This window comes from Streptomyces sp. HD, assembly GCF_028369295.1.
Classification (GTDB): Bacteria; Actinomycetota; Actinomycetes; order Streptomycetales; family Streptomycetaceae; genus Streptomyces.
Map to the genome: position 1 here is coordinate 230,687 of NZ_JAQMYP010000003.1, position 57,671 is coordinate 288,357.

Annotated in this window: 49 protein-coding genes (2 of these 49 running past the window's edge); 25 read left to right on the top strand and 24 right to left on the bottom strand. The window is 71.0% G+C overall.

Annotated features, from left to right (window positions below):
* Together POF73_RS04445 and POF73_RS04450 are read left to right on the top strand one after the other, a co-directional pair.
* Positions 1–1,817: the 3' portion of an SGNH/GDSL hydrolase family protein gene (locus POF73_RS04445; protein WP_272113105.1), read on the top strand. The gene continues 2,284 nt to the left of window position 1, outside the view; 1,817 of the gene's 4,101 nt are visible here — the last part of the coding sequence; its start codon lies beyond the left edge, outside the window; its stop codon occupies positions 1,815–1,817.
* 68 nt (positions 1,818–1,885) lie between these two features.
* Positions 1,886–2,407: a hypothetical protein gene (locus POF73_RS04450; RefSeq protein WP_272113106.1), complete on the top strand. Its 522-nt coding sequence runs from the start codon at positions 1,886–1,888 to the stop codon at positions 2,405–2,407.
* Positions 2,408–2,480: 73 nt separating this feature from the next.
* On the opposite strand, the gene POF73_RS04455 is transcribed toward POF73_RS04450, so the two are convergent.
* Complete coding sequence (locus POF73_RS04455) at positions 2,481–3,179, bottom strand: TerB family tellurite resistance protein (RefSeq protein WP_272113107.1); 699 nt, start codon at positions 3,177–3,179, stop codon at positions 2,481–2,483.
* Positions 3,180–3,451: 272 nt separating this feature from the next.
* Positions 3,452–5,173, bottom strand: coding sequence for a 2-isopropylmalate synthase (gene leuA / locus POF73_RS04460; protein WP_272113108.1), 1,722 nt, complete (start codon positions 5,171–5,173; stop codon positions 3,452–3,454).
* 319 nt (positions 5,174–5,492) lie between these two features.
* On the opposite strand from leuA, the gene POF73_RS04465 reads away from it, so the two are divergent.
* Genes POF73_RS04465 through POF73_RS04480 form a run of 4 tightly spaced genes read left to right on the top strand, consistent with a single transcriptional unit; the run spans position 5,493 to position 9,479 of the window.
* The gene (locus POF73_RS04465; RefSeq protein ID WP_272113109.1) at positions 5,493–6,563 is read left to right on the top strand and encodes a M4 family metallopeptidase; all 1,071 of its coding nucleotides are present in this window, start codon (positions 5,493–5,495) and stop codon (positions 6,561–6,563) included.
* 21 nt (positions 6,564–6,584) lie between these two features.
* Positions 6,585–6,851, top strand: a complete 267-nt coding sequence (locus POF73_RS04470) for a protealysin inhibitor emfourin (RefSeq protein ID WP_272113110.1) — start codon at positions 6,585–6,587, stop codon at positions 6,849–6,851.
* A 46-nt stretch (positions 6,852–6,897) separates the two neighbouring features.
* Complete coding sequence (locus POF73_RS04475) at positions 6,898–8,241, top strand: GH1 family beta-glucosidase (RefSeq protein ID WP_272113111.1); 1,344 nt, start codon at positions 6,898–6,900, stop codon at positions 8,239–8,241.
* The gene (locus POF73_RS04480; RefSeq protein ID WP_272113112.1) at positions 8,238–9,479 is read left to right on the top strand and encodes an MFS transporter; all 1,242 of its coding nucleotides are present in this window, start codon (positions 8,238–8,240) and stop codon (positions 9,477–9,479) included. The genes POF73_RS04475 and POF73_RS04480 overlap by 4 nt, the downstream gene beginning before the upstream one ends.
* An 80-nt stretch (positions 9,480–9,559) precedes the next feature.
* On the opposite strand, the gene POF73_RS04485 is transcribed toward POF73_RS04480, so the two are convergent.
* Positions 9,560–10,414 (bottom strand): NAD-dependent epimerase/dehydratase family protein, encoded by an 855-nt coding sequence (locus tag POF73_RS04485; RefSeq protein ID WP_272113113.1) that lies wholly within the window; start codon positions 10,412–10,414, stop codon positions 9,560–9,562.
* A 119-nt stretch (positions 10,415–10,533) separates the two neighbouring features.
* Between POF73_RS04485 and POF73_RS04490 the strand changes: the two genes are divergently transcribed.
* Both POF73_RS04490 and POF73_RS04495 read left to right on the top strand, forming a co-directional pair.
* A complete protein-coding gene (locus tag POF73_RS04490) occupies positions 10,534–11,382 on the top strand; it encodes a helix-turn-helix transcriptional regulator (RefSeq protein ID WP_272113114.1) in 849 nt (282 codons plus the stop codon).
* Positions 11,383–11,587: 205 nt separating this feature from the next.
* Positions 11,588–12,064: a hypothetical protein gene (locus tag POF73_RS04495; protein WP_272113115.1), complete on the top strand. Its 477-nt coding sequence runs from the start codon at positions 11,588–11,590 to the stop codon at positions 12,062–12,064.
* A gap of 59 nt (positions 12,065–12,123) precedes the next feature.
* On the opposite strand, the gene POF73_RS04500 is transcribed toward POF73_RS04495, so the two are convergent.
* On the bottom strand, positions 12,124–12,462 hold the full coding sequence (locus tag POF73_RS04500) for a P-II family nitrogen regulator (RefSeq protein ID WP_272113116.1): 339 nt from the start codon (positions 12,460–12,462) through the stop codon (positions 12,124–12,126).
* Complete coding sequence (locus tag POF73_RS04505) at positions 12,459–13,778, bottom strand: ammonium transporter (protein ID WP_272113117.1); 1,320 nt, start codon at positions 13,776–13,778, stop codon at positions 12,459–12,461. Before POF73_RS04505 ends, POF73_RS04500 begins: the two co-directional genes overlap by 4 nt.
* 165 nt (positions 13,779–13,943) lie before the next feature.
* Here POF73_RS04505 and era point away from each other — a divergent pair, with 165 nt between their 5' ends.
* The gene (era, locus tag POF73_RS04510; protein ID WP_272113118.1) at positions 13,944–14,906 is read left to right on the top strand and encodes a GTPase Era; all 963 of its coding nucleotides are present in this window, start codon (positions 13,944–13,946) and stop codon (positions 14,904–14,906) included.
* A 444-nt stretch (positions 14,907–15,350) separates the two neighbouring features.
* Here the strand turns inward: era and POF73_RS04515 are convergent, their stop codons facing one another.
* Positions 15,351–16,670, bottom strand: a complete 1,320-nt coding sequence (locus tag POF73_RS04515) for an MFS transporter (RefSeq protein ID WP_272113119.1) — start codon at positions 16,668–16,670, stop codon at positions 15,351–15,353.
* A gap of 57 nt (positions 16,671–16,727) precedes the next feature.
* Between POF73_RS04515 and POF73_RS04520 the strand changes: the two genes are divergently transcribed.
* The 5 genes from POF73_RS04520 to POF73_RS04540 all read left to right on the top strand — a co-directional run bounded on the left by POF73_RS04520 (position 16,728) and on the right by POF73_RS04540 (position 21,138).
* Positions 16,728–17,708, top strand: coding sequence for an ArsR family transcriptional regulator (locus POF73_RS04520; protein WP_272113120.1), 981 nt, complete (start codon positions 16,728–16,730; stop codon positions 17,706–17,708).
* A gap of 189 nt (positions 17,709–17,897) precedes the next feature.
* Positions 17,898–18,965 (top strand): PhoH family protein, encoded by a 1,068-nt coding sequence (locus tag POF73_RS04525; RefSeq protein ID WP_272113121.1) that lies wholly within the window; start codon positions 17,898–17,900, stop codon positions 18,963–18,965.
* A gap of 15 nt (positions 18,966–18,980) precedes the next feature.
* On the top strand, positions 18,981–19,478 hold the full coding sequence (gene ybeY / locus POF73_RS04530; RefSeq protein WP_272113122.1) for an rRNA maturation RNase YbeY: 498 nt from the start codon (positions 18,981–18,983) through the stop codon (positions 19,476–19,478).
* Positions 19,475–20,782, top strand: a complete 1,308-nt coding sequence (locus POF73_RS04535; RefSeq protein ID WP_272113123.1) for a hemolysin family protein — start codon at positions 19,475–19,477, stop codon at positions 20,780–20,782. Before ybeY ends, POF73_RS04535 begins: the two co-directional genes overlap by 4 nt.
* Entirely contained in the window at positions 20,779–21,138 is a 360-nt protein-coding gene (locus POF73_RS04540; protein WP_272113124.1) for an MmcQ/YjbR family DNA-binding protein, read from the top strand. Before POF73_RS04535 ends, POF73_RS04540 begins: the two co-directional genes overlap by 4 nt.
* On the opposite strand, the gene POF73_RS04545 is transcribed toward POF73_RS04540, so the two are convergent.
* A complete protein-coding gene (locus POF73_RS04545; RefSeq protein ID WP_272113125.1) occupies positions 21,100–22,560 on the bottom strand; it encodes an MFS transporter in 1,461 nt (486 codons plus the stop codon). The genes POF73_RS04540 and POF73_RS04545 overlap by 39 nt on opposite strands.
* A gap of 182 nt (positions 22,561–22,742) precedes the next feature.
* On the opposite strand from POF73_RS04545, the gene POF73_RS04550 reads away from it, so the two are divergent.
* From POF73_RS04550 to POF73_RS04560, 3 genes are all read left to right on the top strand, one after another.
* On the top strand, positions 22,743–23,564 hold the full coding sequence (locus tag POF73_RS04550) for a helix-turn-helix transcriptional regulator (protein ID WP_272113198.1): 822 nt from the start codon (positions 22,743–22,745) through the stop codon (positions 23,562–23,564).
* A 69-nt stretch (positions 23,565–23,633) separates the two neighbouring features.
* Positions 23,634–23,987 carry a cytidine deaminase gene (locus POF73_RS04555; protein ID WP_272113127.1) on the top strand — a complete coding sequence of 118 codons (354 nt, stop codon included), beginning with the start codon at positions 23,634–23,636 and terminating at the stop codon, positions 23,985–23,987.
* A gap of 140 nt (positions 23,988–24,127) precedes the next feature.
* Positions 24,128–24,928 carry a VOC family protein gene (locus tag POF73_RS04560; protein ID WP_272113128.1) on the top strand — a complete coding sequence of 267 codons (801 nt, stop codon included), beginning with the start codon at positions 24,128–24,130 and terminating at the stop codon, positions 24,926–24,928.
* A 59-nt stretch (positions 24,929–24,987) separates the two neighbouring features.
* Here POF73_RS04560 and POF73_RS04565 read toward each other — a convergent pair whose 3' ends face one another.
* The 3 genes from POF73_RS04565 to POF73_RS04575 form a co-directional block, all read right to left on the bottom strand.
* Positions 24,988–26,088, bottom strand: a complete 1,101-nt coding sequence (locus tag POF73_RS04565) for a carbohydrate kinase family protein (RefSeq protein ID WP_272113199.1) — start codon at positions 26,086–26,088, stop codon at positions 24,988–24,990.
* Positions 26,089–26,224: 136 nt separating this feature from the next.
* Positions 26,225–27,514, bottom strand: coding sequence for a glucarate dehydratase family protein (locus POF73_RS04570; protein WP_272113129.1), 1,290 nt, complete (start codon positions 27,512–27,514; stop codon positions 26,225–26,227).
* Positions 27,511–28,458 (bottom strand): 5-dehydro-4-deoxyglucarate dehydratase, encoded by a 948-nt coding sequence (locus POF73_RS04575; RefSeq protein WP_272113130.1) that lies wholly within the window; start codon positions 28,456–28,458, stop codon positions 27,511–27,513. Before POF73_RS04575 ends, POF73_RS04570 begins: the two co-directional genes overlap by 4 nt.
* Before the next feature lie 122 nt (positions 28,459–28,580).
* Between POF73_RS04575 and POF73_RS04580 the strand changes: the two genes are divergently transcribed.
* Both POF73_RS04580 and POF73_RS04585 read left to right on the top strand, forming a co-directional pair.
* Positions 28,581–29,366, top strand: coding sequence for an IclR family transcriptional regulator (locus POF73_RS04580; RefSeq protein ID WP_272113131.1), 786 nt, complete (start codon positions 28,581–28,583; stop codon positions 29,364–29,366).
* 202 nt (positions 29,367–29,568) lie between these two features.
* Positions 29,569–30,792, top strand: coding sequence for an MFS transporter (locus tag POF73_RS04585; RefSeq protein WP_272113132.1), 1,224 nt, complete (start codon positions 29,569–29,571; stop codon positions 30,790–30,792).
* Here POF73_RS04585 and POF73_RS04590 read toward each other — a convergent pair.
* The 5 genes from POF73_RS04590 to POF73_RS04610 form a co-directional block, all read right to left on the bottom strand.
* On the bottom strand, positions 30,789–31,793 hold the full coding sequence (locus tag POF73_RS04590) for an adenosine deaminase (protein WP_272113133.1): 1,005 nt from the start codon (positions 31,791–31,793) through the stop codon (positions 30,789–30,791). The genes POF73_RS04585 and POF73_RS04590 overlap by 4 nt on opposite strands.
* Positions 31,794–31,813: 20 nt before the next feature.
* On the bottom strand, positions 31,814–32,719 hold the full coding sequence (locus POF73_RS04595; protein WP_272113134.1) for a ribonuclease Z: 906 nt from the start codon (positions 32,717–32,719) through the stop codon (positions 31,814–31,816).
* A gap of 6 nt (positions 32,720–32,725) precedes the next feature.
* Positions 32,726–33,079, bottom strand: a complete 354-nt coding sequence (locus tag POF73_RS04600) for a histidine triad nucleotide-binding protein (protein ID WP_272113135.1) — start codon at positions 33,077–33,079, stop codon at positions 32,726–32,728.
* A gap of 98 nt (positions 33,080–33,177) precedes the next feature.
* The gene (locus tag POF73_RS04605; protein ID WP_272113136.1) at positions 33,178–36,399 is read right to left on the bottom strand and encodes a S41 family peptidase; all 3,222 of its coding nucleotides are present in this window, start codon (positions 36,397–36,399) and stop codon (positions 33,178–33,180) included.
* A 74-nt stretch (positions 36,400–36,473) separates the two neighbouring features.
* Positions 36,474–36,974 carry a hypothetical protein gene (locus tag POF73_RS04610; RefSeq protein WP_272113137.1) on the bottom strand — a complete coding sequence of 167 codons (501 nt, stop codon included), beginning with the start codon at positions 36,972–36,974 and terminating at the stop codon, positions 36,474–36,476.
* A gap of 232 nt (positions 36,975–37,206) precedes the next feature.
* Here POF73_RS04610 and POF73_RS04615 point away from each other — a divergent pair, with 232 nt between their 5' ends.
* Both POF73_RS04615 and POF73_RS04620 read left to right on the top strand, forming a co-directional pair.
* Entirely contained in the window at positions 37,207–38,838 is a 1,632-nt protein-coding gene (locus POF73_RS04615; protein WP_272113138.1) for a hypothetical protein, read from the top strand.
* 9 nt (positions 38,839–38,847) lie between these two features.
* On the top strand, positions 38,848–39,264 hold the full coding sequence (locus tag POF73_RS04620) for a hypothetical protein (RefSeq protein ID WP_272113139.1): 417 nt from the start codon (positions 38,848–38,850) through the stop codon (positions 39,262–39,264).
* Here POF73_RS04620 and POF73_RS04625 read toward each other — a convergent pair.
* From POF73_RS04625 to hrcA, 5 genes are all read right to left on the bottom strand, one after another.
* Complete coding sequence (locus tag POF73_RS04625) at positions 39,206–39,598, bottom strand: VOC family protein (protein ID WP_272113141.1); 393 nt, start codon at positions 39,596–39,598, stop codon at positions 39,206–39,208. The genes POF73_RS04620 and POF73_RS04625 overlap by 59 nt on opposite strands.
* A 16-nt stretch (positions 39,599–39,614) precedes the next feature.
* A complete protein-coding gene (locus POF73_RS04630) occupies positions 39,615–40,364 on the bottom strand; it encodes a 16S rRNA (uracil(1498)-N(3))-methyltransferase (RefSeq protein WP_272113142.1) in 750 nt (249 codons plus the stop codon).
* Positions 40,361–41,437, bottom strand: coding sequence for a nitronate monooxygenase (locus POF73_RS04635; RefSeq protein ID WP_272113143.1), 1,077 nt, complete (start codon positions 41,435–41,437; stop codon positions 40,361–40,363). The genes POF73_RS04630 and POF73_RS04635 overlap by 4 nt, the downstream gene beginning before the upstream one ends.
* Positions 41,438–41,515: 78 nt before the next feature.
* Positions 41,516–42,652 carry a molecular chaperone DnaJ gene (dnaJ, locus tag POF73_RS04640; RefSeq protein ID WP_190068846.1) on the bottom strand — a complete coding sequence of 379 codons (1,137 nt, stop codon included), beginning with the start codon at positions 42,650–42,652 and terminating at the stop codon, positions 41,516–41,518.
* On the bottom strand, positions 42,653–43,669 hold the full coding sequence (gene hrcA, locus POF73_RS04645) for a heat-inducible transcriptional repressor HrcA (protein ID WP_272113200.1): 1,017 nt from the start codon (positions 43,667–43,669) through the stop codon (positions 42,653–42,655). It lies immediately after the preceding gene.
* Positions 43,670–43,834: 165 nt separating this feature from the next.
* Between hrcA and POF73_RS04650 the strand changes: the two genes are divergently transcribed.
* Both POF73_RS04650 and POF73_RS04655 read left to right on the top strand, forming a co-directional pair.
* The gene (locus POF73_RS04650; protein WP_272113144.1) at positions 43,835–44,578 is read left to right on the top strand and encodes an MBL fold metallo-hydrolase; all 744 of its coding nucleotides are present in this window, start codon (positions 43,835–43,837) and stop codon (positions 44,576–44,578) included.
* 42 nt (positions 44,579–44,620) lie between these two features.
* Positions 44,621–45,430, top strand: a complete 810-nt coding sequence (locus POF73_RS04655; RefSeq protein WP_272113145.1) for a DUF3097 domain-containing protein — start codon at positions 44,621–44,623, stop codon at positions 45,428–45,430.
* A gap of 113 nt (positions 45,431–45,543) precedes the next feature.
* On the opposite strand, the gene hemW is transcribed toward POF73_RS04655, so the two are convergent.
* Both hemW and POF73_RS04665 read right to left on the bottom strand, forming a co-directional pair.
* Positions 45,544–46,776, bottom strand: a complete 1,233-nt coding sequence (gene hemW, locus POF73_RS04660; RefSeq protein WP_272113146.1) for a radical SAM family heme chaperone HemW — start codon at positions 46,774–46,776, stop codon at positions 45,544–45,546.
* A gap of 93 nt (positions 46,777–46,869) precedes the next feature.
* On the bottom strand, positions 46,870–49,074 hold the full coding sequence (locus POF73_RS04665) for a SpoIIE family protein phosphatase (protein WP_272113147.1): 2,205 nt from the start codon (positions 49,072–49,074) through the stop codon (positions 46,870–46,872).
* A gap of 192 nt (positions 49,075–49,266) precedes the next feature.
* On the opposite strand from POF73_RS04665, the gene POF73_RS04670 reads away from it, so the two are divergent.
* Together POF73_RS04670 and POF73_RS04675 are read left to right on the top strand one after the other, a co-directional pair.
* Positions 49,267–53,346 carry a HAMP domain-containing protein gene (locus POF73_RS04670; RefSeq protein WP_443049415.1) on the top strand — a complete coding sequence of 1,360 codons (4,080 nt, stop codon included), beginning with the start codon at positions 49,267–49,269 and terminating at the stop codon, positions 53,344–53,346.
* A 12-nt stretch (positions 53,347–53,358) separates the two neighbouring features.
* Complete coding sequence (locus POF73_RS04675) at positions 53,359–53,931, top strand: response regulator (RefSeq protein WP_272113149.1); 573 nt, start codon at positions 53,359–53,361, stop codon at positions 53,929–53,931.
* A 107-nt stretch (positions 53,932–54,038) separates the two neighbouring features.
* On the opposite strand, the gene POF73_RS04680 is transcribed toward POF73_RS04675, so the two are convergent.
* Both POF73_RS04680 and lepA read right to left on the bottom strand, forming a co-directional pair.
* Complete coding sequence (locus POF73_RS04680) at positions 54,039–55,913, bottom strand: AMP-dependent synthetase/ligase (protein ID WP_272113150.1); 1,875 nt, start codon at positions 55,911–55,913, stop codon at positions 54,039–54,041.
* Positions 55,914–56,184: 271 nt separating this feature from the next.
* Positions 56,185–57,671, bottom strand: the 3' portion of a protein-coding gene (lepA, locus tag POF73_RS04685) for a translation elongation factor 4 (protein WP_272113151.1). The gene runs 382 nt beyond the window's last position; 1,487 of the gene's 1,869 nt are visible here — the last part of the coding sequence; its start codon lies off the right edge, out of view; the stop codon is at positions 56,185–56,187.

Below are 57,671 nucleotides of genomic sequence, written 5' to 3' on the forward strand. Positions count from 1 at the left end.
AGCCGCCCATCTTCACCTTCTGCGGCCCGCAGAACGACTGTGTGCCGTCGAGGATCAGCGAGGATGCCTCCAACGACGACAACAAGGGCCCGTGCGTGCTGCCCGGTGACCCGCACACCGACAACCCGCTCTACCTGAAGTGCTGGTGGCACGAGCGGGTCGCCTGGAAGAACTGCACGACCGAGGCCCGGTGCGGCAACCCGATCCACCGGTTCGACGACACCTACCCCGAGCAGCCGGACGAGAACTCCTACCCGCCGCGCTGCAACACCGGTCTGCCGTCCGGGTCCCTGATCGTGGACGACCTGCCCAACGGCACCGTTCCCGCGGGAACTTCGGGACGCAGTTGCACAGTCGCCTCGAAGGGCTCGTTCCAGTTCACCTTCGCGGGCGAGGGCGGCAAGTACCCGTCCAAGATGGACCTGCACCAGATCGGCGCGGGCAACGGCAATCACTTCTGGTTGGGCCACACCCGCTGGCTCGCCACCGCCGACGGCAAGCGGCTGCACGTCTCCGGCAAGTGGACGCTCAGCGGCACCCAGCGCGGCTGGATGCGCGTCTTCGTGCACATGCCGGACCACGGCGCCCACACCCGGCAGGCCGCCTACCGGGTCGGCGGCACCGACTCCAAGTCGCCGGTGCGTGTGCACCCGCAGCGGATCCGCTCCAACAAGTGGGTCGACCTGGGCGTCTTCAACTTCACCGGCACCCCGTCGGTGACCCTCGACACCGACACCGACGACGGCACCGGCGACGAGGACATCGCGTGGGACTCGGTGGCCTTCCAGCCGCTGTCGGCCAAGCCGAAGGACTTCGTCGTCGCCATGGGCGACTCGTACTCCTCCGGTGAGGGCGCGTCCGAGGGCAACCGGGACTACTACCCGGAGACCAACTACCTCGACAAGCAGGACGACAAGACCCGCAACGCCTGCCACCGCTCCACCCAGGCGTGGTCGCGCCAGGCGAAGATCCCGGGCCGCTCGCAGTCCATCGGCGCCTCGGCCGACAGCTACGGCAGCGCCATGGACTACCACCTGATCGCCTGCTCCGGCGCCCGCACCTACAACGTGTGGCACGCCGGCGAGGTGCAGTCCAGCGGCGGTGAGAAGCCGCAGATCGACAAGGGCTACCTGGACCAGAACACCACGCTGGTCACCATCTCCATCGGCGGCAACGACGCCCGCTTCGCGGACGTGATCCAGAAGTGCCTGGTCGCGTTCAACGGCGGCAACTGCAAGGACAAGACCTTCGAGGAGGGCGACGTCGACCAGTCCGTCGGCGGCCGGGACCGCAAGTTCATCGGCCAGCCGCTGGAGAAGGCCGCGGTCGGCGTCATCAACGAGATCGTCCGGCCGGACATCACCAAGGTCCTCACCGAGATCTCCGCGAAGGCCCCCAACGCCAAGATCGCGCTGATGGGTTACCCGCCGCTGATCGAGAACCGGGGCGAGTGCCTGAGCATCACGATCCCGGGCGTCGGCCAGATCGGTCTGTCCGCCTCGTCCTCGGACTGGCTGGGCAGCGTGGCCGACACGCTGGCGACCGCGATGCAGGGCGCCGTGGACGACGCCAAGGCCAAGGGCATCAAGGCCTGGTTCTCCAACCCGAAGCAGAACTTCGCGGGCAAGGCCGTCTGCGGTGACCCCGAGTCGGTGCACGGCATCGTCAAGACGCTCGTCGACTCGGACAAGCCGTCCAACGACTGGCCGATCCTCAAGGGCTACGGCCTGTCCGCCCAGTCGTTCCACCCGAAGATCGGCGGCGCCCGCCTGTACGCCGACTCCCTGGAGCGCACCTTCACCGGCATGGGCCTCTAGCCCCGCTGCCGTCCTTGTGGGGCCCCGCATCGGGCGGGGCCCCACCCGAGCCCGGAAGGGAAACAGTCATGAGGAAGCTTCTGTCCACCGGCATCGCGGCCGGTACCGCCGCGCTCGCGGTCATCGGCCTGGCCGCGGCACCGGCCTCGGCCGCCAGCGCGCGTTCGGGGTTCGAGGTGTACTTCCCCGGCGACAAGCCGGAGAGCATGTACAACGTCGAGAACACCGGCACCGTGTCCGGCAGCATGACCGGCAAGTCGGTCGTGAGCTGGCAGATCCTGGTCGACCAGGTCATCGACAACTCCAAGCGGTTCACCAGCTTCAAGATCACCACGCGGATCGAGGAGCGCCTGACCAAGGACACCGAGGACCACGTCGTCACGAAGAAGACGTGCGACCTGACCAAGATCGTCAACGACGAGTACTCGTGGTTCGCGATCGAGCCCGTGAACACCTGTGTCGCGCCGTCCACCACCTACGACGGTGAGCTGTACTGGTCGACGGACTCGACGATCGTCTACGACATCGAGGGCGACGGAAAGGGCGCGTTCACCAAGGACCTCCAGGGCTCGCCCCTGCTCCACGGCTGACGTCCCCACGTCCCATGACACCGGGTCCCGAGTACGCGCGTACTCGGGACCCGGTCCTGTCTTCGTCCGATCCCTAGGACGGTGTACGCGCCGCCGCGGCCAGCAGTCGGGTCACGTCGTCGCCGCAGATGGTGAGGGCGGCGCCGACCGTCGACAGGGCGTCGCGCTCGGCGGGCGTGTACGGGCCGTCGGCCAGGGCGATCCGGGCGCCCTGCAGCAGGATGGACTCGCGGCCGGCCGGGGCGAGGTGCGGGGCGAGCGGGTCCAGGGCCTCGTGGAGCTCTATGGCCAGCCCGGCACCGCAGGGCTCGGAGAAGACCCGCCCGGTGTCGGCCGCCAGCGCCTCGACGAGGGCGTTCAGCTGGTCCTCCGTACAGTCGTCGAACCCGGCCGCGCGCACCGTGGCCGCCGCGGTCTCCAGCGCCGTACGGGAACAGGTGCCGCCCGCCGCCAGTACCGCCAGGGCGACGGTGTGGACGGCGTCGCGGAGCATCGCGGAGAAGCGGGTGGTGGTCGGGTGGTCGAGGACGTCGGTGCCGAAGTGACGCCGGCAGGCCGCGCACTCCACGACGGGGGCGGTCTCACCGCGCGGCAGCACCGGCACCCCGAGCAGAGTGAAACGACGGTGTCCCGTCAACCGCTGGTAGTTACGGTCACCCCCGCAGCCGGGGCAGAAGAACTCGCCGTCCCCGACGGCCGACCACGCGATACGGGTGCCCAGGATGCGCGCAAGCCTGGCGGCACGGTCGTCTTGTCCCCGTCCTGGCAGCACGTCGCACCTCCGTAATACCGCGGCAACATCGCCGCGCTTGCGTGATGTTAGCCACATCCCGGACGTGGAGTCAGCACCCCGGACGAGACCTTTCCGTGACCTGCACGGATCAATGGCCGAAAACGGCTGGACCCCGCCCACCGAAATACGGCGGACGGGGCCTCGAATCGCCGGGCGTCGGCAACGCCCCCAAGGGGCGCGGGGAACTGCGCGATCAACCACGACGCTGCCGCACTCGCCCACTCACCAGTGGGCCTACGGCGAGAGAACCGTCAACGAGCGGCACGATTGACGGCCGACACGACCGCCTTCAGTGAGGCACGCGTGGTGTTGGCGTCGATCCCGATACCCCACAGCACCTTGCCGTCGATCGCGCACTCGATGTACGACGCGGCCTGCGCGGACGCGCCCTCGCTCATCGTGTGCTCCTGGTAGTCCAGCAGCCGGGCGTCGATGTCGATCTTCGCCAGCGCGTCGAAGAAGGCCGAGATCGGACCGTTGCCGGTACCCGCCAGAACGGTGTCGGCGCCGTCGACCGTGGCCTCCACCTTCAGCGTGTCCACGCCGTCCGTGTCCGTCGTCGACTGACCGTTCTTGACCTGGATCCGACCCCACGGGTTCTCGGGGTTCGGCAGGTACTCGTCCTGGAAGACCGCCCAGATGTCACCGCCGGTGACCTCGCCGCCCTCGGCGTCCGTCTTCGCCTGGATGATCTTCGAGAACTCGATCTGCATCCGGCGCGGCAGCTCCAGCTTGTGGTCGTTCTTCAGGACGTACGCGATTCCGCCCTTGCCGGACTGCGAGTTGACGCGGATGACGGCCTCGTAGGAGCGGCCGACGTCCTTGGGGTCGATCGGCAGGTACGGCACCGCCCACTCGATGTCGTCGACGGTGACCCCGCGGGCGGCCGCGTCGGCCTCCATCGCGTCGAAGCCCTTCTTGATGGCGTCCTGGTGGGAGCCGGAGAAGGACGTGTAGACCAGGTCGCCCACGTACGGGTGGCGCGGGTGGACCTCCATCTGGTTGCAGTACTCCCACGTACGACGGATCTCGTCGATGTCGGAGAAGTCGATCTGCGGGTCGACGCCCTGCGAGAACAGGTTCATGCCCAGGGTGACCAGGTCGACGTTGCCGGTGCGCTCACCCTGCCCGAACAGACAGCCCTCGACGCGGTCGGCGCCGGCCATCAGCGCCAGCTCGGCCGCGGCGACGGCCGTGCCGCGGTCGTTGTGCGGGTGGACGGAGATGCAGACGTGCTCACGGCGCGACAGGTTGCGGCTCATCCACTCGAACCGGTCCGCGTGCGTGGACGGCGTCGAACGCTCCACGGTGGCGGGCAGGTTGAGGATGATCTCGCGGCCCGGACCCGGCTGGTAGACGTCCATCACCGCCTCGCAGACCTCCAGCGCGAAGTCCAGCTCGGTGTCGGTGAAGATCTCCGGGCTGTACTGGTAGCCGAACTCGGTCTCCGGACCCAGCAGCTTCTCCGCGTACTCCATCACCAGACGCGTGCCGTCGACGGCGATCTGCTTGATGTCGTCCTTGGAGCCGCGGAACACCACCCGGCGGAAGACGGGGGCCGTGGCGTTGTACAGGTGGACGGTGGCCCGCTTGGCGCCCTTCAGGGACTCCACGGTCCGCTCGATCAGGTCCTCGCGGGCCTGGGTCAGTACGGAGATGGTGACGTCGTCGGGGATCGCGCCCGGCTCTTCGACGATCGACCGTACGAAGTCGAAGTCCGTCTGCCCCGACGCCGGGAAGCCGACCTCGATCTCCTTGTAGCCCATCTTGACCAGCTGGTCGAACATCCGGCGCTTGCGCTCGGGCGACATCGGGTCGATCAGGGCCTGGTTTCCGTCGCGCAGGTCGGTGGAGAGCCAGCGGGGGGCAACGGTGACGCGGTTGTCCGGCCAGGTGCGGTCCGGGATGTCGACCTGCTCGTAACGGCCGTACTTGTGGATCGGCATGGTGCTGGGCTGCTGGCGGTTCGCCATGTCTGCGGGGCTCCTCATGGTGTCCGGAAGGACGGCCGACGACGCAACGCGAAGCTCCGCGGGGAGGGAGTCGACCTGGACTACAGGCCCTCGCCGCGGCAGCTAAGAAGAAGCAGCCCGAAACGCATGATGCGAAGCATGCTAGCCGAGCCACTCCCCGTGCGGGGCGTCGTATCAGTATGCGGGACCCGAGGGATGAATCGGACAAAAAGTGCGCTATACCACTTCGTCACGGAGCGTGCGGCTCCCTGTCCGTATATTTCACCAATCATGGTTGCGGGTAGTGACACGGTCATGACCCAGTGCAAGGGTGCCGGGCATGACGACACACGGGGGCTTCGAGCCCGTCTTCTGCACCGTCGTACCGCCACACGTCCTCGACAAGCTGGCCCGGAACGACGACCCCGCACTCTCCGGCCCGGCTCGCCGGACCCTGATGCGCGACAGTGAGCTGCGCGGCAGGCGCCGTGTCACGACCGAGTTCGCTCTCGCGTCCGCCCCGGCGGCGAAGGCACCGTCGGACCAGCCGCTGCGCACCATCTACGACGCCGAGCACCGGACCGCCCTGCCCGGCAGGAAGGTCCGCGGCGAGGGCGACGAGCCCGGCCAGGACGCCACGGTCAACCGCGCCCACTCCGGCCTCGGCGCCACCTTCGACCTCTACCTCAAGGTCTACGCCCGGCACTCCATCGACGGCGACGGCCTGCCGCTGGACGCCACCGTCCACTACGACGAGAACTACAACAACGCCTTCTGGAACGGCGAGCAGATGGTGTTCGGCGACGGTGACGGCGAGATCTTCGTCGACTTCACCATCCCGATCGACGTCATCGGCCACGAGCTCACCCACGGCGTCACCCAGTACACGGCCAACCTCACGTACTACGGCCAGCCGGGCGCGCTGAACGAGTCGATGTCGGACGTCTTCGGCTCGCTCATCAAGCAGTACACGCTCGGCCAGACCGCCGCCGAGGCCGACTGGCTGATCGGCGCGGGCCTGCTCGCACCCAGCGTCTCCGGCAAGGCCCTGCGCTCCATGAAGGAGCCGGGCAGCGCGTACGACGACGACGTCCTCGGCAAGGACCCGCAGCCCGCGACCATGGACGGCTACGTGCGCACCGGCCGCGACAACGGCGGTGTCCACATCAACTCCGGCATCCCCAACCACGCCTTCTACCTGGTCGCGACCGCCCTGGGCGGCCACGCCTGGGAGAAGGCGGGACAGATCTGGTACGACGTCCTGACCGGCGGCGAGCTGTCGGACCGGGCCATGTTCACCGACTTCGCCAAGCTGACCGCCAAGGCCGCGCGCGAGCGCTTCAGCGACGGCGGCGAGGAGCTGCGGGCCGTGGAGAAGGCGTGGGAGCAGGTCGGGGTGCGGATCCAGTAAGTCCGTACTAGACAGGGATCCATGCGTATTCAGGTACGGCGCACGGGTGGATTCGCGGGCATCGAGCGGTACGCCGAGGTGGACACCTCGGGGCGGCCCGACGCCCAGGAGTGGCAGGCCCTGGCCGAGCGCGCGGTCGCGTCCGGCCGGGGCACGCCCCCGATCGGGGTTCCGGACGGCTTCAGCTACCAGATCACCGTCGACGACAGGACGGTGTACTGCTCGGATCCCCGGCTCACCGACGAGCAGCGCAAGCTGATCACCAGGGTGCTGAAGGAAGGGGCGTAACGGGCAGTTCACGCCGGGGCGTTGACTTCTGTTACCGCCGGTACGGATGATCCGGCGCATGGCGATCGATGAGCGCGGTGCGACGAATCCGATACCCCGGTTCCCGGCGGACTTCCTGTGGGGCGTCTCGACCTCGGCCCACCAGATCGAGGGTGCGGCGGACGAGCGCGAGCGGTCCGTGTGGGACGCCTTCACGGCCGAGCCGGGAAGGGTGAAGGACGGCTCCACGGCGGCGGTGGCCTGCGACCACTACCACCGCTACGCCGAGGACGTGGCCCTGCTCGCTGGCCTGGGCGTGGACGCGTACCGCTTCTCGATCTCCTGGCCGCGGGTGAACGCACCGAAGGGCCTCGACTTCTACGACCGTCTGGTGGACGAGCTGTGCGCGGCGGGCGTACGGCCCGTGCCGACCCTCTTCCACTGGGATCTGCCGGTCACGCTGGACTGGCTGGACCGGGACACGGCCGCCCGGTTCGCCGAGTACGTGTCCGTGGTCGCCGAGCGTCTGGGCGACCGCGTCAGCAAGTGGATCACCCTCAACGAACCCGCCGAGCACACCCTCCTGGGCCACGCCCTCGGCACCCACGCCCCCGGCCGGCAGCTCCTCTTCGACGCCCTCCCGGTCGCCCACCACCAGCTGCTGGCCCACGGCCTCGCGGTACGGGCCCTGCGCGCGGCCGGCGCGACCGACATCGGCGTCGCCAACTCGCACGGCCCGACCTGGCCGGCGTCCCGGGAACAGCCGGACCTGGAGGCGGCGGACTTCTACGACCTGCTCCTCAACCGCCTGTTCGCCGACCCCCTGCTGCTCGGCCAGTACCCGGAGGGCATAGGCGAGTTGATGCCGGGGGACGTCGAGGCCGACCTGAAGGTCATCTCGGAGCCCCTCGACTTCTACGGCGTCAACTACTACGCGCCGACCCGGGTGGGCGCCCCGCAGGGCACCGAGATCGAGTTCGGCGGGGTGCGCATGCCGGCCGAACTGCCCTTCTCGGTGCGGCAGATCGAGGGTGTACCGACGACGGACTTCGGCTGGCCGGTGGTCCCCGAGGGCCTCACGGAACTGCTCACCGGCTTCCGCGACCGCTACGGCGACCGGCTCCCGCCCGTCGTCATCACCGAGAACGGCTGCTCGTACGAGGGCGTCGACGACCAGCGGCGGATCGCCTATCTGGACGGTCACATCCGCGCACTGCACAAGGCCATGGAGGCGGGGGTGGACGTCCGCGGGTACTTCGTCTGGTCGCTGCTCGACAACTTCGAGTGGGCGGAGGGGTACGAGCGCCGGTTCGGGCTCGTCCACGTGGACTTCGAGGATTCCGGGACGCTGACGCGGACGCCCAAGGCGTCGTACGGCTGGCTGCGGGACGTGCTGCGGGCCCAGAGATGACGGCCGACGCCCTCGCCGAGCCCACGGACCGGGTCGGCAGGGGCTGGACGGCGGCGCTCTCGCTGGCCAACGTGGCGATCTGGGTGGGCTGGTACGGCCCGCTCCAGATCCTCCTGGCCCAGCAGGCGGAGGACTTCGCGCCCGGCACGGGGATGTCGAAGGAGACGCTGCTGGCGTGGGTGACCGGCGCGGGCGCGGCCGTGTCGCTGGCGGCCAACCCGTTCTTCGGCGCGCTGTCGGACCGCACCACGGCCCGCTGGGGCCGCCGTACGCCATGGATCGTGGCCGGTGCCGCGGGCGGCGCCCTGTCGCTGCTGCTGCTCGCCGGCGCGGACGGGCTGTGGACGGCGGCGCTGGGCTGGTGCCTGGTCCAGCTGACCCTGAACGCGGCCTTCGCTGCGGTCACGGCGGCCGTCCCGGACCGGGTGCCGCGACTCCAACGGGGCGCGGTGGGCGGCTGGTTGGGGGCGGCCCAGATCCTCGGCGCGGTCGCCGGGACGGGACTGGCGACGGCGGCGGGCGGGATCGCGGCGGGGTACGCGGCATGCGCGGTGTTCGCGATGGCGGGGGTGCTGCCGTACGTACTCCGATACCGGGACCTCAGGCTGGCCGCAACGGACCGGCCGACCTGGTCCTGGCGCTCCTTCGCCCGCGGCTTCTGGCTGAGCCCACGCCGCTTCCCTGACTTCGGCTGGGCCTGGCTGACCCGCTTCCTGATCAACCTGAGCAACGCGCTGGTGATCCTCTACCTGCTCTACTACCTGCGGGACCGCCTGCACCACGACGACCCCGAGCAGGGCGTGCTGATCCTGACCGCGGTGGACAGCGTGGCGCTGCTGGCCACGGTCGTGGTGGGCGGCGTCTGGTCGGACCGGGTGGGCCGCCGCAAGCCCTTCGTGCGGTGGTCCGGGGTACTGATGGCGGCGGCCACCGCCCTGCTGGCCGCCTGGCAGACCTGGCCGGGCGCGATCGTCGTGGCAGCGCTGCTGGGCGTGGCCCTCGGGGTGTTCATGTCGGTCGACTTCGCCCTGATGACGGACGTACTGCCGAAGGCCGCCGACCGGGGCAAGGACCTGGGCGTCATCAACGTGGCCAACGCCTTGCCCCAGGTGGCGGCACCGGCCCTCGCCGCCCCGATCGTCACCCACCTGGGCGGGTACCGGATGCTGTACGCGGTGGCGGCGGCGGTGGGGCTGGCGGGAGCGGTGCTGGTGGACCGTATAAGGGGCGTCGACTAGAACGCCGTCAGGGGCGCGGGGAACTGCGCGACAAGCCACAACGAACCCGCAGACGCCCAACTACCCCACGCGGCACTCCGCTAGAGCGCCCCCGCGTCCCTGGCCGCATAGACCGACGGATACACCGGCCGATAACCAAGCTCCCGGCGAATCCGCTCCGTGGAGGTGATCGCCAGCCAAGGGTCAGGATCCGCCCGCTCGTACAGCTCCTCAGGAACCTCGACCCCGTTCAGCTGATGCAGCTCGACCGCCGTCACCGGCGCATCGTCGGCGATGTTGTAGATCCGCCCGGCGATTCCCGGCGCCTGCAGGATCCGCAGCAACCCCTGGGCAACGTCCACATGGTGGCCCATGTGGAGCCGCTGGGTCGCCGCCCAGTTCCCGGCCCACATCAGGGACTGGGCGAGATGCGGATCGCCCTCGCCGTAGACGAAGGGAAGCCGGCCGACGCGCACGTCCAGGCCCTCCATCGCGAGCAGCTCCCGCTCGGCCTGCGCCTTGGACTCGGGGTAGGCGCCCCACATCGCCCCGCCGGGCCGGCTCTCGTCGTCCTCGGTCAGCGGGCGGCCCCGTCCGGTGCCGTATACGAGACCCGTGCTGACCTGCACGAACCTCCGGACACCGGCGGCCAGGGCGGCACGGCCCAGCTCCACGGCCGCGTCCCGGTTGACCGCCCACGCCTCCTCGTCCGGCACGCCGCGGAAGGACGCCGCGACGTTCACCACGGCGTCGGCCCCGGCGACCGCCTTGCCGAGCACATCGGCGTCCCGCAGATCGCCGACCACGACCTCGGCACCCAGCTCCGCGAACGGCTCGCCCCGCGCCGGGTCCCGCACCAGCACCCGCACCCGCTCCCCCGGCCTGGCCTGTGCCAGCAGCCTCGGCACGAAGCGCCGGCCGACCTGTCCCGTCGTACCCGTCACCAACGTCAGCATGATCTGCTCCTCTCGTCACCGACCACCCTCGGACGGCGCCGGTGCGAGCGGGAGAGACCCGTTGATCAGGGGATCGGCAGTCCCTGGATAAGCCGCGCGGCGTACCGCAGGCTGGAGAGGTGAACCGAGCCGAACTCGCCGACTTCCTGCGCCGTGGCCGTGCCCGGCTGACCCCGTCGGACGTGGGTCTGACGCCGGGCCCCCGGCGTCGCACACCGGGCCTGCGCCGCGAGGAGGTGGCGCAGCTGGCCGGCATGTCGGTCGACTACTACACCCGGCTTGAGCAGTCCCGTGGCCCCCGCCCGTCCCGCCAGATGCTGACGGCACTGGCCCGCGCGCTGCGCCTGACCGACGTCGAGCAGGACCATCTGTTCCACCTGGCCGGCGAGGAGCCGCCGCGGCGCGAGACGGCGTCGGAGCATGTCCGTCCCGGGCTGCTGCTGATCCTGGACCGGCTGCACGACACCCCGGCACAGGTGGTGAACGACTGCGGTGAGGTGCTGGCCCAGAACGCGATGGCCATGGCCCTGGTGGGCGACGTGATGTCCCGCCCGCGCCGGGACCGCAACCTGACCCGCCGCTTCTTCCTGGACCCGACCGCGCGCACGCTCTTCCCGCAGGAGGACCTCGCGGGCCACGCGCGCGCCCATGTGGCGACCCTGCGCGCGGTGGCCGCGGCCCGCCCCGACGACCCGGAGCCGGCCGCGCTGGTCGCCGAACTCCGGGCGTCCAGCGAGGAGTTCGCACGGCTGTGGGACGAGCACGAGGTGTCGCAGCGCAACCGGGCGACGAAGCGCTTCCTGCATCCCGTGGTCGGCCTGCTGGAGCTGGACTGCGAGGTCATGGTCAGCCACGAGCACCGCCACCTGCTGGTCGTCCACTCGGCCCGCCCGGGGACGGAGGCCCACGAGCGTCTGCAACTCCTGCGCGTGGTGGGCCTGCAGGACATGTCGCCCAGCGTTCCGTAGGTGACTCGTGAGTAGTTGAGGCCGGAAATCACCCTTGCCGACGCTCGCCCCACGCGCATCAATGGAAACGGCGGTTCCGACGGACCGTCAGATTCGATTCTTCACCCGGTTCAGTTCTTCATGCAGCGTGTCCGCACCCACCTGCCGAACAGTCCCCATCCCCCACAGGCAGGAATTCCCCCACCCGCAAAGGGAGCGAACCCCCATGAGACGTACACGTATCGGAGCAGGTGCGGCGCTCGCCGCCGGGGCCCTCGCGGTCACCGGACTGGCCTTCGCACCCGCCGCCTTCGCCGTCGCCCCCGGCAGCGCGACGATCACCGCCGACTGCGGCAGCTTCGGCGGTGGCGAGGCCACCCTCACGGCGACACAGAACGGCACCGCCGCCACCGTCACCGTCAACTCCTCCGCGATCACCGCGCCGATCGCGCTGTCGGAGGACTCGATCGCCTCGACCCTCACTCTCGTGAAGGCGAGCGGCGGCACCGTCGCCTTCAGCGGCACGGAGAACCCGGCGATGGCCGCCGGCGACCCCGTCCAGGTCGGCCCGCTGAGCGGCACCGTCGCCTCCGGGGACAGCCTGGAGGCCTTCGGCGGCTCGCTGAAGATGACTGTCCTCGGCATCACCATCACCTGCACGGCGACGGGGCCGCAGTCGCCGGGCCCGTTCGTGTTCGACTGAGGCGGCGTGTGCCGTACTCGGTGAAGAACCGAGGGGCGCGGTCCCGGCGCCGCTACGGCTTACAGCGCGTCGGGGCCGCGCTCGCCCGTGCGTACCCGTACGACCGTGTCGACCGGCAGCGCCCAGACCTTGCCGTCGCCGATCTTGCCGGTCTGGGCGGCCTTCACGACGGCGTCGATGACGTCGTCGGCGGCCTCGTCCTCGACGACGACCTCGATGCGGACCTTCGGCACCAGGTCGACCTGGTACTCCGCACCCCGGTACACCTCGGTGTGGCCGCGCTGTCGGCCGTAGCCGCTCGCCTCGGTCACGGTCAGACCGTGCACACCGATCTCCTGGAGGGCGGTCTTGACCTCGTCGAGCCGGTACGGCTTGACGATGGCGGTGATCAGCTTCATGCCTGCTTCTTGACCTTCTGCGCGGCGGGGACGGAGGTGGCGAGGGACGACGTGACCGGGGCGCCGTGCCCCAGGACCCCGTGATCGTAGGCGCTCTCGGCGTGCACCGTAAGGTCCAGGCCGGTGTGCTCCTGGTCCTCGCTCGCCCGGAAGCCCATGACCCTGTCGATGACCTTGCCGATGCCGAAGGTGACGAGGAAGGCGTACGCCGCCACGGCCACGATCGCCACCAGCTGCTTGCCGAGCTGAGCGAACCCGCCGCCGTGCAGCAGGCCCTCGGCCCCGCCCGTCATGGTGGCCGTCGCGAAGACGCCGATCAGCAGGGTGCCGATGACACCGCCGACCAGGTGGACGCCGACGACGTCCAGGGAGTCGTCGTAGTTGAACCTGAACTTCCAGCTCACGGCGTACGAGCAGACGACGCCGGCGGCGAGGCCGATGACGAGCGCGCCCAGCAGGGAGACCGAGCCGCAGGACGGCGTGATGGCGACGAGTCCGGCGACCGCGCCGGAGGCCGCGCCCAGGGTGGTGGGGTGGCCGTCGCGCTTCTGCTCGACGAAGAGCCAGCCGAGCAGGCCCGTGCAGCCGGCGGCGAGGGTGTTGAGGAAGACGGCGGCGGCCAGGCCGTTGGCGCCGAGCGCGGATCCGGCGTTGAACCCGAACCAGCCGAACCAGAGCAGGCCCGCGCCCAGCACGACCATGGGCAGGTTGTGCGGCCGCATGGCGTCCTTCTTGAACCCGAGACGGGGCCCGAGGACCAGGCACAACGCCAGCCCGGAGGCACCGGAGGTGATCTCGACGGGGAGACCGCCCGCGAAGTCGAGGGCGCCGAGGTGGTCGAGGATCCAGCCACCGGGGCCCCAGGTCCAGTGGGCGACGGGAACGTATACGAGCAGCGCCCACACCGGCACGAACACGATCCACGCCCCGAACTTCGCCCGGTCGGCGACGGCACCGCTGACGAGGGCGGCGGTGATGATCGCGAAGGTGAGCTGGAAGGTGGCGAAGAGGAGGGTGGGGACGGTGCCCTGGACGCTGTCCGGCCCGATCCCGGCCATGCCTGCGTGGTCGAGGCCGCCGATGAGGCCACCGGCGATGTCGTCCCCGAAGGCGAGGGAGTAGCCGCAGGCCAGCCACACGACGGTGACCAGCGCGATGGACACGAAGCTCATCATCAGCATGTTGAGGACGCTCTTCGTGCGGACCATGCCGCCGTAGAACAGGGCCAGGCCCGGGGTCATCAGCAGGACGAGGGCGGTGGCGGCGAGCAGCCAGGCGGTGTCGCCGGTGTCGACGCTTGCGGCGGCGAGGGGCACGGTTGTCTCCAACGGTGTGGGGGCTCGTCAGAGATTCACGGGCTCGCGTTTCCGGTCGCGTACGGGTGTGTTTCGGTGACGTTTCGTTGCGTGGAGGTTTCCGGAAGCTCACCGGGTGGGGTGCGGTCGGGCGCATGTACGGCGGGGCTCTGTGGATCAGGGAGAATGGGCGCCATGAGCGTTCGTACCCAGTCATCCGAGGAGTCGGCCGAGGCCGCCCACCGTGCCGGCTTCGCCTGCTTCGTGGGCCGCCCCAACGCGGGCAAGTCCACGCTCACGAACGCACTGGTCGGGCAGAAGGTGGCGATCACCGCCAACCAGCCGCAGACGACCCGGCACACGGTCCGGGGCATCGTGCACCGCCCCGACGCGCAGCTGATCCTTGTCGACACCCCCGGGCTGCACAAGCCGCGCACGCTGCTCGGCCAGCGGCTCAACGACGTCGTACGGACGACGTGGGCCGAGGTCGACGTGATCGGTTTCTGCCTGCCGGCGAACGAGAAGCTGGGCCCGGGTGACCGCTTCATCGCGAAGGAACTGGCGTCCATCAAGAAGACGCCGAAGATCGCGATCGTCACCAAGACCGACCTCGTGGACAGCAAGACGCTGGCCGAGCAGCTCATCGCGATCGACCAGCTCGGCAAGGAGCTCGGGTTCGAGTGGGCGGAGATCGTGCCGGTGTCGGCGGTCGGCGACAAGCAGGTGGACCTGCTGGCCGACCTGATCGTCCCGCTGCTGCCGGAGGGTCCGGCGCTCTACCCCGAGGGTGACCTCACCGACGAGCCGGAGCAGGTGATGATCGCGGAGCTGATCCGCGAGGCCGCGCTGGAGGGCGTCCGCGACGAGCTGCCGCACTCCATCGCCGTCGTCGTCGAGGAGATGCTCCCCCGCGAGGACCGTCCCGCCGACAAGCCGCTCCTCGACATCCACGCCTTCGTCTACATCGAGCGCCCCAGCCAGAAGGGCATCATCATCGGCCCCAAGGGCAAGCGCCTGAAGGAGGTCGGCATCAAGTCCCGCAGGCAGATCGAGGCCCTGCTGGGAACGCCGGTGTTCCTGGACCTCCACGTCAAGGTCGCGAAGGACTGGCAGCGCGACCCCAAGCAACTGCGCCGCCTCGGCTTCTGAACCCGCACCACCCGGAACGCCGACCACGCGGCAACAACCGCACATCGATACAGCCTGGACCTCCACGTCAAGGTCGCCAAGGACTGACAGCGCGACCCCAAGCAACCGCGCCGCCTCGGCTTCTGAACCCGCACCACCCGGAACGCCGGCCACGCGGCAACAACCGCACATCGATACAGCCTGGACCTCCACGTCAAGGTCGCCAAGGACTGACAGCGCGACCCCAAGCAACCGCGCCGCCTGGGCTTCTGAGGTCGGTTTCCTCGCCCCGCCGCCCCTGCCCGTCCCATCCTCCAGGGGCTTCGCCCCTTCGACCCCGGGCCCTCCTGGGGGCTGCGCCCCCAGACCCCCGCTCCGGCCCCCTGAAGGGCCTTGTCCTCAAACGCCGGACGGGCTGAAAGGTCTGGAGCCGCGTTGAGGCGTGGCCCCCCGGGTGGGCAGAGGCTAGGGACGGTCGCCCCGCCAGTCGCCGTCGCGTTGTGCCCATCGGACAGCCGGGCGCACTGCCAGACCCGCGGCCGCGAACATTGCGCCCAGTACCGCCCAGCCGGTCGTGCCGTGCTGGATCGCGGTGACCGTGACCAGTGCCGGGCCCGCCATCATCCCGGCGGACATGCCGGCGCCGAAGACGCCCTGGTACACGCCGTGGAGGCGGGCGTCGGCGAGTTCGTAGCCGAGGGTCCAGCCGCCCGCCGCCGACAGCACCTCGGCGAGGACCTGCACCACCGCACCGACCGTCAGCGCGAGCACCGCCCACACCGGTGACAGCCCCGCCGACAGCGCGTACACCGCACAGGCCGCCCCGAGCAACAGCCCCGCCCAGCCCATCGCCCGTACGGCGCTGGGGACTTGGGAAGCCCGGCGGGCGACGCGCACCTGGAGCACGGCGACCAGGACGCAGTTGACGATCGCGAGCAGGGCCGCCGTCCAGCGCGGCGCCTCGGTGCGCTCCACGATCCACAGGGGCAGGCCGACCTCGGCCAGTGTGTACTGCACGGCCAGCACCGCGTTCAGCACGGTCACCGTCAGATACGGCCGGTCGCGCACCGCACGCCAGCGGTCCACCGGCGCCGCCCCGGCGGGGTCCGCCTTCCGTGCCAGGACGTGCGGCGCGACCGGGAGCCGCCGCACCATCAGCGCGGGCGCCCAGAACGTCACCGCGTTGATCAGGATCACGGTCACATAGGCGCCCCGCGTGTCGAGTTGGAGCACGATCGCGCCGAACCCGCCGCCCACACCCATCGCCACGTTCGTGACCGTCCGCAGATACGCCCGCGCCGCCACCCGGGTCTGAGCCGGCAGCACATCGGCGTAGATCGCACCCTGCACCCCGCGACTCGCCATCTGCAGCCCGGTCCCGCAGATCACCGCGGCCAGGAACCCGGCGTACGAGTGCACCAGCGTGTAGGAGGCCGTCGCCACTCCGCAGGCGCCCCACAGCCATGAGCCCACCCGCCGGGCACCCCAGCGGTCGGCGGCCCGCCCGGCGGGCACCCCGGCCACCACACCGACCAGCCCCGCGACCGTCATCCCGAGCCCGACCGCGGTCGCGTCCAGCCCGACGATCCGGGTGAAGTACAGGACGCCCAGCGGGAAGTAGAGCCCGTTGCCCAGGGCGTTGAGCAGCACGAGCAGACCGGCGCGACGCAGGGTCGGGTCGGCGGGCAACAGCCGGGCCGGGCGGGAGGCGGGGTTGTCGGAGCGCGGCTCGGCCGTCGTGTCGTCGTCGCGGTGTGATGCCGAGGTGGCGGGTGTTGTGCTCATGGCGACATCTCAACCGGCGCGGAGACGCAGCCGACAATGATTTAGCGTGGCGCTCAAATGATCGAGTTCCACTTCGCCATCGGCGACCTGGCCACCACCTCCTTCGCGTACTCCCCGCTGCAGGAGGCGGTGTTCTCGCTGCGCTGCTGGCACGACCCGGCGCGGTTCCCCCACCAGCGGCCCTGGCTGCGACGGCTGCGCCCGGCCTACGAACGCCAGGACACGGAGCTCCTGGAGGCACTCGTCATGCCCGGCAACTGGATCGCGGACTTCCTCACCCCGCGTCCCGCCCGGGTACGCCCCGCTTTCGCCGAGGAACTGAACAGGGTGCGGGCCACCCCCGCCGACGCGGTGGACGACGGCTTCCGCCGGACCTGCGGCAAGGGCGGACCCCTGCCACCGGTCGTGGCCCGTGGACTGGCGCACCCCGAGAAGCTGCTGACCCGGGTGACCGCCGCGCTCGACGGCTACTGGCACGACTGTCTGGCTCCGGACTGGTGGCCGAGAGCACAGACCGTGCTGGAGTCCGACCTGTCCCACCACTCGCGCGTGCTCGCGGAACAGGGCTCGGCCGCGCTCTTCAAGGGCCTCGACCCGCGCCTGACCTGGACCGGCGACATCCTGCGTCTGACACCCCCCGTGGGCTCCCACTGGCCGGACGCGGACGTGCGGATCGCAGGCCGCGCCATGGTTCTGATCCCCACCCTGTTCGCCCGGGGCGCCACCACCAACATCGACCCCGCCCTGCCCCCGGTGCTGCACTATCCGGCCCGCGGCCGCGCCACCCTCTCCGAGGAACCGCCCCCGGTCAGCGACCGGGCCCTGGTCCGCCTCCTCGGCCGCCCCCGGGCCCGGCTGCTCCTGCTGCTCGCCGAACCGGCTTCCACGACGGAACTGGCCCACCGGCTCGGCGTCACCCCCGGCGCGGTCAGCCAGCATCTCGCCGTCCTCTACGACGCCGGCCTGCTCAGCCGCGCCCGCAGCGGCCGGATGGTCCGGTACGCGCGCACCCCGCTCGGCGACGACCTGTGCCGCTGACCACACGCGGCACACCGGCCGTGACGGGCGGCGCACCGGCGGTGAACAGCGCCGCGCCCGCGTGAAAACCTCCCCGGGGAAAAGGCCTACGGCCTTGTCAGTCCCCCGGCGTACCCTGGAAATCGCCAGGCCGCCCCCGTGGCGGACGAGTCGTTTCGAGGAGGACGAGCAAGGCCTACGAGCCGGCCCATGACTCAGACACCCACAGCTCACACCCCCGCGCAGGGGCAGGCACGAGCGCAGTTCACCGTCCCCGCCCAGCACCCCATGGTGACCGTCCTGGGGTCCGGCGACTCCCTCCTGCGCGTGATCGAGAAGGCCTTCCCGGCGACCGACATCCATGTCCGGGGCAATGAGATAAGCGCGGTGGGTGACAGCCATGAAGTCGCCCTTGTCCAGCGCCTGTTCGACGAGATGATGCTGGTGCTCCGCACCGGGCAACCGATGACGGAGGACGCAGTGGAACGCTCGATCGCCATGCTCAGGGCCAGTGAGAACGGCGAGGGACCGGAAGAGACGCCGGCCGAGGTGCTCACCCAGAACATCCTCTCCTCCCGCGGCCGCACGATCCGTCCCAAGACCCTCAACCAGAAGCGGTACGTCGACGCGATCGACAAGCACACGATCGTCTTCGGCATCGGCCCCGCCGGTACCGGCAAGACCTATCTCGCCATGGCCAAGGCGGTGCAGGCCCTGCAGTCCAAGCAGGTCAACCGCATCATCCTGACCCGGCCCGCGGTCGAGGCGGGCGAGCGGCTCGGCTTCCTGCCGGGCACGCTCTACGAGAAGATCGACCCGTACCTGCGGCCGCTGTACGACGCGCTGCACGACATGCTCGACCCGGACTCGATCCCCCGGCTGATGGCCGCCGGGACCATCGAGGTCGCGCCGCTCGCGTACATGCGCGGCCGGACGCTGAACGACGCCTTCATCATCCTGGACGAGGCCCAGAACACCAGCCCCGAGCAGATGAAGATGTTCCTCACCCGTCTCGGCTTCGACTCGAAGATAGTCATCACCGGTGACGTGACCCAGGTCGACCTTCCGGACGGCACCAAGTCCGGTCTGCGGCAGGTGCAGGACATCCTGGACGGCGTCGACGACGTCCACTTCTCCCGGCTCTCGTCCCACGATGTCGTCCGGCACAAGCTCGTCGGCCGTATCGTCGACGCGTACGAGTTGTACGACAGCAAGCACGGCACCCAGAACGGCACGCACAAGGGCCGCGGTGGCAAGGCCGGGCACAAGGGGAAGTAGAGACACAGCGCGACCATGTCGATCGACGTCAACAACGAGTCCGGAACCGAGGTCGACGAGCAGGCGATCCTCGACATCGCCCGCTACGCACTCGCGCGGATGCGCATCCACCCGCTCTCCGAGCTCTCGGTGATCGTCGTGGACGCCGACGCCATGGAGCAGCTCCACATCCAGTGGATGGACCTGCCGGGGCCGACGGATGTCATGTCCTTCCCGATGGACGAGCTGCGGCCGCCGTCCAAGGACGACGACGAGCCCCCGCAGGGGCTCCTCGGTGACATCGTGCTGTGCCCCGAAGTCGCCACGAAGCAGGGGGCCGAGGCGCCCACGCAGCACACCATGGACGAGGAGCTCCAGCTGCTCACCGTCCACGGTGTGCTGCATCTGCTCGGGTACGACCACGAGGAGCCCGACGAGAAGGCCGAGATGTTCGGTCTGCAGGCCGCCATCGTGGACGGCTGGCGTACGGAGAAGGGCCTGACCGGGCCCTCCCCCGCGCCGACCGTGTCATGAGCCTCCCTCTGGTCTCCGGGGCGATCGCCCTCGTGGTCGTGGCCTGGCTCGCCGCCTGCGCGGAGGCGGGCCTGGCGCGGGTCTCCAGCTTCCGCGCCGAGGAGGCCGTACGCAGCGGGCGGCGCGGCAGCGAGAAGCTCGCGCTGGTCGCCGCCGACCCGACGCGCTATCTGAACGTGGCACTGCTGGTGCGCGTGGCCTGCGAGATGGCCGCCGCCGCGCTCGTCACCTACGCCAGCCTGCAGGAGTTCGACAGCACCACCCAGGCGCTGCTGGTCGCGATAGCGGTCATGGTGCTCGTGTCGTACGTCGCCGTAGGTGTCTCCCCGCGCACCATCGGTCGTCAGCACCCGCTCAACACGGCTACGGCGGCGGCGTACGTCCTTCTGCCGCTCGCCCGCATCATGGGCCCGATCCCGCCGCTGCTGATCCTCATCGGTAACGCGCTGACGCCCGGCAAGGGCTTCCGCCGGGGCCCGTTCGCCTCCGAGGCGGAGCTGCGGGCGCTGGTCGACCTCGCCGAGAAGGAGTCGCTGATCGAGGACGAGGAGCGCCGGATGGTGCACTCCGTCTTCGAGCTGGGCGACACGCTGGTACGCGAGGTGATGGTCCCGCGGACCGACCTGGTCGTCATCGAGCGGTACAAGACCATCCGTCAGGCCCTCACCCTCGCCCTGCGGTCCGGGTTCTCGCGTATCCCGGTGGTCGGGGAGAGCGAGGACGACGTGGTCGGGATGGTGTATCTCAAGGACCTGACCCGCAAGACGCACATCTCCCGGGACGCGGAGAGCGAGCTGGTGTCGACGGCGATGCGTCCCGCGTTCTTCGTGCCGGACACCAAGAACGCCGGTGATCTGCTGCGCGAGATGCAGAAGGAGCGCAATCACGTCGCCGTCGTGATCGACGAGTACGGCGGCACCGCCGGCATCGTCACCATCGAGGACATCCTTGAGGAGATCGTCGGCGAGATCACCGACGAGTACGACCGTGAACTGCCGCCGGTGGAGGAGCTGGGCGAGGACCGCTACCGGGTCACCGCCCGCCTGGACATCACCGACCTGGGCGAGCTGTACGGCCTCGACGAGTACGACGACGAGGACGTGGAGACCGTCGGCGGACTGCTGGCGAAGGCGCTCGGCCGGGTGCCGATCGCCGGGGCGTCGTCGCTGGTCGAGCTGCCCGACGGCCGTGAGCTGCGCCTGACCGCTGAGGCGGCGGCCGGCCGCCGGAACAAGATCGTGACCGTGCTCGTGGAGCCGGTGGGCCCCGCCGGGCCCTCGCAGGAGGAGACGAAGCCGGAGTGACCCCTCAGCAGCTGCGCGCGTTCTGTCTGTCGTTCAACGCGACCGTGGAGGACTTCCCGTTCAACCCGGAGACCTCCGTCTTCAAGGTGCTGGGCAAGCTCTTCGCCCTGACGAACCTGGACGCCCGGCCCCTGACGGTCAATCTGAAGTGCGACCCGGAGGACGCGGTACGGCTGCGTGGCAAGTACCCGGGGCTGATCGTCCCCGGGTACCACATGAACAAGCGGCACTGGAACACCGTGACGGTCGACGGCGAGCTCCCGGACCGTTTCGTCCGGGAGCTCGTCGAGGATTCGTACGACCTGGTCGTGGCGGGTCTACCGAGAGCCGAGCGGCTCCGGCTCGACCGGCCCTGAGCCGGCCGAACGCCGCAGGCCGAATGCGATCAGGGCCGCAGCGGTCAGCACGATCGCCGCGTTCAGCGCCATCACCGTGCGGGTGCCGGAGAGCAGGTCGTCGGTGGTCGTGGCGAGGACGCCGAGCAGGGGGATGCCGACCGTGAGGCCGACCTGTTGGGTCGAGGTGACCAGGCCGGTGGCCAGGCCCTGTTCCTCGTCGGGGACACCGGAGGTGACCGTCAGGCCGTAGGAGATGATCGCGCCCAGGTGGAACATGCTCGCCAGCGAGACGGCCGCCGTGGCGAGCCAGACCGACCAGGTCTGGGCGTTGAGGAACGGCAGGGCCGCGATGAAGGCCCCCTGACCGGTGAGCGAGACCACCAGGGTGCGGCGGGCGCCGAAGCGGCTGATGAACCTCGGGGTGAGCGCGCCCGCGATCACCGACATGACGCCCTGGACGCCGAAGACCAGACCGGTCTGCCAGGCCGCCAGGTGCAGGGTCTCCTGGAAGTACAGGGTGAGCACGAAGATCACCGTCGACATCATCGAGAAGGTGACCAGTCCGCCGAGGTTGCCCCACGCCACCGTGCGGCGGCGCAGCATGGGCAGCGAGACCAGGGGTGCCTGGGTACGGGACTCGATGACCGCGAAGGCCGTGAGGAGCGCGAGGCCCGCGATGAGCGTCGTGACGACGTCAGCGCGCCCGAAGCCGTGGTCGGCGGCGGTCGTCAGGGCGTAGATCAGGGACAGCAGACCGCCGGTGACGGTGATCGCGCCGGGCACGTCCAGGTGCGGGCGGTCCGGGGTGCGGGACTCGGGCAGCAGGCCGGGCGCGAGCGGCAGCACGATCAGCGCGAAGACGGCGAGCAGGCCCATGGTGGAGCGCCAGCCGAACGTGTCGGTCAGGACGCCGCCCGCGACCATGCCGATGGTGAAGCCGAGGGACATCAGCGTGCCGGAGATACCGAGGGCACGGTCCCGGGCGGGGCCCTCCGCGAAGGTGGTCGTCAGCAGCGACATGCCCGTCGGGACGATGACCGCCGCGCCGAGGCCCTGCAGCGCGCGTCCCGCGAGGAACGACGCCGGGTCCCAGGCGAACGTCGCCAGCACCGAGGCGGCGGCGAACAGGGCGAGGCCGGTGATGAACAGCTTGCGGCGGCCGTAGAGGTCGCCGATGCGGCCGAAGAGGAGCAGGAAGCCGCCGGAGGGCAGCGCGAACGCGGTGACCGCCCACTGCAGCGCCGATGTGCTCATGCCGAGGTCGGCGCCGAGGACGGGGAGGGCGACGTTCAGGACGGAGAAGTCGAGCGCGACCATGAACTGGGCGGCGCACAGGACGAACAGGACGAGTTTGTCGCGCGTCGACAGCCGGGGGGTCAACCGGGGGGTGTCGAGCGGTGGGTTCGGGGCCGTGGTGGAGCTGGTGGTGTCGATCGCCATGGGTAAGAGACTGCTGGCGTCGGAATAGCCGTGGGGAGCGGGAAGTTGTCCTGGTGGTGGCACCACCAGGCAAGCGACATCACCGGCCAAGTGGCGCTGTCGGCCAACGGGATGAGGGGGATCCAATCGTGTCCGTGGACACGCTGAAGAGTCATCGGCGGCGCGAGCTGCGCGAGTTCCTGATGAGCAGGCGGGCCCGGGTGACCCCGGGCGAGGCAGGACTGCCGGACGGTGGCGCGCGGCGCCGTACGCCGGGGTTGCGGCGCGAGGAGGTCGCCGTGCTCGCCGGAGTGGGTGCCTCCTGGTACCAGTGGCTGGAGCAGGGGCGGGACATCTCCGTGTCGCCGCAGGTGCTGGACGCGGTGGGCCGGGTGCTGCGGCTGAGCAACGCCGAGCGACGGCATCTGTATCTGCTGGCCGGGCTGAATCCGCCGGTGGCCGAAGTGGCGCCCGAGAAGCAGGACATGTGTGACGGGCTGCGGCGGCTGATCGACGCGTGGATGCCGTATCCGGCGCACATCATGGACCGGTACTACAACGGCGTGCTGCACAACGACGCCGCCGCGACGGTGCTGGGCATGCGGCCCGGCAAGCGGTGGAACTGCCTGATCGACTTCTTCACCGATCCGATGTACCGGTCGCGCTCCAGGAACTGGGAGGCGAACGCGGCCACGGTCGTGGCGCAGTTCCGCGCGATCTGCTCGGCCTCCCCCGACGACGAGGGGTTCCAGGCCGTGCTGGCCGAGGCGAAGGCGTCCAGTGCGGAGTTCGTCGCGCTGTGGGAGCGGCGGGACATCGAGGACGCCGGGCAGATCCGCAAGGAGTTGGACCATCCGCTGGTCGGGCTGCTGTGCCTGGAGTCGAGCGTGATGCAGATGCCGGTGCGGCCGGATCTGTCGATCGTGCTGCACACGCCGCTGGACGAGGCGAACACCGCGGCGAAGCTGGAGTGGCTGGCCTCGCCGGAAGGACGGCGCGGGGCGATGTACCCCGTGGCCGGGTAGGCGGGCGGCGCCGGGGCTGTCGTTCGGGGCGGCATGATCCAAACGGCAGGCCCTACGTATGCTCAGCCCATGACCGACAACAGCGCGCTCGACCCCGAGGACCGCAAGATCGTCACCCTGGCCCGTTCCGCCCGGGCTCGCAACGGTGTGCCCGAGGGGGCGGCCGTACGGGACGAGACCGGCCGGACGTATGTCGCCGGGACCGTCGCTCTGGACTCCCTGAAGCTGAGCGCGCTGCAGACGGCGGTGGCGATGGCGGTGGCCTCGGGGGCCACGTCGCTGGAGGCGGCGGCGGTCGTGACGGAGGCGGCGGAGGCGGCGCCGGAGGACCGGGCCGCGGTACGGGACCTCGGCGGGCCGGGCACGCCGGTGCTGGTGGCGGGGCCGGACGGGGCGGTACGTACGACGGTTACGGCGGGCTGAGGTTCGGGCTGTTTCCTTGCCCTCGAACTTCCTTGTCCTCGAACTCCGGACGGGCTGAGAGGGCTGGAGCGGAGCCGACGGGCGGTTGTCGGTGTCGGGTGTCAGGCTGGGGTGGTACGGGTCTGCGAAAGGGCATCGTCATGATCACCACTGACCTCACGCCCGGCTCGCCCTGTTGGCTCGACCTCGGCGCACCCGATGTCCGGGCCGCCGTGGCCTTCTACGGCGCGGTGCTCGGCTGGGAGTACGAGTCCATGGGCGAGGCGGAGGACTTCGAAGGCGGGATGTTCAAGAAGGACGGCAAGACCGTCGCCGGGCTCGGCAAGCTCACCGAGGAGGGGGCGCGCTCGGCCTGGATGATCTACTTCACCGTCAGCGACGCGGATGCCACGACCCGGACGGTGGAGGGTGCCGGCGGCACCGTACGGGTCGCACCGATGGATCTTGAGGACTGGGGCCGGATGGCACAGTTCAGCGACCCTCTGGGCGGCCAGTTCGCCGTCTGGCAGCCGGGGAAGAACTCGGGCTTCGAGCTGGCGGACGAGACGGGCTCGCTGTCCTGGACCGAGCTGTACACCAGCGACGCCGCGGGCGCGAAGGAGTTCTACGGCGGTGTCTTCGGCTGGCAGTACGGCGACATGGAGCTGCCGGGCGGCGGGGGTACGTACACGCTGATCACTCCGGCCGGGCAGCCCGAGGAGCGTATGCAGGGCGGCCTGATGGAGCTGCCCGAGGAGAACCTCGCGCTGACCGGCGGGCGGCCGTACTGGCACCCCGTCTTCAACGTCGACGACTGTGACGCCGCGGTCGCCAGGGTCACCGCGAACGGCGGCGGCGTACAGATGGGGCCGGAGGACGCGGAGGGTGTCGGCCGCCTGGCCGTCTGCCTGGACCCGGCCGGCGCGGACTTCGTCGTACTGAAGCCGGCTACCCCCGGCTGAGCGTCGTACTGAAGCCGGCCACCCCCGGCTGAGCCCGCGGTCCACTCGGGCCGAAGCCGTCACGCCGACCGGCGGAACCCGATCGTCGGCACCGCCCGCCGCAGCGGCCAGGGTCTGCCCTGCTCGTCCGGCACCAGGTCGGCCAGGAACGCGTACCGGCGCAGGGCCTCCGGGTCCTGTGCCTCAAGCGACTGCACCTTGCGCCACCACGCCCCGATCTCCGACCAGCCGGGCGCCGACAGTGACCCCCCGAACTCCTGGACCGAGAGCGCTGCCGTCAGACCCGCGAAGGCCAGCCGGTCGGCGAGCGGCCAGTCGGCCAGGGTGCCGGTGACGAACCCGGCGACGAAGACGTCACCGGCGCCGGTCGGATCCAGGGCCTCCACGGCGATGGCCGGGACCACCGCCGTCTCCCCTGTCCTGCCGTCCACCGCGTACGCGCCCTCGGCGCCGAGCGTGACCACCGCGACCGGGACATGCGCGGTCAGGGCGTGGGCCGCCTCGCGGGGGCACTCGGCGCCCGTGTACCGCATGGCCTCCTGCGCGTTCGGCAGGAACGCCTCGCAGTGCTCCAGGTCGGCCAGCCCCGCCAGGTCCCACGCCCCGGTGTCGTCCCAGCCGACGTCGGCGAAGATCCGGGCGCCCTTGCGCGCGGCCTGTGCGATCCAAGAGGCCCGCTCGCCCGGCACCAGGGAGGCCACGGCGGCACGCGCGCGGGGCGGGCAGTCCGGCGCCGGCTCCTCCGGGGGCGGCTCATGACCGTGGGAGACCATCGTGCGCTCCCCCTCGTACGCCATCGACACCGTCACCGGCGAGTGCCAGCCCGGCACCGTGCGCGACGGCGAGAGGTCGATGCCCTCGCCGTGCTCCAGCGTGTCCCAGCAGTACTCGCCGTAGTGGTCGTCGCCGAAGGCCGCCGCGAGGGACGTCTTCAGGCCGAGGCGGGCCAGCGCCGTCGCCATGTTGGCCACACCACCGGGGCTCGACCCCATTCCACGCGCCCAGGACTCGGTCCCGCGCACCGGGGCCGAGTCGAGGCCGGTGAAGATGATGTCAAGGAAGACCGTGCCCGTGAGGTACACGTCCCAGGGCGGGTCGGCGGGCGTGCGCAGGCCGGCGAGGGGGTCGACCTGGGCCCGGCGGTACGGCTCCCCTGACATGGACGACGCGGTCGGCGTGGTCACGGTGCGCTCCCTGACGTGGTGCTGATCTGGCCAGTGTGCACCACACCACCGACAACGCCACCGCGATCTTGCCCGCCTCCCTTTCAGGGTCACCGGCGAGGCGTCTTCACCGTCACCAGCGAGGCACCGAAGGCGTCACCCACCCCGGCTCGGCGATCCGCATCGCGGCGGCGTCGTCGCGGTCCCTGAGCGAGCCGTCGTCATCCAGCCACCGCCGGTGCAGCTCGGCCAGCCGTTCCCGGTCCAGCTCGACGCCGAGGCCGGGCGCGTCCGGCACGGTGACCCTGCCGCCGTCGAAGGTGAGGCGCTCGGTGAGGACGTCCTCGGACTGCCAGGGGTAGTGGGAGTCGCAGGCGTGGTGGAGGTTCGGCACGGTCGACGCCACATGGGTCATCGCGGCCAGGGAGATGCCCAGGTGGGTGTTGGAGTGCATGGACACCCCGACGCCGAAGGTGCGGCAGATCGCCGCCAACTGCTGGGTGTTGCGCAGCCCGCCCCAGTAGTGGTGGTCGGAGAGGACGACCTGGACGGCGTCCCGCGTGAACGCCTCCTTGATCTCCGCGAACGTCGTCACGCACATGTTGGTCGCCAGCGGCACCCCGGCCCGCGCGGCGACCTCGGCCATGGCGGCCGTACCGAGGGCCGGGTCCTCCAGGTACTCCAGGACGTCCCCCAGCTCCCGCGCCACCCGCAGCGAGGTCTCCACGGACCACGCCCCGTTGGGGTCGAGCCGCAGCGGGTGCCCGGGGAAGGCCTGGGCGAGCGCCCGTACGGCCGCGATCTCCTCGTCCGGCGGGAAGACACCGCCCTTGAGCTTGAAGGACGTGAACCCGTACCGCTCCTTGAACCTCCGCGCCTGCTCGACGACCCCGGCCGGGTCGACGGCGGCCCCCCAGTCGTCCTTCTCCGCGGGCGGGCCCTGCGGGTGGTCGGCCCACCGGTAGAACAGGTACGCGCTGTACTCGACGGCGTCGCGCACCCTGCCCCCGAGCAGCGCGTGCACCGGCAGCCCCAGCGCCTTGCCGAGGGCGTCGAGACAGGCCACCTCGAAGCCGGAGACGACGGACAGCCGCAGCTTGTCGGCGGTCTGGACGCCGCGCAGCCCGCCGACGTCGACCTGGCCGAAGACCCGGGACTGGTCGACGGCCACCTCGTCCGCGACGACGAACAGGCCGTTCGGATCACTGACTTGACGACCGATCAGTTTCTCGGCGAACGGCCTGGCGAGCTCCAGGTACTTGGTGTCTCCGTACGTCTCACCGACCCCGACGATCCCGCCCGCCGTCTCGACCTCCACGATCAGCCGGGGCGTGTAGGGCTGGTGGACGCCCTGGGTGTTCAGCAGGGGCGGGTCGGCGACCAGGATCGGCGTCAGGCGGACGTCGGTGATCGTGAGGTTCACGGTGCGGCTCCTACGAGGTCGAGGCCGGTGGCGAGCAGGGTGCGCAGATCGGCCAGGTCGGCGGCCGACGGGTCGGTGAGCGGGGCGCGTACGGGGCCGACGGGGCGGCCGCGCAGCCGGGCCGCGGCCTTGACCAGGGACACGGCGTATCCGGGTACCCGGTCGCGGAGTTCGACGAGCGGGACGTAGAAGTCGCGCAGCAGCTTGTCGACCGTGCCGTGGTCGCCGTCCTGGAGGGCGGCGAAGAAGGCGTTCGCGATCTCGGGGGCGAAGGCGTGGACGGCGGAGGAGTAGGCGGGGACGCCGACGGCGACGTAGGCGCGGGCCTGGATCTCGGCGGTGGCGGCGCCGTTGAAGAAGAGGAAGTCCTCGGGGGCGGCGAGGGTGAGGCGCTGGAGGCGGTCGAGGTCGCTGTGGCCGTCCTTGAGGCCGATGACGCCGGGGATGCGGGCGATCCGCCGCAACGAATCGACGGTGAAGGCGACCTGGCCCCGCTGGTAGGCGACGAGCGGCAGGCGGGTGCGGGCCGCGAGCTGCTCCAGCTGGCCGACCAGGCCGTCCTGCGGGGCGGCGACCAGGTAGTGCGGCAGGACGAGGAGGGCGTCGGCGCCGGCCTCCTCGGCGATCCGCGCGAAACGGGCGGCCTGCGCCCAGCCGTACCCGACCCCGGCGACGACGGGCACCCGCCCGCCCGACTCCTCGACGGCGACGGTGACGACCTGCCGGTACTCGTCCTCGTCCAGCGAGAAGAACTCGCCGGTGCCGCAGGCGGGGAAGAGGGCGCCGGGGGCGGTGGCGAGCTGGGCGGCGACATGGGCGCGGAAGCCGTCCGGGTCCAGGGAGCCGTCCTCGTGGAAGCTCGTGAGCGGGAACGACAGCACGCCGCGCGCCATGCCGTCCCGCAACCGCCGCGCCGTGTCCGTATCGAGGCTCGCCCTCACCATGGTCATCTCCCCATGTAGACATCATCCATGTATGAGAATGGAGATTAGATACGCGAACCGTGACCGTCAATGGCACGGTCGAGCCGACTCGCCCCGATGACCGCGCCGATTACCATCGCCCCATGTCAGAGACAGGCGGCGTCCGCGAGGTGAAGTCCGCGGCGCGGACGGTCGAGTTGCTGGAACTCCTCGCCGCACGCGGCGACCGTCCGGCACGCCTGCAGGAGCTGGCCGACGCACTGAACGTGCCGCGCAGCTCCATGTACGCGCTGCTGCAGACCCTGATCTCCCGCGGCTGGGTCCGCACCGACGTCACCGGCTCGCTCTACGGCATCGGCATCCACGCCCTGCTCACCGGCACCAGCTACCTCGACTCCGACCCGCGCGTGCGCGTCGTACGCCCGTATCTCGACGAGGCGTCCCAGGCGCTGGGCGAGACGATCCACATGGCACGCCTCGACGGCCGGGACGTGGCATACCTGGCGACGCGCGAGTCGCACGAGTATCTGCGGACCATCAGCCGCGTCGGCCGCCGCCTCCCGGCCCACGCGGGCGCCCTGGGCAAGGCGCTGCTCGCCGAACGCCCCGACGCCGACCTGCCCGAGGACCCGTACGAGCCCCTCACCCCCAACACCCACACCACCCGCGACGCCCTCCGCTCCGACCTCGCCGAGGTGCGTACGCGCGGCTACTCGGTCGACCGCGAGGAGGGCGTCCTCGGCATCGTCGGCTTCGGCTTCGCCCTGCGCTACGACACGCCCGCCCAGGACGCGATCAGCTGCTCGGTGCCGGTGGCCCGGCTGTCAGCGGGGCACGAGGAGCGGATCGTCGCGGTGATGCGGGAGATCAGGGCGAAGATCGAGGCGACGGTTCCCGGCGGGGGCGGGTCGGTGCATTGGCGCAGGTGAAAGCACCTGCGAAGGTCGCAGAGGGCAGCCTCTTCTACCCCGCTTCCCTCACCCCAAACAGAACGTGCCTTAGATCACACCATTCCCACTTCTTCGCGCGTCCCCCCGCTTGATACAAATTCTCCGCGCGTTCCTGTCCGTCGACGGCCTGCGCCCCTCCCCCTTTCTTGTGCCGCTCCTTTCGCATGCCCTGGGAACGCCCGTGTTCGCCCCCCGCACCACCCCCTGGCCCCTCGTTGCCCTTTTCACGGCCGGGTACCTCGCCCCGTATCTGCTGCCGACGGTCGTCGGCAGGCTCGACTCCGGACTTCCGCTCTCCCCGACCCAGGCCGGCGCCGTCGGCAGCGCGCTGCTGCTGAGCTCGGCGTCGGCGGGCTTCCTGCTGGCCTCGCGCGTCGAACGCGTCGGCGCCCGCAGGCTGGCCCGGATCGGCCTCGCCCTGGCCCTGCTCGGCTACGGCGGCGCCGCACTCGCACCCGCCGTACCGGCCGTCGTCCTCGGCGTCCTGATCGGCGGCTTCGGATCCGGTACGGTCACGGCCGTCGCCGCCACCCGCATCGCCGCCATGGGGGTCCCCCCGCGCGAGGTTGTTCGAGCGCGGGGGAGTGACCCGCACCGGGCCACCACGGTCGGCCTGCTCGGCGTATCCGCCCTCGCGGGCACCGTCTATCTGACGGTGCCGCACCTCGGTCCGGGCCATGGTCAGCCGCTGGCCGCGATCGCCCTCACCGCACTCGCCGTATGGCCCCTGACGAGCCGTCTGCCGTCGGTCACCGCTCCGCAGCCGCAGGCGGTCCGGGCCGCCTCCCACCTCCCCCACCGCCGCCAGGGTCTGACCCTCGCCGCCTGCATGGTGTGCTGGTCCCTCGTCCAGAACTCCCTGTGGGGCGTCAGCGGCCGGATCGGTCTGACGCAGGCGCAGCTGACCGAGGCCACGGTCGGCGCGGTGTTCGCCGTGGCGCTGGGCGCCGGGCTGCTCGGCGTCACCGGCGCGGGCGTGCTCGGCCCGCGCCTCGGGCTCGCGCTGCCCATCGGCGGCGGTACGGCCGTCATCGCGGCCTGCGTCGTGCTCAGCGCGTCCGCCACCGACCTGTCGTCCTTCGCGACCGGCGAGATCGCGTGGAACACGCTCTACCCGATCGTCCTGTCGTACGTCATCGGCCTCGCCGCCTCCCTCGACGGGCGCGGCCGCTGGGCGGTGCTCGTCGGCTCGGCCTCGTCGCTGGGCACGGCGGCGGGCCCGCTGACCGGCAGCGTGCTGTCGGCGCAGGCGGGGTTCCCGGTCATGGGGGCGGTGCTGGCGGTCGGGCTGCTGGTGGTCGCCGTACCGATGACGGCGGTGGCGCTGGGCGTGGGCAGGCGCCCCCTGCCGGTGGTGGAGATCCCGGTGGAGGCCCCTGCCTACGACAGGGCGACAGCGGCCTAGGCCCTGTCGGCCTGGAACTCGTACGCCTCGACCTCGGCGAGATACCGCGCCCGCCGCTCCTCGTCATGCTCCAGGAAGGACGCGAGGAAGGAGTTGCGGGCCAGCTCACGCAGCCGGTCCGGGCTCAGGCCGAGCGTCTCTTCCACGGCGGCGAAGTTGTCCCCCGCATAGCCGCCGAAGTAGGCCGGGTCGTCGGAGTTGACCGTGCACATCAGCCCGGCGTCGAGCATGGCCGGGAGGGGATGGTCGGCGAGGGTGTCGACCGTGCGCAGGCGGACGTTGGAGAGCGGGCACAGGGTCAGCGGAACCCGGTCCCGGACCAGCCGCTCGACCAGTTCCGGGGACTCCATGCACCGCAGCCCGTGGTCGATCCGCTCGACGCCGAGCAGGTCGAGGGCCTCGGTGATGTACTCCGGCGGCCCTTCCTCCCCGGCGTGCGCCACCCGCCTCAGACCCAGCGCGGCGGCGGCCTCGTACACCTCGCGGAACTTCACCGGCGGGTGCCCGACCTCGGCGGAGTCGAGCCCGACGCCGACGATCCGGTCGAGGTACGGCCTCGCGGCCTCCAGCGTTTCACGTGCCGACTCGGCGGACTCGTCCCGCAGGAAGCACAGGATCAGCTGGGTGGAGACACCGTGCGCGGACTCGCTGTGGGCGAGCGCCCGCCACAGCCCCTCGACGACCGTGCCCATCTCCACACCGCGCGCGAGGTGCGCCTGCGGGTCGAAGAAGATCTCCGCGTGCCGCACGCCCTGGGCGGCGGCACGGGCGAGGTAGGCATTGGCCAGATCCGCGAAGTCCTGCTCGGTGCGCAGGACGGCCATGAGCTCGTAGTACAGGTTCAGGAAGGACTGGAGATCCTCGAACTGGTAGGCCTTGCGCAACGCGTCGGTGTCGCCGTACGGCAGGGTGACGCCGTTGCGCGCGGCCAGTTCGAAGGCGAGCTCCGGTTCGAGGGTGCCTTCGATGTGGAGGTGCAGTTCTGCTTTCGGGACGGGCATCGAAGCATCGTACGGCGGCATTACCGTCGTTTCGGCAGCGGCACCCGCAGCAGGTCGTGCGCGACCGTCAGCTCCCCGTCGAAGCCGGCGTCCCGTGCCTGCCGCTCGAAGTCGTCCGGCTCGGTGTAGCGCTGGCTGAAGTGGGTGAGCACGAGATGCCGTACGCCGCACTCGCGCGCGACGCGGGCGGCCTGACCGGCGGTCAGGTGACCGTGCTCGACGGCGAGTCCGGTGTCCTCGTCCAGGAAGGTGGACTCGATGACGAGCATGTCGCAGCCGTCGGCGAGGGTGTACACCCCGTCACACAGTCTCGTGTCCATGACGAAGGCGAACCGCTGCCCGCGCCGGATCTCGCTCACCTCGTCCAGCGAGACCCCGCCGAGCACGCCCTCCCGCTGGAGCCGTCCGACGTCCGGCCCCTTGATGCCGTGCGCGGCGAGACGGTCCGGCAGCATGCGGCGCCCGTCGGGCTCGACGAGGCGATAGCCGTAGGACTCGACGGGGTGCGAGAGGAGGGCCGTGTGCAGTGCGTATCCACCGGTGTCGGCGATGACGCCGTCGGCGCTGACCGGGGCCTCAGCGATGTCGACGGTCTCGCGGTAGGCGGTGGCGTAACGCAGCCGGTCGAAGAAGCGCCGGCCGGAGCGCGGGTAGTGGGCGGTGACGGGGTGCGGGACCTTGTCGAGGTTGATCCGCTGGATCACGCCGGCGAGCCCGAGGGAGTGGTCGCCGTGGAAGTGGGTGATACAGATCCGGTTCAGGTCGTGGGCGGCGACCCCGGCACGCAGCATCTGCCGCTGTGTGCCCTCGCCCGGGTCGAAGAGGATGCCCTCGCCGTCCCAGCGCAGCAGATACCCGTTGTGGTTGCGGTGCCGGGTCGGGACCTGGCTCGCCGTCCCGAGGACGACCAGTTCACGTACGGACACGGTGACTTACCCGGGGGGCCACTGCATGCCGCGGCCGCCGAGGATGTGGGCGTGGGCGTGCCAGACGGTCTGGCCCGCGCCCGCACCAGTGTTGAAGACGATCCGGTAGCTCTCCAGCTTGTCCTCGTCGGCAACGGCCTGGGCCTCGCGCAGCACGTCCGCGGCAAGTGCCGGGGCGGCGGTGGCAAGGGTGGCGGCGTCCTTGTAGTGCGCCTTGGGGATGACCAGGACGTGGGTGGGTGCCTGGGGGTTGATGTCCCGGAACGCGACGGTCGTGTCCGTCTCCCGCACGATCGTCGCCGGGACGTGCCCTTCGGCGATCTTGCAGAACAGGCAGTCGTCCTGCGGTTCCCCTGACATGTTCCCTCCGGGGGTGGGCCGGTTTGGTTTACGGGGGGCATCGTATCGTCGTCGGGTGCGGGTGCTCGTGGGCTTGTCGCGCAGTTCCCCGCGCCCCTTTAGGTCGGCAGGCTTGGCGGCGTTTTGGCAGGACGTTCGTCCAAGCCCTCCAGCGCGATGCGGATCGCCTCGTCCAGCTGCGCGTCCCTCCCCGCCACCCAGTCCTGCGGCCGCTGGACCACCTCCACGTCCGGGTCGACCCCGTGGTTCTCCACGTCCCAGCCGTACCCCTCCAGCCAGATGGCGTACTTCGGCTGGGTGATCAGGGTGCCGTCGACCAGGCGGTATCGGCTGTCGATGCCGATCACGCCGCCCCACGTCCGGGTCCCGACCACCGGCCCGAGTCCCAGCGCCTTGATCGCGGCGTTGACGATGTCGCCGTCGGACCCGGAGAACTCGTTGGCCACGGCCACCACGGGCCCGCGCGGAGCGTCCTCGGGATAGCTGTACGGCCGCATCCCGCGCGGCAGTTCCCACCCCACGATCCGCCGTGCCAGCTTCTCCACGACCAGCTGGGAGGTGTGCCCGCCGCCGTTCTCCCGGACGTCCACGACGAGCCCTTCGCGCGCCACCTCGACCCGCAGGTCCCGGTGGATCTGGGCCCACCCGGGCGCCTGCATGTCCGGGACGTGCAGATAGCCGAGCCGTCCGCCGGACTTCTCGTGGACGTACGCCCGCCGGTCCGCCACCCACGCGTGGTAGCGCAGCGGCTGCTCGTCCGCGATCGGGACGACGACCGCGTGCCGTACGTCTCCGCCGCCGGCCGGCGAGATCGTCAGCTCCACCGCCTTGCCCGCCGTACCGACGAGCAGCGGTCCGGGCCCGGTCACCGGATCCACCGGTACCCCGGCGACCGCCACGACCGCGTCGCCGGCCCGCACCGCGACGCCGGGTGCGGCCAGCGGCGCCCGGGCGTCGGGGTCGGAGGTCTCCGACGGCAGGATCCGGTCGATCCGCCAACTCCCGTCGTCGTGCCGGGAGATGTCGGCGCCGAGCAGCCCCTGCCGGGCCCCGCCGCCGTGTCCGCCGCGCGGTGTGACGTAGGCGTGCGAGGTGCCCAGCTCGCCCTGCACCTCCCACAGCAGGTCGACCAGGTCGTCATGGGTGGCGACACGGTCGAGCAGCGGACGGTAGCGGTCCAGTACGCCCGTCCAGTCCACGCCGCTCATGTCCGGCCGCCAGAAGTGGTCCCGCATGATGCGGCCGGTCTCGTCGAACATCTGCCGCCACTCGGCCCCCGGGTCGACCCGCTGGCGTACCCGCGTCAGGTCCACGGTGATGTTCGAGTCGCTGTCCTCGTCGCCGGAGGCCCGCCGGTCGCTCGGTACGACCTTGAGCCGCCCGTCGGTCCACAGCAGCACCCGCTTGCCGTCGCCGCTGACCTCGAAGTGGTCGGCGTCGTCGGCGAGATGCTCGACGCGCCGCTGGCCGAGGTCGTAGCGCTCCATCTCGGTCTTCGGCTCGGGGTCCTCCGGCGTGGCCCGCGACGAGCCGAGGGCGCCCCGCACGGGGTGGCGCAGCCACAGCACGCCGTCCTTGGCGGCCCGCAGGTTGGTGTAGCGGGCGGCCTCGACCGGGAACGGCACGATCCGGTCGGCGAGTCCTTCGAGGTCGATGCGGGTGGTCGGGGCGCCCTCGCTGTCGGGCGTCTCGTCCTTGTCCGGCGCGTCGAAGGGGCGGCCGTGCCGCTGCGGGCCGAAGGGGGACGGGGTGGTGGCCGCCAGGGTGATCAGGTGAGGGCGGGAGCCGACGACGAAGGCGAGGTCGAAGACGTGCTCGTCGTAGACCGGGTCGAAGGCCCGGGTCGACAGGAACACCAGGTGCTTGCCGTCCTGGGTGAACGCGGGCGCGTAGTCCTGGAAGCGGAGCGGCGTCGCCTCGGAGACCGACAGGTCGGTGGTGTTGGCGAGCTTGAGCTGGCACAGCGGGCGCGGGCCCGGGTGGGACCAGGCGAGCCAGGCCGAGTCGGGCGAGAAGACCAGCCCACAGACGTCGCCGTCCTCGCTGCGGTCGACCTCGCGCACCTCGCCGCTGTCCCGCTCGACGAGCAGCAGCCGCCCGTCGTGCGCGGCGACCGCCGCCCGGCTTCCGTCGGGTGCCATGGCGAGCTCCAGGACCCGCCCGAGCTGCCCGGCGGCCAGCCTGCGCGGGGTGGCCCCGGGCGCCAGCCCGGTCGCGGGGGCGAACTCCAGCGCGTCGTCGCCCTCCGCGTCCGTCACCCACACCACCCACTCCTCGCCCTCCGCGCGGAAGGTGCGCGGCAGCCGGGCCCGTACCCCGGGCTCGGCGGCGAGCGCACGGGCGGGACCGGAGCGGTGGGTGACCCAGTGCACGGCGCCCCGGACGGCGACCGCGCTGCCACGCGCGGCGTGGTCGGGCGCGGCCTCGCCGAAGGCGCGCGAGGCGTTCAGCGGGTACGGCTGCCGGTCGGTGCGCTGCCCGCCGAGCCGGATGTCGAGCCTGCGCGGCTCGGCCCCGTCGAGGTCGGCGAGGAGCCACAGCTCACCGGCGCAGGCGTACACGACACGGCTGCCGTCACTCGCGGCGTGCCGGGCGTAGAAGCCGTCGACGGGGGTGTGCCGGCGCAGCTCGGACCCGTCGGCGAGGGAGGAGTACACCGCGCCGACGCCCTCGTGGTCGGAGAGGAAGGCGATCCGATCCCCCACCCACATGGGGTACTCGATGTTCCCGTCCAGCTCCTCGTGCAGCCGTACGAAGTCCCCCTCGCCCCGGGGGTCTCCTTCGGGGCTGATCCACAACTTGCCCGCCGTGCCGCCCCGGTACCGCTTCCAGCGTGCCGCCTCAAGGCCCATCGGCGCGGACGCGAGCACGAGCCGCGGCCCGTGCACGACATCGCCGACGGGGCCGTACGGCAGGGTCGTGGCCGGTCCGCCGTCGAGCGGGACGGTGTGGGCCCAGGTGCGGCGGCTGCCCGCCTGGCCCTGGGTGCTGATCGCGAGGACCCTGCCGTCGGGGGTCCAGCCGCGCACCCGGGTCTGCCGGCTGCCCCAGTGGGTGAGGCGCCGGGAGGGCCCGCCGTCGGCCGGGGCGATGTGCACCTCGGGGGCGCCGTCGCGGGTGGAGGTCCAGGCGACGGTCGTCCCGTCGGGCGAGATGCGCGGCAGGCTGACCGGCACGTTGTCGGCGCTGACCCGCCAGGCCCGACCGCCGTCGAGCGGGGCGAGCCACACGTCGTCCTCGGCGGTGAAGGCGACCAGGTCACCATGCAGATGCGGATACCTGAGATACGAAGACGATTCGGGCGTCGCGGACTGAGTCACCCGATCACCATAAGCAGGGGCGGCGTCCGGGGACAGCTCTTTGGATCACTTGCGCAACTCCCGTCCCGGTGCGGTCACTTGCCCTCCGGCCAGCAGTTCGGGTGCTCCTTGCAGTAGACGGTCTTGGTGACGGTCACCGTGACCGTGGGGCCGGGCTGCTGTCCGCCGCCGCCCGGACTGACCGGCGAGGGCTCGGCGTTGCAGTTGCCCAGCCCGTTCACGTGGAACCACTCCTTGCCGCCGATCTTGGCGACGAGGTCGCCGCGCACACAGGCGCCGCTGACGGCCTTGGTGATCCGGCCGGTGACGGAGATGTCCTTGCCGTCCTTGGTCTCGCCCTCGCAGTCGACCTTGACCACGGTGTTCTCGGTGGCGCTGGGCGCGACCGAACCGCCCTCGGGGTTCTCGTACGAGCCCGTGCAGTTGAGCCACTGCACCCCGGCGTTCTGCCGGTTCAGCTCCTCGGTGACCGTCTGGTCGACCGTGAACGCCACGGTGGCACTGCTCAGCCCGCCCGGATCGCAGGCGACCAGACCGCCGACGGCGACCACGGCGAGACCCGCCACACCCGCCACCCGTGCCGCATTGGCGCGACGACCGGCGGGACGTGTGCGACCCGGGCGCAGCGTGCGAGCCGTTCGCTCCGCGCGCGCCGCGCGAGCCCAAATCCTCCTGAATGCCCCCATGGGCGGCAGCCTGCCACTGTCCCGGCCGACGCGGTAGGGCGCATACGGCCACTCCTCGCTCTCGCACGTCACAATCGGGTGTCGCCTCCCCGACGCTCAACCGACCCTGCCCGGAGGACCGTTGACCGCCTCGCGGATCCCCGCCCGCCCCGTGCCCGCGCCCCGCACCCCGGACGACCCCGATCGGACCGGCGCGGACGCGCTGACGGACCCTGCGGCGGGGGCGCCCGCACCGCCGGGCCGGCGCCGGGTGCGGATGCTGGTCGACGTGGCCGACCATCCGGACGAAGTGGCCTATGTGACGGCCCTTTTCGAGGCGCGGGGCTGGGCGGTGCGTCCGGCTCAGGACGCCGAGGCGGCACCCGGCGTGCCGCACCGCAGCACGTTCGTCGTGGAGGTCCGGCTGCACGGAGCTCGCCTCGGCGCCCTGCGCACGGCCACCCTGGAGGTGGAACGGCTCGCCAGACAGGCCGAGTTGGGGGCGTGGGTGCGGGACGCGGCCCTGGTCGAGCACGAGCGGCCGGCCCGCACGACGTACACCGTTCATCGCGCGCTGCCGACGCTGGGGCGCCTGTGGATTTGGCTGGGCGGGGCGGACGAGCAGCGCGCCATGACCGTACCGGCGGGCCCGCGCTCCCAGGAGGAGGCCGCGGCCGAACTGGCGGCGCGTCCGCTGGGCGGCCGGCCCTTCGACCCCGAGGCGCACGGCCTGCGCGTGCCGGGCCACTCGGACGCGGACCCGCCCCGCGACGAGACCCCGCACGAGCGCCGGGTCCGGCTGGTCTGGCTGTCGGCAGGGGTGGCCGGCGTCGTCCTCGCCGTCGTCTGCGGCATGTACGTCGTCTGGGCCGACGGCGCCTGGAAGCTGCTGCCCGCGCTGCTCAGCCCGGCGGGGGCGCTGCCGCTGGGCCGGACGCTGAAGGAGACTCGGGCGCGCGGCAGGGGGCTCCAGTGGACGGCGGGCGTGGCCGGGACCACGGCACTCGCCGCGTTCGGGGCGCTGGTCGGCCAGGGGACACAGCCACGGGTGCTGTGGGCGGGGGCGCTGCTGCTCGCGGTCGGCGCGTTCACGGGCACGGGTGTGGTCCTCGCGCTGCGCCGCACCGTCCTCACCCGGCACGCGGCGTGGCTGGTGCCGCTGTCCGTGCCGGTGCTGTGGTCGATGGTGGGCTGGCTGGGCGCTCAGATGCACGACGCCTACCTGGACCGCTTCGACATCCGCGCGGAGGCGGTGCCCGCGCCCCGCCTCGGCACCTATCTGGTGGCCGCCGAGCCTATGGGCATGGCTCTGGGCAGTGCGCTGTTCCTGGTGGCGATCGTCGGCTGGCTGCGCCACTTCCATCTGGGCCGGGACGCCAGCAACCGCTTCTTCGCCATCGTCCTGGCCACCCTGATCATCGTCGGCTACGCGCTGAGCGCGTTCGCGCTGGGCATCGGCCAGGCGGCGAGCGCGGCCGGCCGGGACGCCGAGAACGCCGCCCGCCGGGGCGCCGAGGCACCCGCCTACTTCGGCATCTACGGCCACTTCATGTGCGTACGCCTCGTCGCCCCGGCGAACGAGGTGGCCGTGGACAACGGCCCGGTCCCGACCGGCCACCCGGTGATCTCCTTCGGCACCACCGGCGACTGGATCTGGCTCTGGGACCCCGCCCGCAGGAACGGCACGGTCCAGGAATCCTTCGCCGTCCACCGCGAGGACGTCCGGCTGATCCCGACGAAACACCCGCAGACCAGGCGGTGCCCGGCGCCGTAGTGTGGCCTGATGGGATCCGACCGCCGACTGCGCAGGCTCGTCGTGGACGAGCGCACGACGTACCTCTGGAGCGTCCGGCACAAGCATCGGGACGGTGACGTCTGCCGGGAGGTCCTCAACCTGTACCGGGACGGCGCCCGTACCAGGATCGTCTTCCGGCAGGGCGAGTCCGGCTCGGGCCGCTTTGTCGCCGAGGGCTACTGGTTCTCGGGCTGCGTCGCCGACGGCCGCGGCAACCTGCTCAATCTCCGTGAACCCGGCGTCGTACGGGCCCTCGTCGACGAGGCGCAGGTGCGCGGACTGCTGCGGGGCGGCGGGGAGGTGGACGGCTGGGAGCTGTTCCCCATGATCGCCGAGACGGCCGGCGTCAGGAGCGCAGCAGCAGCCACTGCTGCAACTCGACCAGGTTGCCCTCCGGGTCCTTGAGGTGGGCGACGCGCATGCGGTCGGTCATCGGGGCGGGCCCGTGCAGCAGGGTCGCGCCGCGCTCGGTGATCTGCGCGCAGTAGGCGTCCAGGTCGTCGACCCGCAGCACCACGAGCGAGCGATGACCGGTGGCGGTGTCCCCGAGCTCGCCCAGGATCTCGGCCATCATCCCCCGGTCCTGGAGGGCGATGCCCGCCGAGCCGACGGCGGGGCTGAACTTCTCGTACGGCCCGTTCACCGCGCCCGACTGCGGTTTGAGGCCGAGGACGTGGGTGTAGAACCGGTAGCAGGCGGCGAAGTCGGTGACGAGAAGCCGGACTTGGGCGAGTTCCATACAGTCCCCCGGGGTGTCAGGACCAGCGGCCGGTGCGGCCCAGGAGCAGAGCCGTAGCCGCTGTTCCGGCCGTCGAGGTACGCAGCACACTGGGCCCCAGCACACACGCCTTCGCCCCAGCCTCCTGGAAGAGCGTCAGCTCGTCCTTGGAGACACCGCCTTCGGGGCCGACGACCAGCACGATCTGGCCCTCGGCGGGGAGTTCGACGGTGGCGAGCGGTTCGCTGCCGTACTCGAAGTCGGAGTGGAGCACGGCGGCGAGGTCGGCCTCGGCGAGAAGCGCGGCGACCTGCTTGGTCGTCGCGGCGTCGGCGACCTCGGGGAAGCGGACCCGGCGGGACTGCTTGCCGGCCTCCCGGGCGGTGGCCCGCCACTTGCCGAGCGCCTTCAGGCCGCGGTCGCCCTTCCACTGGGTGATGCAACGGGCTGCCTGCCAGGGCACGATGGCGTCGACGCCGACCTCGGTCATGGTCTCCACGGCCAGTTCGCCCCGGTCGCCCTTGGGCAGGGCCTGGACGACCGTGATGCGGGGTGCCGGCTCCGGCTCCTCGGACACCCCGGTCATGTGGACGATGAGCCGGTCCTTGCCCTCGGTGCCGACCACGTCGCACACGGCGTAGCGTCCCGCGCCGTCGGTGAGCACGACCTCCTCACCCGGCTGGAGCCGCTTCACGGACACCGCGTGGCGCCCTTCGGGGCCGTCGAGGACGTACTGTCCGGCGCCGCCCGCGCGGAAGTGCTCGACGACGAACACCGGCGCGGTCATCGGATCTCCCGCTGGGCCGACAACGCTGTCCTGGCGGCGTCGAGTTCGGCGACCAGAACCTCCACGAGCCGCCCTGCCGAGAGTTCACGGGCCATCCGGTGCCCCTGCCCGGCCCACAGCGCCATGCCCTGCGCGTCACCGGAGGAGGCGGCCTTCTTGCGCAGCGGCGAGGTGAGGTGGTGGACCTCGGGGTAGGCGGCGGGGGCGTACGGTCCGTGCTCGCGCAGGAAGCGGTTGACCAGGCCACGGGCGGGCCGCCCGGAGAAGGCGCGGGTCAGCTCGGTGCGTACGAACAGGGGGTTGGTCAGTGCCTGCTTGTGCAGGGCGTTGGCGCCGGACTCCGGGGTGGCGAGGAAGGCGGTGCCGAGCTGGGCGGCACTGGCCCCGGCCGCGAGGACGGCGGCGATCTGGCTGCCGCGCATGATGCCGCCGGCGGCGACGAGGGGCAGGCTCACGGTCTCCCGGACCTGGGCGAGCAGCGACAGCAGTCCGATGCCGGTGCCGTCGGTCTCGGGGTTGTCGCGATGGGTGCCCTGATGGCCGCCTGCCTCGACGCCCTGCACGATCACGGCGTCGGCACCGGCCCGCTCCACGGCGAGGGCCTCGTCCGTGGTGGTGGCGGTGACGAGGGTGACGGTGCCGGCCCGCCGCAGCGACTCCAGCACATCACCGCTGGGTACGCCGAAATGGAAGGAGACGACGGGCACCGGGTTGTCCAGCAGCACGGCGAGCTTGGCCTCGTAGCCGTCGTCCCGCCCGCTGTCCGGGTCGCCCAGCTCGGTGTCGTACCAGGCGGCCTCACCGGCCAGCTGATGGGCGTAGACGTCGACGGCGGCCGCATCGGCATACTCGGGCTGCGGCATGAAGAGGTTGACCCCGAAGGGCCGCCCGGTCAGTCCCCGCAACTGCTTGATCTCCTGGTACATCCCGTCGGCGGTTTTGTACCCGGCGGCAAGAAACCCCAGCGCGCCGGCCTCGGCCACGGCGGCGGCGAGGTGCGGCACGGAGACGCCGCCCGCCATGGGGGCCTGCACGATCGGATGAGGGAAGAGATCGGTCAGTGCGGAGGACATGACGGCATGTTGTCACGTCCCCCGAACAAGTCCGAATCGGGTCCGCCCTTACCGCGGGCCGGCTCTTCCCGACGGGGGTCAGCGCCCGTTGAAGGCATCCTTCAACCGCGAGAACAACCCCTGCTGCCCGGGCTGGAACTGCCCCTGAGGCCGCTCCTCACCCCGCAGCTTGGCCAGCTCCCGCAGCAGCCGCTCCTGCTCCGGATCGAGCTTGCTCGGGGTCTGGACCTCGACATGGACGATGAGGTCGCCCCTGCCGCCACCGCGCAGATGGGTCACGCCGCGTCCGTGCAGCGGGATCGACTGGCCGGACTGGGTACCCGGCCGGATGTCGACCTCCTCCATGCCGTCCAGCGTCTCCAGCGGAACCTTGGTGCCGAGAGACGCCGCGGTCATCGGGATGGTGACCGTGCAGTGCAGGTCGTCGCCGCGCCGCTGGAAGGTCGAGTGCGGGAGCTCGTGGATCTCGACGTAGAGGTCGCCGGCGGGACCGCCGCCGGGGCCGACCTCGCCCTCGCCCGCGAGCTGGATGCGCGTGCCGTTGTCGACACCGGCCGGGATCTTCACGGTCAGCGTCCGGCGCGAGCGCACCCGCCCGTCGCCCGCGCACTCCGGGCACGGCGTGGGCACCACGGTCCCGAAGCCCTGGCACTGCGGACACGGCCGCGAGGTCATGACCTGCCCCAGGAACGACCGGGTGACCTGCGAGACCTCACCCCGCCCACGGCACATGTCACACGTCTGCGCGGAGGTGCCGGGAGCGGCCCCCTCGCCGTTACAGGTGTTGCAGACGACCGCCGTGTCGACCTGGATGTCCTTCGTCGTACCGAAGGCCGCCTCGTCGAGCTCGACCTCCAGCCGGATCATCGCGTCCTGGCCGCGCCGTGTACGCGACCGCGGACCCCGCTGGGACGCCGTACCGAAGAACGCGTCCATGATGTCCGAGAAGTTGCCGAAGCCACCGGCGCCGAAGCCGCCCGCGCCCGCGCCGCCCGCCTGGGACAGCGGGTCGCCGCCGAGGTCGTAGACCTGCTTCTTCTGCGGGTCCGACAGCACCTCGTAAGCGGCGTTGATCTCCTTGAACCGCTCCTGGGTCTTCGGATCCGGATTGACGTCCGGGTGCAGCTCGCGGGCGAGCCGCCGGAAGGCCTTCTTGATCTCTTCCTGCGACGCGTCGCGACGCACGCCGAGAACGGCGTAGTAGTCCGTGGCCACTTACGACTCCGCCAGGATCTGTCCGACGTACCGTGCCACTGCGCGTACCGCTCCCATCGTTCCCGGGTAATCCATGCGGGTCGGTCCGACCACGCCGAGCTTGGCTACTGCCTCGCCGCCCGAACCGTAGCCGACCGACACGACAGACGTGGAGTTGAGTCCCTCATAGGCGTTCTCGTGCCCGATGCGCACGGTCATGCCCGAATCCCCCGCCTCGCCAAGGAGTTTGAGGAGCACGACCTGCTCCTCCAGCGCCTCAAGGACGGGGCGGATGGTGAGGGGGAAGTCATGTCCGAAGCGGGTGAGATTGGCGGTGCCGCCGATCATCAGCCGCTCCTCGTTCTCCTCGACGAGCGTCTCCAGGAGGGTGGAGAGCACGGTCGAGACGGTGCCGCGGTCCTCCTTGTCGAAGGCCTCGGGGAGGTCCTCGACGAGCCGTGGCACATCGCTGAAGCGCCGCCCCGCGACCTTGCTGTTGAGCCGCGCGCGTAGATCCGCGAGCGAGGCCTCGCCGAAGGGCGCCGGGCAGTCGACCATCCGCTGCTCGACCCGCCCGGTGTCCGTGATCAGCACGAGCATCACGCGCGCGGGTGCGAGCGAGAGCAACTCGACATGCCGGACGGTGGACCGGGTCAGCGACGGGTACTGCACGACGGCGACCTGCCGGGTGAGCTGCGCGAGCAGCCGCACGGTCCGCGCCACGACGTCGTCGAGGTCGACGGCGCCGTCGAGGAAGTTCTGGATCGCGCGCCGCTCGGGCGGGCTCATCGGCTTGACGCCGGCGAGCTTGTCGACGAACAGCCGGTAGCCCTTGTCGGTCGGGATGCGACCGGCGCTGGTGTGCGGCTGTGCGATGTACCCCTCGTCCTCCAGGGCCGCCATGTCGTTGCGGACGGTCGCCGGGGAGACGCCCAGGCTGTGCCGCTCGGTCAGGGCCTTCGACCCCACCGGCTCCTCGGTCCCGACGTAGTCCTGGACGATGGCGCGCAATACCTGGAGCCTGCGTTCACTCAGCAACTCGCGCACACCTCCAGAAGTCGTTCCCCTTGACGTTTCGCCTGGCACTCTGTCCGTCCGAGTGCCAGCCGTCCCCGGCCCAGTGTACGGCTGTGGGGTACGCCCCGGGCAAGGCCGGTCCCGCACCGCCGTGCCTGACAGTGGTGTCTTGGTTAGCGTCGCGGTATGACGGTGACTTGGGAAGAGGCGGGGTGGGAGCGGTTGGCGGCCGGGGTCGGGCGGTGCCGGCTCCCGGTGTGGGACTGCACGGCGGGGCTGGTCGTCGGGGACGGTTCGGCGCTGATCGTCGACGCCGGGTCAAGCCTTGCGGAGGGCGCACGGTTGCGTTCTCAGGCGCAGTGGCTCGCGGGTCATCGTGTGACTCATCTCGCGCTGACGCACCCCCACTTCGACCATGTCTTCGGGGCCGCGGCGTTCGCGGGTGCGGAGGTGTACGGCCCGGTGGGCATGGACACGGTGCTCGACGGGCGCCGCGCGCGCGAGGAGCTGCGCGCGGACGCGGTCCGCAACGGCCTGGACCCGGCCGCGGCGGAGGAGGCGGCGGACGCCCTGATCCGCCCCCACCACCAGGTCAGCGGCGAGTGGACCCTCGACCTGGGCGGCGGCCGCCAGGTCCTGCTGGCGAACGTGGGCCCGGCCCACACGGCCCACGACCTGGTCGTACTCGTACCGGGCGGGCTCCCCGGCGATCGGGAGGTGGTCTTCTGCGGCGATCTGGTCGAGGAGTCCGGCGAGCCCCAGGCCGGCCGCGACGCCGTACCGTCGCACTGGCCGGCCGCCCTGGACCGCCTGCTGGACCTGGGCGGCGAGGACGCGCTGTATGTGCCCGGTCACGGAGCGGTGGTGGACGCGGAGTTCGTACGACGCCAGCGAGACGTCCTGGCGGCCCGCTTCGGCGTGTCGCGTTGAACCGTGCTCCTTGACCGGGGCGCTTCTCCTATCGTCATCCGAATGCGCCAGTACTCCCCGGACCTGACCCCGCCCTGGAAGAAGCCCAAGCCCGTCCCCGAGGTCCCGGCGGAGCCGGGCCTGGTGGTGGAGGAGCCGGGCACGGGTTTCTGTGGCGCGGTGATCCGCTGCGAGGCGGGCACGGTCACCCTGGAGGACCGCTTCGGCAAGCACCGCGTGTTCCCGCTGGAGCCGCGCGGCTTCCTGCTGGAGGGCAAGGTGGTGACCCTGGTCCGCCCCTCGTCCTCGGCTCCCGTACGCCCCACCCGCACGGCGTCCGGTTCGCTCGCCGTCCCGAACGCGCGCGCACGTGTGGCCCGCGCCGGCCGTATCTACGTGGAGGGCCGGCACGACGCCGAGCTGGTCGAGCGGGTGTGGGGCGACGACCTGCGCATCGAGGGCGTGGTCGTGGAGTACCTGGAGGGCGTCGACGACCTCCCGTCGATCGTGGCCGATTTCGCACCGGGCCCGGATGCCCGACTGGGCGTCCTGGTGGACCACCTGGTGCCCGGCACCAAGGAGTGGCGCATCGCGGAGTCGGTGACGAGCGAGCACGCCCTGGTGGTGGGCCACCCGTACATCGACATCTGGGAGGCGGTGAAGCCGTCGTCCCTGGGCATCGAGGCATGGCCCCGGATCCCGCACGGCCAGGACTGGAAGACGGGGGTGTGCCGGGCGCTGGGGTGGCCGGAAAACACCGGTGCGGCCTGGCAGGGGATCTTGTCGCGGGTGCGGTCCTACAAGGACCTGGAGCCGGAGTTGCTGGGGCGCGTGGAGGAGCTGATCGACTTCGTCACGGGCGGCGGGGCCTGACGGTGGGCAGAACGCGGTGCGCCATGATCGGGCGCACCTGCTCCACCCGCCCCGAGTGACCCGAGTGACCCGAGTGACCCGAGTGACCCGGGTGACCCGGGTGACCCGGGTGATCAGTCCACCAGGTCCCTGACCACCGCGTCCGCCAGCAACCGCCCCCGCAGCGTCAGCACCGCACGCCCCTGCGCATACGGCCCCTCCTGGAGCAGCCCTTCCGCCAGGGCCCGGCGCGACGCCGCGAGCCCCTCCGGCCGCAGCAGCTCCAGCGGTGCCCCCTCCCGCAGCCTCAGCTCCAGCAGGATGCGCTCCACCCTGCGGTCCTCGTCCGAGAGGAGCTCGCGCCCGGCGCCCGGCGACCGTCCCGCGGCCAGGGCCGCCGCGTACGCGCCGGGGTGCTTCACGTTCCACCAGCGGACCCCGCCGACGTGGGAGTGCGCTCCCGGTCCCGCGCCCCACCAGTCGGCGCCCCGCCAGTACAGCTCGTTGTGCAGGCAGCGGGCGGCCTGCGAGGTGGCCCAGTTGGAGACCTCGTACCAGTCGAAGCCCGCCTCGGAGAGGACCGACTCCGCGATCAGGTAGCGGTCGGCGTGGACGTCGTCGTCCGTCATCGGGACCTCGCCCCGGCGGATACGACGGGCCAGCTGGGTGCCCTCCTCGACGATCAGGGCGTACGCGGACACATGGTCCGGCCCGGCACCGATCGCCGCCTCCAGCGAGGCCCGCCAGTCGTCGTCCGACTCCCCGGGGGTGCCGTAGATCAGGTCCAGGTTCACATGCTCGAAGCCCGCAGCGCGGGCCTCGGCGACGCAGGCCTCGGGGCGGCCCGGGGTGTGCGTGCGGTCCAGGATCCTCAGCACGTGCTGTTTCGCGCTCTGCATGCCGAAGGAGATCCGGTTGAAGCCGCCCTCGCGGAGCGTGGCCAGATATGCCGGGTCGACCGACTCCGGGTTCGCCTCGGTGGTGATCTCCGCGTCCGGGGCCAGTCCGAACTCGTCGCGGATCGCCCCCAGCATCCGTACGAGATCGTCGGCGGCCAGCAGCGTCGGCGTACCGCCGCCCACGAAGACCGTGCGGACCTCGCGCGGGTCGTCGCCGAGGGTCTTGCGGGCCAGGCGGATCTCGTCGGTCAGCGTCTCGGCGTAGTTGTCGCGGGACGCCAGCACTCCGCCGGTGCCGCGCAGCTCGGTCGCCGTGTAGGTGTTGAAGTCGCAGTAGCCGCAGCGGGTCGCGCAGTACGGGACGTGCAGGTAGAAGCCGAGGGGGCGGTCGGCGGACCCGGCGAGCGCGGACGCCGGGAGAGCGCCGTCGTCGGGGACGGGCTCGCCGTCGGGGAGTGCGGAGGGCATGGGTTCCATTGTCCAGCACGCGCGTGTATGTCCAGCACGCGTGTCCAGCACGCGCGTGTATGTCCAGCACGCGCGCGTGCCGCCCCGAAACCGCTACTCGGCCTGCAGCACCAGCAACGCCAGATCGTCCTCCGGCGGACGGCCGCCGAACTCGTGGACCAGCCTGCGGATCCGCTCCGCGATCAGCTGGGCGTTCAGCCCCGCGCACCCGGCGAGCGCGTTCGCGAGGCCGTCGCCGTCGTCGAACTGGCGGGTGCCGCTGCGCCGCTCGGTCACCCCGTCGGTCACGCACAGCAGGGTGTCGCCCGAGCGCAGCTCGAAGGTCTCGCTGGTGTACGTCGCGTCCTCGACGACCCCGAGGATGGTCTGCGGCTCCGCGGCGGTGTGCACCTCGCCGCCCGCGCCCAGCAGCAACGGCAGCGGGTGCCCGGCGGAGGCGAGGGTGCAGCGCAGACCGCCCTCGAAGGGCGTGAGTTCGCCGTACAGCAGGGACAGGAACCGGGGGGTCTGCGGGCCGTCACCGGGCGCGACCGGGCCGGCCAGGGCGCGGGCGGCGGCGTCGGCGGCCTCCGTGGCGTCGTCCAGGAGGAGCTGGTTGAGGCGGTCGAGGACGTCGGCGACCCGGTAGCCCTCACGGGCGAGGAGCCGCAGCCAGGGGCGTGCGATGCCGATCACGACGGCCGCCTCGGGGCCCTTGCCCTGGACGTCGCCGATGGCGAAGCACCAGCGGCCGTCGCCGGCCGGGAACAGGTCGTAGAAGTCGCCGCTCGGCCCGCCCTTGTCGCACGGTTCGTACACCAGCGCGCTGGCCACCCCGGGGATCTCCGCGACCGCGCCGGGCAGCAGCCCGCGCTGCAGGACCCGGCTGATGGTGGCCTGCCGGGCGTACTGGCGGGCCGCGCCGATGGCGAGGGCCACCCTGCGACTGAGGTCCTCCACGAGCCCGGTGACCTCGTCGGGGAAGCGGTCGAGGCCGGCCCGGCCGATGACCAGCGTGCCCAGCGGGTGGCCGCCGGCGATCAGGCGGTACGCCAACGCGGCGCCGTGCAGCCCGCGCTCGCCGAGCGCCGCACCGGGCGGCCAGGGATAGGGGGCGGGACCGGTGCGGTGGCTGTGGGCCGACTGCGGCGGCTCCTTCTCCAGGGCGCGGCGGAGTTCCTCGATGAGGTTCTCGGAGCCGTGCCAGACGCGGGCCAGCCGGGGCCCGGCGCCCGCGGTGCCGTCCACCGGACGGCCTCCCCCGCCGCCGGCCTCACCGGACCGGGGGTACCCCCAGCGCCCGGCGACCTCGTCCTCCAGCCACACCGCGCACCAGTCCGCCAGCCGCGGCACGATCAGCTGGCCGGCGAGGGCTGCGACCAGGTTCTCGTCGAGCTGCCCGGCGAGCAGGTCGGAGGCCTCGGCGAGGAAGGACAGGGCACCCCGGTTGAGCCAGTCCCGCTCCCGCTCGGGGCGGCGGGGATACGCCGAGTGGTTCGTGTAGTCCGCGTAGTCCTGGTACCCCGGCCGATGCCCCGGTTCCTCGGGGTCCCCGTGCCCGACCGGGGCCGCGGTCCGGGGCCCCGCCCCCGCCCCGTCGATCGGAGCCGAGGGCTGCCCCTGATCGGATGAAGCCGCGGGATCCCCCCGATCGAGCGAAGCATCGAGTGCGGCCGAGGGCGAAGGGGCGGCCGGAAGCTGGGCCGGCGGCTCCGGTGCGAGGATCTCCGCGACCCGCAACCCCCGCTCCAGCGCCTGCTCTTCGGCGTACGCCTCGATGTCGTCCCTGGAAGCCAGGGGGTCCTCGGCGGGCAGCCGCGCCCACACGATCTTGGCCCCGGTGCGGTAGGTGACGCCCCAGGACTCGGCGAGCCGGGACACCAGTCGCAGTCCGCGGCCGTACTCCGGGGTCTCGTACGGCGACTCGACCTCGCCGCCGCGCGGGGCGCGCGAGGGGTGGTGGTCCAGGACCTCGACGAGGAGGGCTCCGGTGTCCTCCTCCAGCCGGCAGGTGAGCTCGACATCGGTACCGGCGTGTACGACGGCGTTGGTGACGAGTTCGCTGACGGCCACGACCGCGTCGTCGATGAGGCGGTCGCTGAGGCATTCGGCGCCGGGGAGCCCGGAGGTGGCCCATTCGGTGAGGGCGGAGCGCACGAGGGAGCGGGCGGAGCCCGGGGAGAGAGGGCTGCCGGGGAGGGTGGTGCGGGCTTCGGGACGCGGGCGCGCGTCGTGGTCCGCGCGCAGGCGTGTGCCCCCGTGCGCAGGCGCATCAGAGGCACGGGTGACGGTCACCCGTTGCACCGGAATGGCCCCCATGGACAGCTCCCCGAACGGTTCGGACGAATACGCCTCGGTCGACGCCGACAGAGTGACAGACTGGCCACGCCCATAAGCACCGAGTTACCGAAGTGGGCCGCCATGAGTGAGAACCGTGCTACGCGTGTGCTCGAAGACGGACAGAAAGACGGTCAAATTCGAGCATCGGAACTACGCCCGCTGCTCGCCGCGATGACCGCGGCCCGCGACGGCGACTTCCGCCGCCTCCCGGAGACCGGCGAGGGAGTGGTGGCTGAGCTGACCGCGGTCTTCAACCAGATCATGGACCGCAGCACCCACTTCAACGGCGAGATGCAGCGGGTGAAACGGGAGTTGGTGCGGCACGGCCGACTCGACGAGCGGCTCTCGGCGAGCCCGGGTCAGGGCGACTGGACGACCCGCGTCAACGACGTCAACCATGTGCTCGACGCCCTGGTGGCCCCGGCGGCGAACGCGACGCGTGTCCTGGACGCGGTGGCGGGCGGCGACCTGACCCAGCGCGTCGATCTGCACGACGGCAGCCGCCAGTTACGCGGTGACCTGCGCCGTCTGGGCCGGGCCGTGAACAAGATGGTCGACCAGCTCTCCCTGTTCACCGGCGAGGTCACCCGTGTCGCCCGCGAGGTCGGCACCGAGGGCCGGCTCGGCGGCCGGGCCAAGGTGCAGGGGCTGTCCGGCAGTTGGCGGGACGTGACCGAGGCGGTCAACACGATGGCGTCCCGGCTGACCGCCCAGGTGCGCGACATCGCCCTGGTGACCACGGCCGTGGCCCGCGGCGACCTGACCCGCACGGTCACCGTCGAGGCGACCGGCGAGCTGCTCGAACTCAAGCTGACCGTCAACACGATGGTCGACCAGCTCTCCGCCTTCGCCGACGAGGTGACGAGGGTCGCCCGCGAGGTGGGCACCGAAGGACAGCTGGGCGGGCGCGCCCAGGTACGCGGCGTCAGCGGCGTGTGGAAGGACCTCACCGACAACGTCAACTTCATGGCGTCGAACCTGACGTCCCAGGTCCGCAACATCGCCCAGGTCACCACCGCCGTCGCCAACGGCGACCTGAGTCAGAAGATCACCGTCGACGCCCAGGGCGAGATCCTCGAACTCAAGTCGACCATCAACACGATGGTGGACCAGCTCTCCGCCTTCGCCGACGAGGTCACCCGCGTCGCCCGCGAGGTCGGCACCGAGGGCAACCTCGGCGGGCGCGCCCAGGTACGTGGCGTCAGCGGCGTATGGAAGGACCTCACCGACAACGTCAACTTCATGGCGGACAACCTGACCTCCCAGGTCCGCAACATCGCGCTCGTCTCCACCGCCGTGGCCCAGGGCGACCTCGGCAAGAAGATCACGGTGGAGGCGAAGGGCGAGATCCTGGAGCTGAAGTCGACCATCAACACGATGGTGGACCAGCTCTCCGCCTTCGCCGACGAGGTCACCCGCGTCGCCCGCGAGGTCGGCACCGAGGGCAACCTCGGCGGGCAGGCCCAGGTACGCGGCGTCAGCGGCGTGTGGAAGGACCTCACCGACAACGTCAACTTCATGGCGCTGAACCTGACGTCCCAGGTCCGCAACATCGCCCAGGTCACCACCGCCGTCGCCAACGGCGACCTCTCCAAGAAGATCACCGTGGACGCCCGCGGCGAGATCCTCGAACTCAAGGACACCGTCAACACGATGGTGCAGCAGCTGCGCGCCTTCGCCGACGAGGTCACCCGCGTGGCCCGCGAGGTCGGCACCGACGGCCGGCTCGGCGGCCGGGCGCAGGTGCTGGGCGTCTCCGGGGTCTGGCGGGACCTGACCGACAACGTCAACTACATGGCCGACAACCTCACCTCACAGGTCCGCAACATCGCCCAGGTCACCACCGCCGTCGCCAACGGCGACCTCTCCAAGAAGATCGACGTGGACGCGCGCGGCGAGATCCTGGAGCTGAAGACCGCCATCAACACGATGGTCGACACCCTCTCCTCCTTCTCCTCCGAGGTCACCCGCGTGGCCCGCGAGGTCGGCTCCGAGGGCCAACTCGGCGGCCAGGCCCGGGTGGAGGGCGTGTACGGCACCTGGAAGCGCCTGACGACGAATGTGAACGAACTCGCGTCGAACCTCACCACCCAGGTCCGCGCGATCGCCGAGGTCGCCTCCGCGGTGGCCCAGGGCGACATGTCCCGCTCGATCACGGTCGAGACACAGGGCGAGGTCGCCGAGCTGAAGGACAACATCAACCTGATGGTGGCCAACCTGCGCGAGACGACCCGCGCCAAGGACTGGCTGGAGTCCAACCTGGCCCGCCTGGCCGCCCTGATGCAGGGCCACCGCGACCTGATGGAGGTCGCCGACCTGCTGCTGCGCGAGCTGACGCCGCTGGTGAACGCCCAGTACGGCGCTTTCTTCCTGGCCGACCCGAACGAGGAGAGCGCCGCGCTGCGCACCACCATGCCGGCGAAGGGGCTCGCGTTCATCGCCGGGTACGGCTCGGCGCAGGGCACGACCATCGAGACGGGCGGTCTGCCGGTGCACGGGCTCGTACAGCAGGCGGCCCGGGAGAAGAAGCGGATCCTCGTCGAGGAGGCCCCGCCGGACTACATCAAGATCAACAGCGGGCTCGGTGAGGCGGCGCCGACCAGCGTCGTCATCATCCCGATCCTCTTCGAGGACAAGCTCCTCGGCGTGATCGAGCTGGCCTCCTTCTCCCGCTTCTCCGACGTCCACCTGGCGTTCTTCGACCAGTTCGTGAACACCATCGCCGTCGCGATCAACACGATCATCGCCAACTCCCGTACGGAGTCCCTGCTCGGCGAGTCCCAGCGCCTGGCCATGCAGCTCCAGGAGCGCTCGGACGAACTCCAGATGCAGCAGGCGGAGTTGCAGCGCTCCAACGCCGAACTGGAGGAGAAGGCGGCCCTGCTGGCGACGTCGTCGCAGTACAAGTCGGAGTTCCTGGCGAACATGTCGCACGAACTCCGAACCCCCCTGAACTCCCTGCTGATCCTTGCTCGTCTGCTCTCCGACAACCCGGACGGCCACCTCTCCGACCAGGAGGTGCAGTTCGCGACGACGATCCACCGCTCCGGCTCGGACCTCTTGCAGCTGATCAACGACATCCTGGACCTGTCGAAGATCGAGGCCGGCCGGATGGACGTCCGCCCGAAGAAGCTGCCGCTCATCAAGCTGCTGGACTACGTCCACGCCACGTTCCGTCCGCTCACCCTGGACCGGGGGCTCGCCTTCGAGGTGTCGGTCGGCGAGGACGTGCCGCGCGAGATGTACTCCGACGAGCAGCGCCTCCAGCAGATCCTGCGCAACCTCCTGTCCAACGCGATCAAGTTCACGGCGACGGGCCGGGTCGAGCTGCGGGTGAACCGGGTGAAGGACCCCGAGCACCACTACGCCCACGAGGGCGACCAGGTGATCGCGTTCGAGGTGTCCGACACCGGCATCGGCATCGCGCCGGAGAAACTCCCGGTCATCTTCGAGGCGTTCCAGCAGGCCGACGGCACCACCAACCGCAAGTACGGCGGCACGGGACTGGGCCTGTCCATCAGCCGGGAGATCGCGGGCCTGCTGGGCGGCCGTATCGTCGCCGAGAGCGAACCCGGCCAGGGCTCCACGTTCACGCTGTACGTCCCGGTCGTCAGCCCCGGTCACTCGGCCACCGGCCCGGTCCCCGAGAACCGTCCGCTGCCGGCTCCGGAGCTGTCCGCCGAGGCCTACCCGACCGCCCACGACGCGGACGAGACCTGGCCGACGCCGACCAAGCTGGAGGCGTGGCAGACGGGCCGGGCGGGCCGGGTGCTGCCGGGCCGGCGGGTGCTGATCGTGGACGACGACATCCGCAACGTCTTCGCGCTCACCCATGTGCTGGGCCGGGTCGGCATGCCGGTGCTGTATGCGGAGAACGGCCGCGAGGGCATCGAGACCCTGGAGCGCAACCCGGACGTCGAACTCGTCCTGATGGACATCATGATGCCGGAGATGGACGGCTACGAGACGATCTCCGCCATCCGTCGCACCCCGCGCTGGACGGACCTGCCCATCGTCGCGCTGACCGCGAAGGCCATGCCCGGCGACCGGGAGAAGTCCATCGCGCGGGGCGCCAACGACTACGTGCCCAAGCCGGTGGACGTCGATCAGCTGCTGACCGTCGTCTGCGACCTCCTGGACCCCGAGGGCGCGGAGCGCCGCGAGCCGGCCGTCGCGAATCCGGACAACACCGCAGAACCGGGACCGAGCCCTTCCGAGGAGGAAGTGGTCCCGCCGACGATCACCGAATGAGGCCACTTCACCATGAGCGCTGAGGCAACGACCGACGAGCGTGCGGGAATCCTTCTGGTCGACGACATGGAGGACAACCTGATCGCGCTGGAGGCCGTCCTGGGGTCCCTCAACGAGCCGCTCGTCCGCGCACGTTCGGGCGAGGAGGCCATGAAGGCGCTGCTGCGCCAGCGGTTCGCCCTGGTTCTGCTCGATGTCCGGATGCCGGGCATGGACGGCTTCGAGACGGCCACGAACATCAAACGGCTCGACCAGACCAAGGACGTCCCGATCATCTTCCTGACCGGCGCCGAGGACGACCCCGGCTACGCCTTCCGCGGCTACGCGACAGGCGCCGCGGACTATCTGACCAAGCCGTTCGACCCGTGGGTGCTGCGGGCGAAGGTGACGGTGTTCCTGGACCTGTACCGCAAGAGCCGCGAGCTGGAACACCTGCTGGCCCAGCGACAGGCCCGGGGCGGCGAGATAGGGACCCGACTGGCCGTACTGGAGGAACAACTGGCCGCCGACAGTCCGGACCTGCCGACCCTGCGCACACAGGTGAAAGAGCTACGGCGCCTGATCAACAAGGGCCAGGGAATCTGACCCCAAGGGGCGCGGGACTGTATCGATTTGCGACTCCGCCGCGCGGGCGCACCAGCCACGACGAACCGGCACCCGCGCGCAGTCCCCCGCCCCCCTCCGCCGAGGCGCTACGCCTCCCGCGTACCGGCGTACATCTCCTCGATCAGCGCCTTGTACTCCCGCTCCACAACCGGCCGCTTCAGCTTCAGGCTCGGCGTGATCTCCCCGTGCTCCACATCGAGATCCCGCGGCAGCAGCCGGAACTTCTTGATGGTCTGCCACTTCTGAAGCCCCTGGTTGAGCTTCTTGACGTAGCCGTCGACCATCTCGACGGTGATCGGCGCGGCCACGATCTCCGCGTACGACTTCCCGGACAGCCCGTTCTCCTCGGCCCACGCCTGGATCGCGACCTCGTCCAGCGCGATCAGCGCCGTGCAGAAGTTCCGGTCGGCGCCGTGCACCAGGATGTTGGAGACGTACGGGCAGACGGCCTTGAACTGCCCCTCGACCTCGGCGGGCGCGATGTACTTGCCGCCCGACGTCTTGATCAGGTCCTTCTTGCGGTCGGTGATGCGCAGATACCCGTCCGGAGACAGCTCGCCGATGTCACCGGTGTGGAACCAGCCGTCGCTCTCCAGCACCTCGGTGGTCTTGTCCGGCAGCCCGTGGTAGCCCTCCATGATGCCGGGGCCCCGCAGCAGGATCTCGCCGTCGTCGGCGATACGGACCTCCGTGCCGGGCAGCGGCTTGCCGACCGTGCCGGTGCGGTAGGCCTCGCCCGGGTTGACGAAGGAGGCGGCGGAGGACTCGGTGAGGCCGTAGCCCTCCAGGATGTGGATGCCGGCGCCGGCGAAGAAGTAGCCGATCTCCGGGGCGAGGGCGGCCGACCCCGAGACGCAGGCGCGCAGGTTGCCGCCGAAAGCCTCACGGATCTTGGCGTACACGAGCGTGTCGGCGACCTTGTGCTTGGCGGCGAGGCCGAACGGCGCGGAGTGGGTGCCGGTGCGCCGGAAGTTGTCCTGGGTGACCTTGGCGTACTCGCGGGCGACCTCGGCGGCCCACTGGAAGATCTTGTACTTGGCGCCACCGCCCGCGCGGGCCTTGGCGGCGACCCCGTTGTAGACCTTCTCGAAGATGCGGGGCACGGCGGCCATGTACGTCGGCTGCACGACCGGCAGATTCTCGATGATCTTGTCGACCCGGCCGTCGACGGCGGTCACGTGCCCGACCTCGATCTGGCCGGAAGTGAGCACCTTGCCGAAGACGTGCGCGAGCGGCAGCCACAGGTACTGCACGTCCTCGCTGCTGACCAGCCCGGTCGCGGCGATCGCCTTCGCCATGTACGACCAGTTGTCGTGCGGCAGCCGTACGCCCTTGGGGCGGCCGGTGGTGCCGGAGGTGTAGATCAGGGTGGCGAGCTGATCGGACGTGATCGCAGCGACCCGCTCCTTGACCAGGTCGGCGTCCTTCTCCAGCCGGGCCGCGCCGCGCTTCTCCAGCTCGTCGAGGGTGAGGATCCAGTCGGCGGTCTCGACACCGGCCGGGTCGATGACCACGACATGCGTGAGATACGGCAGCTCGGCGCGCTTCTCGACCGCCTTGGCCAGCTGCGCCGCGTCCTCGGCGATGAGCACCCGGCTCTCGGAGTCGGAGAGGATGAACGCCGACTCCTCTGCGTTGGTCTGCGGATAGATGGTGGTCGTCGCGGCACCGGCGCACATGATGCCCAGGTCGGCGAGGATCCACTCGATCCGGGTCGAGGCGGCGAGGGCCACCCGCTGCTCGGGCTGGACGCCCAGCTCGATGAGCCCGGCCGCGATCGCGTAGACCCGCTCGGCGGCCTGCGCCCAGCTCAGCGACCTCCAGTCGTCCGCACCCTGGCCCGAGGCCGACGGCACGGGATAGCGGTAGGCCTCGGCGTCCGGCGAGGCCGCCACGCGCTCCAGGAAGAGGGTCGCCACGCTCGGCGGACGGTTCTCGATCAGGGTCTGTGTGTCGCTCACGACATCCTCCGGGCCCGCGACTGTGCGGCTGGCTCAATAGCCGGCTTTGCGGCCGGCTCATTACGGCGGTCTTCACTCGCGAGCCGTTGTTTAACTCGCGAGTAACTATCGAGCAGGGATCAGAGTAAAGGCCGACCGGCCACCGCGTAAGGGGCAGCGGCCTGTCACTTCCTCCAGAGGACTACCCGCCGTATACACAGAGGCCCGCCGCACTTGCGTACGACGGACCCCTGTTGCACCGGTTTGCCGGGTCACCGACCGTTACCGGAGGTTACTTCTTGCCCTTGCCCGACCCCGCGCTGTCATCGCTGCTCAGCACGGCGATGAAGGCCTCCTGCGGAACCTCCACGGAACCCACCATCTTCATCCGCTTCTTGCCTTCCTTCTGCTTCTCCAGCAGCTTGCGCTTACGGGAGATGTCGCCGCCGTAGCACTTGGCGAGGACGTCCTTGCGGATGGCGCGGATGGTCTCGCGGGCGATCACCCGGGAGCCGATGGCGGCCTGGATGGGGACCTCGAAGGCCTGCCGCGGGATGAGCTCACGCAGCTTGGCGACGAGCCGCACGCCGTACGCGTACGCCGCGTCCTTGTGCGTGATCGCCGAGAAGGCGTCGACCTTGTCACCGTGCAGCAGGATGTCGACCTTGACCAGGCTGGAGGTCTGCTCGCCGGTGGGCTCGTAGTCCAGCGAGGCGTAACCGCGCGTCTTCGACTTCAGCTGGTCGAAGAAGTCGAAGACGATCTCCGCGAGCGGCAGGGTGTAGCGGATCTCGACGCGGTCCTCGGAGAGGTAGTCCATGCCGAGCAGGGTGCCTCGCCGGGTCTGGCACAGCTCCATGATCGAGCCGATGAACTCGGTGGGCGCGAGGATCGTGGCGCGCACGACCGGCTCGTACACCTCGTTGATCTTGCCCTCGGGGAACTCGCTCGGGTTGGTGACGGTGTGCTCGCTGCCGTCCTCCATCACGACCCGGTAGACCACGTTGGGCGCGGTGGCGATGAGATCGAGGCCGAACTCGCGCTCCAGCCGCTCACGGATCACATCGAGGTGGAGCAGGCCGAGGAAGCCGACGCGGAAGCCGAAGCCGAGGGCCGCGGAGGTCTCCGGCTCGTAGACGAGGGCCGCGTCGTTGAGCTGGAGCTTGTCCAGCGCCTCGCGCAGCTCCGGGTAGTCGGAGCCGTCCAGCGGATACAGGCCGGAGAAGACCATGGGCTTGGGGTCCTTGTACCCCCCGAGCGCCTCCGTGGCCCCCTTCTGCTGGCTGGTGACGGTGTCACCGACCTTGGACTGGCGGACGTCCTTCACGCCGGTGATGAGGTAACCCACCTCACCGACGCCGAGGCCGTCGGCCGACAGCATCTCGGGCGAGTTCGTCCCGATCTCCAGCAGCTCGTGCGTGGCGCCCGTCGACATCATCTTGATGCGCTCGCGCTTGTTGAGCTGGCCGTCGATGACACGGACGTACGTCACGACACCGCGGTAGGAGTCGTAGACGGAGTCGAAGATCATCGCGCGGGCGGGGGCATCCTTGACGCCGACCGGCGCGGGGACCTCCTTGACCACCCTGTCGAGCAGCGCGTCGACGCCGACGCCGGTCTTGGCGGAGACCCTGAGCACGTCGTCGGGGTCGCAGCCGACCAGGTTGGCGAGCTCCTCGGCGAACTTCTCGGGCTGCGCGGCCGGCAGGTCGATCTTGTTCAGCACGGGGATGATCGTGAGGTCGTTCTCCATCGCCAGGTAGAGGTTGGCGAGGGTCT

Coding starts and splice junctions, on each gene's coding strand:
- POF73_RS04450 (WP_272113106.1), top strand. CDS start 1,886: ATGAGGAAGCTTCTGTCCACCGGCATCGCGGCCGGTACCGCCGCGCTC.
- leuA (WP_272113108.1), bottom strand. CDS start 5,173: ATGGCGAACCGCCAGCAGCCCAGCACCATGCCGATCCACAAGTACGGC.
- POF73_RS04465 (WP_272113109.1), top strand. CDS start 5,493: ATGACGACACACGGGGGCTTCGAGCCCGTCTTCTGCACCGTCGTACCG.
- POF73_RS04470 (WP_272113110.1), top strand. CDS start 6,585: ATGCGTATTCAGGTACGGCGCACGGGTGGATTCGCGGGCATCGAGCGG.
- POF73_RS04475 (WP_272113111.1), top strand. CDS start 6,898: ATGATCCGGCGCATGGCGATCGATGAGCGCGGTGCGACGAATCCGATA.
- POF73_RS04480 (WP_272113112.1), top strand. CDS start 8,238: ATGACGGCCGACGCCCTCGCCGAGCCCACGGACCGGGTCGGCAGGGGC.
- POF73_RS04485 (WP_272113113.1), bottom strand. CDS start 10,414: ATGCTGACGTTGGTGACGGGTACGACGGGACAGGTCGGCCGGCGCTTC.
- POF73_RS04495 (WP_272113115.1), top strand. CDS start 11,588: ATGAGACGTACACGTATCGGAGCAGGTGCGGCGCTCGCCGCCGGGGCC.
- POF73_RS04500 (WP_272113116.1), bottom strand. CDS start 12,462: ATGAAGCTGATCACCGCCATCGTCAAGCCGTACCGGCTCGACGAGGTC.
- era (WP_272113118.1), top strand. CDS start 13,944: ATGGGCGCCATGAGCGTTCGTACCCAGTCATCCGAGGAGTCGGCCGAG.
- POF73_RS04515 (WP_272113119.1), bottom strand. CDS start 16,670: ATGAGCACAACACCCGCCACCTCGGCATCACACCGCGACGACGACACG.
- POF73_RS04520 (WP_272113120.1), top strand. CDS start 16,728: ATGATCGAGTTCCACTTCGCCATCGGCGACCTGGCCACCACCTCCTTC.
- POF73_RS04525 (WP_272113121.1), top strand. CDS start 17,898: ATGACTCAGACACCCACAGCTCACACCCCCGCGCAGGGGCAGGCACGA.
- ybeY (WP_272113122.1), top strand. CDS start 18,981: ATGTCGATCGACGTCAACAACGAGTCCGGAACCGAGGTCGACGAGCAG.
- POF73_RS04535 (WP_272113123.1), top strand. CDS start 19,475: ATGAGCCTCCCTCTGGTCTCCGGGGCGATCGCCCTCGTGGTCGTGGCC.
- POF73_RS04545 (WP_272113125.1), bottom strand. CDS start 22,560: ATGGCGATCGACACCACCAGCTCCACCACGGCCCCGAACCCACCGCTC.
- POF73_RS04550 (WP_272113198.1), top strand. CDS start 22,743: ATGAGCAGGCGGGCCCGGGTGACCCCGGGCGAGGCAGGACTGCCGGAC.
- POF73_RS04555 (WP_272113127.1), top strand. CDS start 23,634: ATGACCGACAACAGCGCGCTCGACCCCGAGGACCGCAAGATCGTCACC.
- POF73_RS04560 (WP_272113128.1), top strand. CDS start 24,128: ATGATCACCACTGACCTCACGCCCGGCTCGCCCTGTTGGCTCGACCTC.
- POF73_RS04565 (WP_272113199.1), bottom strand. CDS start 26,088: ATGTCAGGGGAGCCGTACCGCCGGGCCCAGGTCGACCCCCTCGCCGGC.
- POF73_RS04575 (WP_272113130.1), bottom strand. CDS start 28,458: ATGGTGAGGGCGAGCCTCGATACGGACACGGCGCGGCGGTTGCGGGAC.
- POF73_RS04580 (WP_272113131.1), top strand. CDS start 28,581: ATGTCAGAGACAGGCGGCGTCCGCGAGGTGAAGTCCGCGGCGCGGACG.
- POF73_RS04590 (WP_272113133.1), bottom strand. CDS start 31,793: ATGCCCGTCCCGAAAGCAGAACTGCACCTCCACATCGAAGGCACCCTC.
- POF73_RS04600 (WP_272113135.1), bottom strand. CDS start 33,079: ATGTCAGGGGAACCGCAGGACGACTGCCTGTTCTGCAAGATCGCCGAA.
- POF73_RS04620 (WP_272113139.1), top strand. CDS start 38,848: ATGGGATCCGACCGCCGACTGCGCAGGCTCGTCGTGGACGAGCGCACG.
- POF73_RS04625 (WP_272113141.1), bottom strand. CDS start 39,598: ATGGAACTCGCCCAAGTCCGGCTTCTCGTCACCGACTTCGCCGCCTGC.
- POF73_RS04630 (WP_272113142.1), bottom strand. CDS start 40,364: ATGACCGCGCCGGTGTTCGTCGTCGAGCACTTCCGCGCGGGCGGCGCC.
- POF73_RS04635 (WP_272113143.1), bottom strand. CDS start 41,437: ATGTCCTCCGCACTGACCGATCTCTTCCCTCATCCGATCGTGCAGGCC.
- POF73_RS04650 (WP_272113144.1), top strand. CDS start 43,835: ATGACGGTGACTTGGGAAGAGGCGGGGTGGGAGCGGTTGGCGGCCGGG.
- POF73_RS04655 (WP_272113145.1), top strand. CDS start 44,621: ATGCGCCAGTACTCCCCGGACCTGACCCCGCCCTGGAAGAAGCCCAAG.
- hemW (WP_272113146.1), bottom strand. CDS start 46,776: ATGCCCTCCGCACTCCCCGACGGCGAGCCCGTCCCCGACGACGGCGCT.
- POF73_RS04665 (WP_272113147.1), bottom strand. CDS start 49,074: ATGGGGGCCATTCCGGTGCAACGGGTGACCGTCACCCGTGCCTCTGAT.
- POF73_RS04670 (WP_443049415.1), top strand. CDS start 49,267: ATGACCGCGGCCCGCGACGGCGACTTCCGCCGCCTCCCGGAGACCGGC.
- POF73_RS04675 (WP_272113149.1), top strand. CDS start 53,359: ATGAGCGCTGAGGCAACGACCGACGAGCGTGCGGGAATCCTTCTGGTC.